47 protein-coding genes, 1 tRNA gene and 1 pseudogene (2 of these 49 running past the window's edge) are annotated in these 57,671 nt (G+C 69.5%); 38 read left to right on the plus strand and 11 right to left on the minus strand.

Annotated features, from left to right (window positions below):
* Positions 1 to 1,057 carry the 3' portion of a CTP synthase gene (locus O7605_RS21585; protein WP_164450078.1) on the plus strand. The gene continues 683 nt to the left of window position 1, outside the view, so 1,057 of the gene's 1,740 nt are visible here — the last part of the coding sequence; its start codon lies beyond the left edge, outside the window; its stop codon occupies positions 1,055 to 1,057.
* A gap of 70 nt (positions 1,058 to 1,127) precedes the next feature.
* Positions 1,128 to 1,733: an NUDIX domain-containing protein gene (locus O7605_RS21590; protein ID WP_269740826.1), complete on the plus strand. Its 606-nt coding sequence runs from the start codon at positions 1,128 to 1,130 to the stop codon at positions 1,731 to 1,733.
* Positions 1,734 to 1,842: 109 nt separating this feature from the next.
* On the opposite strand, the gene O7605_RS21595 is transcribed toward O7605_RS21590, so the two are convergent.
* Positions 1,843 to 2,100 (minus strand): TM2 domain-containing protein, encoded by a 258-nt coding sequence (locus O7605_RS21595; protein WP_269740827.1) that lies wholly within the window; start codon positions 2,098 to 2,100, stop codon positions 1,843 to 1,845.
* 291 nt (positions 2,101 to 2,391) lie between these two features.
* On the opposite strand from O7605_RS21595, the gene ald reads away from it, so the two are divergent.
* The 10 genes from ald to O7605_RS21645 all read left to right on the plus strand — a co-directional run bounded on the left by ald (position 2,392) and on the right by O7605_RS21645 (position 12,759).
* A complete protein-coding gene (gene ald / locus O7605_RS21600; RefSeq protein ID WP_269740828.1) occupies positions 2,392 to 3,507 on the plus strand; it encodes an alanine dehydrogenase in 1,116 nt (371 codons plus the stop codon).
* Positions 3,504 to 4,523, plus strand: a complete 1,020-nt coding sequence (locus O7605_RS21605) for a site-specific tyrosine recombinase XerD (RefSeq protein ID WP_269742715.1) — start codon at positions 3,504 to 3,506, stop codon at positions 4,521 to 4,523. Before ald ends, O7605_RS21605 begins: the two co-directional genes overlap by 4 nt.
* A 239-nt stretch (positions 4,524 to 4,762) precedes the next feature.
* Positions 4,763 to 5,686, plus strand: a complete 924-nt coding sequence (locus tag O7605_RS21610) for a ParA family protein (RefSeq protein ID WP_093409734.1) — start codon at positions 4,763 to 4,765, stop codon at positions 5,684 to 5,686.
* A 46-nt stretch (positions 5,687 to 5,732) separates the two neighbouring features.
* The gene (locus O7605_RS21615; RefSeq protein WP_443083959.1) at positions 5,733 to 6,920 is read left to right on the plus strand and encodes a segregation and condensation protein A; all 1,188 of its coding nucleotides are present in this window, start codon (positions 5,733 to 5,735) and stop codon (positions 6,918 to 6,920) included.
* Positions 6,917 to 7,879 carry an SMC-Scp complex subunit ScpB gene (gene scpB, locus O7605_RS21620; protein ID WP_269740829.1) on the plus strand — a complete coding sequence of 321 codons (963 nt, stop codon included), beginning with the start codon at positions 6,917 to 6,919 and terminating at the stop codon, positions 7,877 to 7,879. The genes O7605_RS21615 and scpB overlap by 4 nt, the downstream gene beginning before the upstream one ends.
* Positions 7,866 to 8,636, plus strand: a complete 771-nt coding sequence (locus O7605_RS21625; RefSeq protein ID WP_269740830.1) for a pseudouridine synthase — start codon at positions 7,866 to 7,868, stop codon at positions 8,634 to 8,636. The genes scpB and O7605_RS21625 overlap by 14 nt, the downstream gene beginning before the upstream one ends.
* Before the next feature lie 147 nt (positions 8,637 to 8,783).
* Positions 8,784 to 9,464 carry a (d)CMP kinase gene (gene cmk, locus O7605_RS21630; RefSeq protein ID WP_269740831.1) on the plus strand — a complete coding sequence of 227 codons (681 nt, stop codon included), beginning with the start codon at positions 8,784 to 8,786 and terminating at the stop codon, positions 9,462 to 9,464.
* Positions 9,461 to 10,861 carry a ribosome biogenesis GTPase Der gene (gene der / locus O7605_RS21635; protein WP_269740832.1) on the plus strand — a complete coding sequence of 467 codons (1,401 nt, stop codon included), beginning with the start codon at positions 9,461 to 9,463 and terminating at the stop codon, positions 10,859 to 10,861. The genes cmk and der overlap by 4 nt, the downstream gene beginning before the upstream one ends.
* Before the next feature lie 150 nt (positions 10,862 to 11,011).
* Positions 11,012 to 11,085, plus strand: a tRNA-Pro gene (locus O7605_RS21640).
* Between the two features lie 522 nt (positions 11,086 to 11,607).
* A complete protein-coding gene (locus tag O7605_RS21645) occupies positions 11,608 to 12,759 on the plus strand; it encodes a tyrosine-type recombinase/integrase (RefSeq protein WP_269740833.1) in 1,152 nt (383 codons plus the stop codon).
* 525 nt (positions 12,760 to 13,284) lie between these two features.
* Here the strand turns inward: O7605_RS21645 and O7605_RS21650 are convergent.
* A complete protein-coding gene (locus O7605_RS21650; protein ID WP_269740834.1) occupies positions 13,285 to 15,315 on the minus strand; it encodes an alpha-L-rhamnosidase-related protein in 2,031 nt (676 codons plus the stop codon).
* 480 nt (positions 15,316 to 15,795) lie between these two features.
* On the opposite strand from O7605_RS21650, the gene O7605_RS21655 reads away from it, so the two are divergent.
* A complete protein-coding gene (locus tag O7605_RS21655; protein WP_269740835.1) occupies positions 15,796 to 16,695 on the plus strand; it encodes an alpha/beta hydrolase family protein in 900 nt (299 codons plus the stop codon).
* Between the two features lie 172 nt (positions 16,696 to 16,867).
* Here O7605_RS21655 and O7605_RS21660 read toward each other — a convergent pair whose 3' ends face one another.
* Positions 16,868 to 19,153, minus strand: coding sequence for a glycoside hydrolase family 3 C-terminal domain-containing protein (locus tag O7605_RS21660; RefSeq protein WP_269740836.1), 2,286 nt, complete (start codon positions 19,151 to 19,153; stop codon positions 16,868 to 16,870).
* Between the two features lie 70 nt (positions 19,154 to 19,223).
* A complete protein-coding gene (locus O7605_RS21665) occupies positions 19,224 to 20,264 on the minus strand; it encodes a LacI family DNA-binding transcriptional regulator (protein WP_269740837.1) in 1,041 nt (346 codons plus the stop codon).
* A gap of 222 nt (positions 20,265 to 20,486) precedes the next feature.
* On the opposite strand from O7605_RS21665, the gene O7605_RS21670 reads away from it, so the two are divergent.
* The 5 genes from O7605_RS21670 (at position 20,487) to O7605_RS21690 (ending at position 27,528) form a co-directional block, all read left to right on the plus strand.
* Positions 20,487 to 21,404, plus strand: coding sequence for a carbohydrate ABC transporter permease (locus O7605_RS21670; protein WP_269740838.1), 918 nt, complete (start codon positions 20,487 to 20,489; stop codon positions 21,402 to 21,404).
* Positions 21,401 to 22,222 carry a carbohydrate ABC transporter permease gene (locus O7605_RS21675; protein ID WP_269740839.1) on the plus strand — a complete coding sequence of 274 codons (822 nt, stop codon included), beginning with the start codon at positions 21,401 to 21,403 and terminating at the stop codon, positions 22,220 to 22,222. The genes O7605_RS21670 and O7605_RS21675 overlap by 4 nt, the downstream gene beginning before the upstream one ends.
* Positions 22,219 to 24,912, plus strand: coding sequence for an alpha-L-rhamnosidase (locus O7605_RS21680; protein WP_269740840.1), 2,694 nt, complete (start codon positions 22,219 to 22,221; stop codon positions 24,910 to 24,912). Before O7605_RS21675 ends, O7605_RS21680 begins: the two co-directional genes overlap by 4 nt.
* A 25-nt stretch (positions 24,913 to 24,937) precedes the next feature.
* On the plus strand, positions 24,938 to 26,194 hold the full coding sequence (locus tag O7605_RS21685) for an ABC transporter substrate-binding protein (protein WP_269740841.1): 1,257 nt from the start codon (positions 24,938 to 24,940) through the stop codon (positions 26,192 to 26,194).
* Positions 26,195 to 26,322: 128 nt separating this feature from the next.
* Positions 26,323 to 27,528: a glycoside hydrolase family 1 protein gene (locus O7605_RS21690; protein WP_269740842.1), complete on the plus strand. Its 1,206-nt coding sequence runs from the start codon at positions 26,323 to 26,325 to the stop codon at positions 27,526 to 27,528.
* A 7-nt stretch (positions 27,529 to 27,535) separates the two neighbouring features.
* Here O7605_RS21690 and O7605_RS21695 read toward each other — a convergent pair whose 3' ends face one another.
* Positions 27,536 to 28,558, minus strand: coding sequence for a LacI family DNA-binding transcriptional regulator (locus O7605_RS21695; RefSeq protein WP_269740843.1), 1,023 nt, complete (start codon positions 28,556 to 28,558; stop codon positions 27,536 to 27,538).
* A gap of 303 nt (positions 28,559 to 28,861) precedes the next feature.
* Between O7605_RS21695 and O7605_RS21700 the strand changes: the two genes are divergently transcribed.
* From O7605_RS21700 to O7605_RS21760, 13 genes are all read left to right on the plus strand, one after another.
* Positions 28,862 to 30,361 (plus strand): sugar ABC transporter ATP-binding protein, encoded by a 1,500-nt coding sequence (locus O7605_RS21700; protein WP_269740844.1) that lies wholly within the window; start codon positions 28,862 to 28,864, stop codon positions 30,359 to 30,361.
* On the plus strand, positions 30,358 to 31,413 hold the full coding sequence (locus tag O7605_RS21705; RefSeq protein ID WP_269740845.1) for an ABC transporter permease: 1,056 nt from the start codon (positions 30,358 to 30,360) through the stop codon (positions 31,411 to 31,413). The genes O7605_RS21700 and O7605_RS21705 overlap by 4 nt, the downstream gene beginning before the upstream one ends.
* On the plus strand, positions 31,403 to 32,455 hold the full coding sequence (locus tag O7605_RS21710; protein ID WP_269740846.1) for an ABC transporter permease: 1,053 nt from the start codon (positions 31,403 to 31,405) through the stop codon (positions 32,453 to 32,455). The genes O7605_RS21705 and O7605_RS21710 overlap by 11 nt, the downstream gene beginning before the upstream one ends.
* Entirely contained in the window at positions 32,452 to 33,513 is a 1,062-nt protein-coding gene (rhaS, locus tag O7605_RS21715; protein ID WP_269740847.1) for a rhamnose ABC transporter substrate-binding protein, read from the plus strand. The genes O7605_RS21710 and rhaS overlap by 4 nt, the downstream gene beginning before the upstream one ends.
* Before the next feature lie 19 nt (positions 33,514 to 33,532).
* Entirely contained in the window at positions 33,533 to 33,874 is a 342-nt protein-coding gene (locus O7605_RS21720; protein ID WP_269740848.1) for an L-rhamnose mutarotase, read from the plus strand.
* Complete coding sequence (gene rhaI, locus O7605_RS21725) at positions 33,871 to 35,052, plus strand: L-rhamnose isomerase (protein ID WP_269740849.1); 1,182 nt, start codon at positions 33,871 to 33,873, stop codon at positions 35,050 to 35,052. The genes O7605_RS21720 and rhaI overlap by 4 nt, the downstream gene beginning before the upstream one ends.
* A gap of 108 nt (positions 35,053 to 35,160) precedes the next feature.
* Positions 35,161 to 35,379, plus strand: a complete 219-nt coding sequence (locus O7605_RS21730; protein ID WP_269740850.1) for a LuxR C-terminal-related transcriptional regulator — start codon at positions 35,161 to 35,163, stop codon at positions 35,377 to 35,379.
* A gap of 157 nt (positions 35,380 to 35,536) precedes the next feature.
* The gene (locus O7605_RS21735) at positions 35,537 to 37,567 is read left to right on the plus strand and encodes a bifunctional aldolase/short-chain dehydrogenase (protein WP_269740851.1); all 2,031 of its coding nucleotides are present in this window, start codon (positions 35,537 to 35,539) and stop codon (positions 37,565 to 37,567) included.
* Positions 37,568 to 37,830: 263 nt separating this feature from the next.
* Complete coding sequence (locus O7605_RS21740; protein ID WP_269740852.1) at positions 37,831 to 39,210, plus strand: rhamnulokinase; 1,380 nt, start codon at positions 37,831 to 37,833, stop codon at positions 39,208 to 39,210.
* Between the two features lies 1 nt (position 39,211).
* Positions 39,212 to 39,985, plus strand: coding sequence for a (Fe-S)-binding protein (locus O7605_RS21745; protein ID WP_269740853.1), 774 nt, complete (start codon positions 39,212 to 39,214; stop codon positions 39,983 to 39,985).
* Between the two features lie 17 nt (positions 39,986 to 40,002).
* On the plus strand, positions 40,003 to 41,412 hold the full coding sequence (locus O7605_RS21750; protein ID WP_269742717.1) for a lactate utilization protein B: 1,410 nt from the start codon (positions 40,003 to 40,005) through the stop codon (positions 41,410 to 41,412).
* The gene (locus O7605_RS21755) at positions 41,409 to 42,005 is read left to right on the plus strand and encodes a LutC/YkgG family protein (protein WP_269740854.1); all 597 of its coding nucleotides are present in this window, start codon (positions 41,409 to 41,411) and stop codon (positions 42,003 to 42,005) included. The genes O7605_RS21750 and O7605_RS21755 overlap by 4 nt, the downstream gene beginning before the upstream one ends.
* A gap of 364 nt (positions 42,006 to 42,369) precedes the next feature.
* Complete coding sequence (locus O7605_RS21760; RefSeq protein WP_269740855.1) at positions 42,370 to 45,576, plus strand: alpha-L-rhamnosidase; 3,207 nt, start codon at positions 42,370 to 42,372, stop codon at positions 45,574 to 45,576.
* Positions 45,577 to 45,887: 311 nt separating this feature from the next.
* Here O7605_RS21760 and O7605_RS21765 read toward each other — a convergent pair whose 3' ends face one another.
* Both O7605_RS21765 and O7605_RS21770 read right to left on the minus strand, forming a co-directional pair.
* Entirely contained in the window at positions 45,888 to 46,298 is a 411-nt protein-coding gene (locus tag O7605_RS21765) for a (R)-mandelonitrile lyase (protein WP_269740856.1), read from the minus strand.
* A complete protein-coding gene (locus tag O7605_RS21770) occupies positions 46,298 to 47,182 on the minus strand; it encodes a helix-turn-helix domain-containing protein (protein ID WP_269740857.1) in 885 nt (294 codons plus the stop codon). Before O7605_RS21770 ends, O7605_RS21765 begins: the two co-directional genes overlap by 1 nt.
* Positions 47,183 to 47,331: 149 nt before the next feature.
* On the opposite strand from O7605_RS21770, the gene O7605_RS21775 reads away from it, so the two are divergent.
* The 4 genes and pseudogenes from O7605_RS21775 (at position 47,332) to O7605_RS21785 (ending at position 51,032) form a co-directional block, all read left to right on the plus strand.
* On the plus strand, positions 47,332 to 48,351 hold the full coding sequence (locus tag O7605_RS21775; RefSeq protein WP_269740858.1) for a zinc-dependent alcohol dehydrogenase family protein: 1,020 nt from the start codon (positions 47,332 to 47,334) through the stop codon (positions 48,349 to 48,351).
* Positions 48,352 to 48,354: 3 nt separating this feature from the next.
* Entirely contained in the window at positions 48,355 to 48,597 is a 243-nt protein-coding gene (locus tag O7605_RS21780) for a hypothetical protein (RefSeq protein WP_269740859.1), read from the plus strand.
* Positions 48,598 to 48,610: 13 nt separating this feature from the next.
* Positions 48,611 to 48,748: pseudogene (locus O7605_RS32200) on the plus strand (cyclophilin-like fold protein); the annotation flags it as partial.
* A 655-nt stretch (positions 48,749 to 49,403) separates the two neighbouring features.
* Complete coding sequence (locus tag O7605_RS21785; protein WP_269740860.1) at positions 49,404 to 51,032, plus strand: glucuronyl esterase domain-containing protein; 1,629 nt, start codon at positions 49,404 to 49,406, stop codon at positions 51,030 to 51,032.
* A gap of 177 nt (positions 51,033 to 51,209) precedes the next feature.
* Here the strand turns inward: O7605_RS21785 and O7605_RS21790 are convergent, their stop codons facing one another.
* From O7605_RS21790 to O7605_RS21800, 3 genes are read right to left on the minus strand one after another with little or no spacing between them, the layout of a single operon-like run.
* The gene (locus O7605_RS21790; RefSeq protein WP_269740861.1) at positions 51,210 to 51,935 is read right to left on the minus strand and encodes an SDR family NAD(P)-dependent oxidoreductase; all 726 of its coding nucleotides are present in this window, start codon (positions 51,933 to 51,935) and stop codon (positions 51,210 to 51,212) included.
* Positions 51,936 to 51,958: 23 nt separating this feature from the next.
* A complete protein-coding gene (locus O7605_RS21795; protein ID WP_269740862.1) occupies positions 51,959 to 52,990 on the minus strand; it encodes a phosphotransferase family protein in 1,032 nt (343 codons plus the stop codon).
* Complete coding sequence (locus O7605_RS21800) at positions 52,987 to 54,192, minus strand: acyl-CoA dehydrogenase family protein (protein ID WP_269740863.1); 1,206 nt, start codon at positions 54,190 to 54,192, stop codon at positions 52,987 to 52,989. Before O7605_RS21800 ends, O7605_RS21795 begins: the two co-directional genes overlap by 4 nt.
* A 165-nt stretch (positions 54,193 to 54,357) precedes the next feature.
* Here O7605_RS21800 and O7605_RS21805 point away from each other — a divergent pair, with 165 nt between their 5' ends.
* Positions 54,358 to 54,966, plus strand: a complete 609-nt coding sequence (locus tag O7605_RS21805; RefSeq protein WP_269740864.1) for a TetR/AcrR family transcriptional regulator — start codon at positions 54,358 to 54,360, stop codon at positions 54,964 to 54,966.
* Positions 54,967 to 55,091: 125 nt separating this feature from the next.
* On the opposite strand, the gene O7605_RS21810 is transcribed toward O7605_RS21805, so the two are convergent.
* A complete protein-coding gene (locus O7605_RS21810) occupies positions 55,092 to 55,832 on the minus strand; it encodes a TetR/AcrR family transcriptional regulator (RefSeq protein ID WP_269740865.1) in 741 nt (246 codons plus the stop codon).
* A gap of 223 nt (positions 55,833 to 56,055) precedes the next feature.
* On the opposite strand from O7605_RS21810, the gene O7605_RS21815 reads away from it, so the two are divergent.
* Positions 56,056 to 57,015, plus strand: a complete 960-nt coding sequence (locus O7605_RS21815; protein ID WP_269740866.1) for a thiamine pyrophosphate-dependent dehydrogenase E1 component subunit alpha — start codon at positions 56,056 to 56,058, stop codon at positions 57,013 to 57,015.
* A 14-nt stretch (positions 57,016 to 57,029) separates the two neighbouring features.
* Positions 57,030 to 57,671, plus strand: the 5' portion of a protein-coding gene (locus O7605_RS21820; RefSeq protein ID WP_269740867.1) for an alpha-ketoacid dehydrogenase subunit beta. It continues 333 nt past the right edge of the window; only the first 642 of its 975 coding nucleotides appear in the window; its start codon is at positions 57,030 to 57,032; its stop codon lies off the right edge, out of view.

Raw genomic sequence — 57,671 nt, forward strand, 5'->3', positions numbered from 1 at the left:
GGAGAAGCTCCAGCACAAGCTCTCCCTCTACTGCGACGTCGACGCCGAGGCGGTGATCGCCGCGCCGGACGCGCCGAGTATCTACGACATCCCGAAGGTGCTGCACCGGGAAGGGCTCGACGCGTACGTGGTGCGCCGGCTGAACCTCTCCTTCCGGGACGTGGACTGGGAAGGCTGGGACGACCTGCTGGAGCGGGTGCACCAGCCCCGGCACACCATCACCGTCGCGCTGGTCGGCAAGTACGTCGACCTGCCCGACGCGTACCTGTCGGTCAGCGAGGCGATCCGGGCGGCCGGCTTCGGCCACCGGGCCCGGGTGCAGCTGCGCTGGGTGCCCAGCGACGACTGCGTCACCCCGACCGGTGCGGCAGCGGCCCTGGCCGGGGTGGACGGCATCGTCATTCCCGGCGGGTTCGGCGTCCGGGGCATCGAAGGCAAGATCGGCACCGCCCGGTACGCCCGGGAGAACGGCATTCCGCTGCTCGGGCTCTGCCTGGGCCTGCAGTGCATGACCATCGAGGTGGCCCGGCACCTGGCCGGCCTGGACGGCGCGAACTCCCTGGAGTTCGACGCCGAAGCGGTGCACCCGGTCATCGCCACCATGGCCGATCAGCAGGACATCGTCGCCGGCAAGGGCGACCTGGGCGGCACGATGCGGCTGGGCGCGTACCCGGCGACCCTCACCGAGGGGTCGATCGTCGCCGAGGCGTACGGCAGCACCCAGGTCAGCGAGCGGCACCGGCACCGGTACGAGGTGAACAACGCCTACCGCGACCAGCTCGTCAAGGCCGGGCTGCACATCTCGGGCACCTCGCCGGACGGTCGGCTGGTCGAGTTCGTCGAGCTGGACCGGGACCTGCACCCGTTCTTCGTGGCCACCCAGGCGCATCCGGAACTCAAGAGCCGCCCCACCCGGCCGCACCCGCTGTTCGCCGCCTTCGTCCACGCCGCGGTGACGTACTCGCACGCCGACCAGCTCCCGGTCGATCTGGACGGGGCCACCGCCGAGCGGGCCACCCGCAACGGCGCCGCCACGAAGGCGGCCTCGGCCTCGTGAGCGGACGGTCCGCACGAATCGACGGGGCGATCCGGGCCGCTGTCGGAACGGGTGACCCGGTGGTGGGCCGGTGAGCGCCGTCGAGCACCGCTACGAGGTGCGCTCGCGGGAGCTGCGCTACCGCGGCCGGATCTTCGAGGTGGTCACCGAGGAGGTCACCATGCCCGGCGGTGGCACCGCAGCGCGTGACCTGGTGCGACACGTCGGCGCGGTGGCGGTGGTGGCGCTGGACGACGCCGGTCAGGTGGTGCTGATCCGGCAGTACCGCCAGCCGGTCGGCCGGCGGCTGTGGGAGTTGCCGGCCGGGCTGACCGACGTCTCCGGGGAGGATCCGGCCGTGACGGCGACGCGTGAGCTGGCCGAGGAGGTCGACCTCACCGCCGGCCGGCTCGACGTGCTCGTCGACGTGCACAGCTCGCCCGGGTTCACCGACGAGCTGGTCCGGGTCTTCCTGGCCCGGGATCTCGGCGAGGTGCCGGCCGAACAGCGACACGACCGGCACGACGAGGAGGCCGACCTGCAGATCGTCCGGATCGACCTGGACGAGGCGGTCGGCATGGTGCTGGCCGGTGAGATCAGCAACGGACCGTGCGTGGCGGGACTGCTGGCCGCCGCCCGCGCCCGCGACGCCGGCTGGTCGGGGTTGCGCCGGGCGGACGCGCCGCTGCCCCGCTGACCCGGCGCGATGTGCCCGCCCGAGGTGGGCCGGATCTCGTCAGGCTGGGTGGGAACGGCGTGTGGGGGCCGGGCGGTGCACCGCCCGGCCCCCCACGTGGTGTCACGGGTCAGTCGCGCAGCGGCCGGCCCTGGGCGTCGACGCCGCCGTTCACCAGGATCAGAATGCCGTCGACAAGGCCCCAGATGCTGCCGAAGCCGAACGTGCAGACACTCACGACGAGCTGCAGGACACCGGTCTTGACGTCACCGATGTAGAACCGGCCGGCGCCGAAGAAACCGAGCACGATGCCGAGGACACCCGCGACGACCTTGCTCTTGTCGGAAACGCCCTGGGGATACCCGGGCGGGATGGGAGGAGTGGTCATGAAGCGACACAGTAGTGATCCCTCGGTCGCTGTCCGCACCGGTGCGCACCAGATGGGACGATGGTGCCCAACACCGTCCGCACGGCTGATGTGACAGGCACTGCCGGCCAGGGCCCGCACACCTGACACATCGTCAACGGCCGCGGCGAGCAGGTGTCACAGTGCAGGCTCCGCTGAGCTGCGGTCCCGCCTAGACTGCCGCCGGCGGGACCGGTCGACCGGGGTGGCAATGGGGCCGCCGCGGCGCCGCGCAGTCGGGGTGAACGTGCCCCGAAGAGAGGTGTCAGCATCGTGAAGGTCGGCATCCCACGCGAGGTCAAGAACCACGAGTACCGGGTGGCGATCACGCCGGCCGGCGTCAACGAGTTCACCCGCGGCGGTCACCAGGTCTTCGTCGAGGCCGGCGCCGGGCTCGGGTCGAGCATCACCGACGAGGAGTTCGCCGCCGCCGGTGCCAAGATCCTGGAGAGCGCCGACGAGGTCTGGGAGGCCGCCGAGCTGGTGCTGAAGGTCAAGGAGCCGGTCGCCGAGGAGTACCACCGGATGCGCGCGGGACAGGTGCTCTTCACCTACCTGCACCTGGCCGCCTCCCGGGACTGCACCGAGGCGCTGCTCGACCACAGGATCACCGGCATCGCCTACGAGACCGTGGAACTGCCGGACCGGTCGCTGCCGCTGCTCGCCCCGATGTCCGAGGTGGCCGGACGGCTCGCCCCGCAGGTCGGCGCGTTCCACCTGATGCGTACCGGCGGTGGCCGGGGGGTGCTGCCCGGCGGCGTCTCCGGCGTGTACGCGGCCAAGACCGTGGTCATCGGCGCCGGCGTGTCCGGCATGAACGCCGCCGCGATCGCCCTGGGCCTGCAGTCGGAGGTGCTGCTGCTGGACAAGAACGTCGGCCGGCTGCGCCAGGCCGACGCCATCTACCGGGGCCACCTGCAGACCGTCGCCTCCAACGCGTACGAGATCGAGCGGGCGGTGCTGGACGCGGACCTGGTGATCGGCGCGGTGCTGGTGCCCGGCGCGAAGGCGCCGAAACTGATCTCGAACGAGCTGGTCTCCCGGATGAAGCCGGGCAGCGTGCTCGTCGACATCGCCATCGACCAGGGCGGCTGCTTCGAGGACTCGCGACCCACCACCCACGCCGACCCGGTCTACCGGGTGCACGAATCGATCTTCTACTGCGTGGCGAACATGCCCGGCGCGGTGCCGAACACCAGCACCTACGCGCTGACGAACGTCACCCTCCCGTACGCCCTCGAACTGGCCAACCACGGCTGGCGCGAGGCCGCCCGCCGCGACCCGGCGCTGGCGCTGGGCCTGAACACCCACGACGGACAGGTGGTCTACGGTCCCGTCGCCGAGGCGCACGGCCTGCCCACCCTGCCGTTGACCGAGGTGCTGGCCTGACCGGCGAGCGACCGACCCCGGACGGGGCCGGTGGGGGCGAGCAGCCCGCGCCGGCCCTGCGCCGTGCCGTCCGCGGCTACCTGGACCACCTCACCGTCGAACGTGGACTGGCCGCGAACACCCTCGCCTCGTACCGCCGGGATCTGGACCGCTACCTCGGCTCGCTGACCACCGCCGGGGTGACCGACCTGTCGGCCGTCTCCGCCGGGGAGATCGAACGTCACCTGGCCCGGCTGCGAGCCGGCGCCGACGGGCACTCGCCCCTCGCGGTCTCCTCGGCGGCCCGAGCCGCCAGCGCGGTACGCGGACTGCACCGGTTCGCGCTGCGCGAGGGCCTCACCGGCGCCGACCCGAGCCGCGACGTGCGGCCCCCCGCCGCGTCCCGACGGCTGCCCCGGGCGCTGCCGCTCGACGACGTGGTCGCGCTGCTGGAGACCGCCGGACCGGTCGACGCGGCCGGCGACACCGCGCCGCTGGCGCTGCGGGACCAGGCCCTGCTGGAGTTCCTGTACGGCACGGGGGCGCGGATCTCCGAGGCGGTGGGCGCCGCGGTGGACGATGTGGACCTCGACGACGGAGTGACCGTGCTGCGCGGCAAGGGCGGCCGGACCCGGCTGGTGCCGATCGGCGGATACGCGCTGCGGGCCCTCGGTGCGTACCTGGTGCGTGCCCGACCGGGGCTGGCCGCCGCCGGCCGGGGCACCCCGGCGATCTTCCTCAACGCCCGGGGTGGGCCGCTGACCCGGCAGGGTGCCTGGGGCATCCTGCGCCGCGCCGCGCAGCGGGCGGGGCTGAGCGTCGACGGCCCCCGGGCCGTGTCGCCGCACACGTTGCGCCACTCGTACGCCACCCACCTGCTCGACGGCGGGGCCGACGTGCGGGTGGTGCAGGAACTGCTCGGGCACGCCTCGGTCACCACCACCCAGGTCTACACCCTGGTGACCGTCGAACGGCTGCGCGAGGTCTACGCCACCGCCCATCCCCGCGCGCTGCACCGACCGCCGTCCGGCCCGTGATCGCCAATGCGGTGGCAGCCGATGTCTGCCGCCGCGCACCGCGCGTCGGTGGCCTGACCTGCCGGTGGCCGCAGCCGCCGTCCGACACGCCGAGCGGGTGCCGAACGCCCTGCTGGCCGGTGGCGTACAGTCGGCATGGCGCGGCCCTCGCGGCGAGTGGACCGGGGTGCGCAGCGGCGCCGCGAAGGACGTCGGGCGGCTCCGATGCCGCACGGTCGCCGGGAGGGGGCAACGAGGACATGGCTGGCAACGGTGACCGTGCCGAGACCTGGACGACGGAGCTCCGCGAGCAGCAGAACGCCCTCGGCTCGGATCTGGGCCCGGCGGACCCGGCCGCCTACACCATGCGTAAGCCGATCCCCGAGCCGATGCCCACCGACCGGCACGGGCCGGCCCGCATCATCGCGATGGCCAACCAGAAGGGCGGGGTCGGCAAGACCACCACGACGATCAACCTCGGTGCCGCGCTGGCCGAGTACGGCCGCAAGGTGCTGCTCGTCGACTTCGACCCGCAGGGTGCCCTCTCGGTGGGGCTGGGCGTCAACCCGCACAACCTGGATCTGTCGGTCTACAACCTGCTCATGCAGGACGACGTCACCGCCGACGACGTGCTCATCAAGACCGACGTGGCCGGGCTGCACCTGCTGCCGGCCAACATCGACCTCTCCGCCGCCGAGATCCAACTGGTCAACGAGGTCGCCCGCGAGATGGCCCTGGCCCGGGTGCTCAAGAGCATCCGCAAGGAGTACGACTACATCCTGATCGACTGCCAGCCGTCGCTGGGCCTGCTGGCGATCAACGCGTTGACCGTCGCGCACGGCGTGCTCATCCCGCTGGAGTGCGAGTTCTTCAGCCTGCGCGGGGTGGCGCTGCTGCTGGACACCATCGACAAGGTCCGCGAGCGGCTCAACTTCGACCTGGAACTCGAGGGCATCCTCGCCACCATGTACGACAGCCGCACCACCCACTGCCGTCAGGTGCTCCAGCGGGTGGTGGAGGCGTTCGGCGACAAGGTCTACCAGACCGTGATCACCAAGACCGTGAAGTTCCCCGAGTCCACCGTCGCCGGCTCACCCATCACCACGCTCGACCCGGCCTCCTCGGGGGCCCGCAACTACCGTCAGCTGGCCCGCGAGGTGATCGCCGCGCAGGCCGAGCGGTAGGAGGCGCGGAACCGAGGTGTCCCGACCGTGGACTACCGTCGTCGGCGTGAGCGCCCCGCCCCTCGACCCGACCGCCCCGGCGGCACCGCAGCCCGTGGTGGCCGACCCACCCGCGCCGACGGACGCGACCGGGTTCACCGTACGGCTGGCCAACTTCACCGGCCCGTTCGACCTGCTGCTGCAACTGATCGGCAAACACAAGCTCGACGTCACCGAGGTCGCCCTGCACCAGGTGACCGACGAGTTCATCGCCTACATCCGGGCCATGGGCGACGACTGGGACCTGGACGAGGCGAGCGAGTTCCTGCTGGTCGCCGCGACCCTGCTCGACCTGAAGGCCGCGCGGTTGCTGCCCGCCGCCGAGGTCGAGGACCCGGAGGACCTGGCCCTGCTGGAGGCGCGGGACCTGCTCTTCGCCCGGTTGTTGCAGTACAAGGCGTACAAGGAGGCGGCGGCGCACATCGCCGCGCTGGAGGAGGTCGGCGGTCGCCGCTACCCCCGGGCCGTCACCCTCGAAGCCCGCTACGCCGGGGCCCTGCCCGACCTGGTGCTGGGGATCGGCCCGCAGCGGCTGCTCAAGCTGGCGGTACGGGCGATGACCCCGAAACCGGTACCCGAGGTCTCCGTCGCCCACGTGCACATGGTCCGGGTCAGTGTCCGGGAGCACGCCGACATCATCGCCGAACGGCTGCGTCGGGCCGGCACCGCCAGCTTCTCGCTGCTCTGTGCCGACTGCGAGGCCACCCTCGAGGTGGTGGCCCGGTTCCTCGCCCTGCTGGAGTTGTACCGGCAGGGTGTGGTGGCCTTCGTCCAGGAGCAGGCGCTCGAGGAGTTGACCGTCCGCTGGACGGGTCCGGCCGACGGCGGCCCGGCCCTGACCATCGACGAGTACGCGGGCACCCCACCCGAGCCCTCCACCGAACCGCCTTCCGGGCCGGAGTCGCCTGCTGGCCCGCCGCCGGATGGCGGACCGGTGGCGGCGGACGGTGCTGGTGACACTGCGAGCACCGGTGACGCCGATGCTGGCGATGCTGGGCTCGGCGAGGCTGGTGCTGGTGCTGGTGCTGGTGCTGGTGCTGGTGCTGGCGGTGTCGGTGTCGGTGGTGTCAATGCTGACGGCGGTGTTCGTGCGAGGGCTGGCGTGGGCGGTGTTGGCGCTGAAGGTGCTGATGCCGAGGGTGCTGGGCCCGGCCAGGCTGGGGCGATGGGAACGACCGAGGAGCGAGCTGGATGAGCAACGAAGAGCGGCCGGATTCCCTGGCCGACCAGGCCGCCGCCTGGATTCCACCGTGGCAGCGCCCGGCTCCCGCCCCACCAGAGAACCCCACCCCACCCACCGACCCCACCCCACCCGCCGCGGACGCCGCAGATCTTGGTCCGCAGGTGCCCCTCCAGGGTCGGTCTTCGTCCAAGATCGAACTGGTCGAGGAGCGCGCTGGGGGGCGGGTCGGCGATGATGGAGAGACGGGGGAGGAGATCTCGGCAGAGGGCGTCACGGGGGAGGGGGTCTCGGCAGAGGGCGTCACGGGGGAGGGGGTCTCGGGACGTGACCTGGGGGCAAATGTCTCGGGGGAGGGGGCCTCGGGTCCGGGGCGGAAGCGGTCAGCAGCGAGGGCCCGGCCGGTAGCGGAGCCGCCGCCGGAACTCGACGACGCGGAGTTGCGTGGCGCGCTGGAGGCGATCCTGCTGGTGGTCGACGAACCGGTGAGCGAGCTGGTCCTCGCCCAGGTGCTGGAGCAGCCGGCCGAGCGGATCGGCCCGATGCTGGACGAGATCGCCGCCGGCTTCGCCGCCGCCGGTCACGGCTTCGAGCTGCGGCGGGCGGCGGGCGGGTGGCGGCTCTACACCCGGCCGGAATACGCCACCTACGTCGAGCGGTTCGTGCTCGACGGGCAGTCGGTGCGACTGACCCAGGCCGCGCTGGAGACCCTGGCGGTGGTGGCGTACAAGCAGCCGGTGACCCGGTCGCGCATCTCCGCCATCCGCGGTGTCAACTGCGACGGGGTGATCCGTACCCTGGTCACTCGCGGCCTGGTCGAGGAATGTGGCATCGAGTCCGACAGCGGGGCCCACCTGTACCGGACGAGCACCCTGTTCCTGGAGAAGCTCGGCCTGAACAGCCTCGACGACCTGCCGCCCCTGGCCCCGTTCCTGCCCGACGACGTGGAAGAGCTTGCCGATGCCGCGCGATGACCGCACCCCCCGCCCCGACGCCCCGGTCTACACCGGCCCGGAGCGCCTGCAGAAGGTGCTCGCCGCCGCCGGTGTCGGCTCCCGGCGGGCCTGCGAGGACCTGATCTTCCGGCGGCGGGTGACGGTCGACGGGCGGGTGGCGCAGCTCGGCGACAAGGTCGACCCGACCACGGCGGTCATCCACGTCGACGGCGAGCGGCTGGCGGCCGACACCCGGCTGGTGTACCTGGCGATGAACAAGCCGCGCGGGGTGGTCTCCACCATGGCGGACGAGAAGGGACGCACCGCGCTCGCCGACTTCCTCGGCAACCGGGTCGAACAGCGTGTCTACCACGTCGGGCGGCTCGACGCCGACAGCGAGGGGCTGCTGCTGCTCACCAACGACGGCCACCTGGCGCACCGGCTGACGCATCCCTCCTACGGGGTGCCGAAAACCTACCTGTGCGAGGTCTCCGGCCCGATCCCGCGCAACCTGGGTAAGCGGCTGTCGGCCGGGATCGAGCTGGAGGACGGCCCGGTGACCGTCGACGCCTTCCGGGTGGTGGACAGTCTGGGGCGTACCGCCCAGGTCGAGCTGACCCTGCACGAAGGCCGCAAACACATCGTACGGCGGCTGCTCGCGGAGGTCGGCCACCCGGTGAGCCGGCTGGTGCGTACCTCCATCGGGCCGATCCGGCTCGGCGACCTGCGTGCCGGGCGGACCCGGAGGCTGACCAACGCGGAGGTCGCCGCCCTGTTCAAGGCCGTGGGTGACTGAGGCGGCGGTGGCGGGTACGGCTGCGGGTAGGCTGCCTGACGGCCCGGCCGGTGGCGCGCCACGACGCCGGGCATCATTGGACATGTGTGGTCAACCGCTCGCGGTCGTTTCCGACGGATCGTGAGGTACGGGCTGAGGAGGACGACGGTGGAGGAAAACGTGCCGGCCGGGCGCTGCGTGGTCGCTGTGGACGGGCCGTCCGGTTCGGGGAAGTCCACCGTCTCCCGACGGCTCGCCACGAGCCTCGGCGGGCGTTACCTCGACACGGGTGCGATGTACCGGGCGATCACCTGGGCGGTGCTGCGCTCCGGCGTCGACCTGACCGACACGCAGGCGGTGGCGAAGGTCGCCGGCGAGGTGGACCTGCGCATCGGCACCGACCCCACCGGGTACGGCGTGACTGTCGACGGAGTGAACGTCGAGGCCGACATCCGTGGCCCCGAGGTGACCGCCGCCGTCTCGGCGGTGGCCGCCGTGCCGGCGGTCCGGGCGCTGCTGGTGGCCCGTCAACGCGACATGATCATCAAGGCGGGCCGGATCGTGGTCGAGGGTCGGGACATCGGTTCCGTGGTGGCCCCCGACGCCGACCTGAAGGTGTACCTGACCGCGTCGGCGGCGGCGCGGGCCGCGCGACGCAGCGCCGAGAACGCCTCCGATGTCGCGGCCACCGCCGCCGACCTGGCCCGACGCGACCAGCTGGACTCGACCCGCAAGGCCGATCCGCTGGCCCAGGCGCCGGACGCGGTGGTCCTGGACACCACCGAGCTGGGCATCGACGAGGTCGTGGCGCGGCTGCGGGCACTACTTGTCGAACGGTCAGTGGCGTGAGCGACGACGGCTGGATCGAGCTGCGTGAGCCCGACCTGGACACCGAGGAGCAGACCGGTCCGCAGCCGGTGGTGGCCGTGGTCGGCCGTCCCAACGTCGGCAAGTCCACGCTGGTGAACCGCATCATCGGCCGCCGTCAGGCGGTGGTCGAGGACGTGCCGGGGGTGACCCGCGACCGGGTGCCCTACGACGCGCAGTGGTCCGGGCGGGCGTTCACCGTGGTGGACACCGGCGGTTGGGAACCGGACGCGAAGGATCGCGCCGCGGCGATCGCGGCCCAGGCGGAGACCGCCGTGGCCACCGCCGACGTGGTGGTCTTCGTGGTCGACGCGACGGTCGGCTCCACCGACGTCGACGAGGCGGCGGTGAAGATGTTGCGCCGCAGCGCCAAGCCGGTGATCCTGGTGGCCAACAAAGCCGACAACGCCAGCATCGAGTTGGAGGCCACCTCGCTGTGGTCCCTCGGCCTCGGCGAACCGCATCCGGTCTCGGCCCTGCACGGCCGGGGCTCCGGCGACCTGCTCGACGCCATCCTGGCGGCGCTGCCGGAGGCACCGAAGGTGGCCGAGTACCGCCCCCGGGGCCCACGTCGGGTGGCGCTGGTGGGCCGGCCGAACGTCGGCAAGTCCAGCCTGCTGAACCGTTTCTCCGGCGAGGAACGGGCGGTGGTCGACGCCGTCGCCGGCACCACCGTCGACCCGGTGGACAGCCTGGTCACCATCGGCGGCGACACCTGGCACCTGGTGGACACGGCCGGGCTGCGCAAGCGGGTCGGCCGAGCCAGCGGCACCGAGTACTACGCCAGCCTGCGTACCGCCTCGGCGATCGAGGCGGCCGAGGTGGCGGTGGTGCTGCTCGACTCCAGCGAGCCGATCAGCGAGCAGGACCAGCGGATCCTGTCCATGGTGACCGAGTCCGGCCGGGCGCTGGTGATCGCCTTCAACAAGTGGGACCTGGTCGATGCCGACCGCCGGTACTACCTGGACAAGGAGATCGAACGGGAACTGCGGCGGATTCCCTGGGCGATCCGGCTGAACCTGTCGGCGAAGACCGGCCGGGCGGTCGACAAGCTCGCCGCCGCCCTGCACCGGGCGCTGGACAGCTGGGAGACCCGGATCCCCACCGCGCAGCTCAACGCGTGGCTCACCGCCCTGGTCCAGGCCACCCCGCACCCGGTGCGCGGCGGCCGGGCACCCCGGATCCTGTTCGCCACCCAGGCCGGCGTGGCCCCGCCACGCTTCGTCCTCTTCACCACCGGTCCGCTGGACGCCGGCTACCAGCGCTTCGTCGAGCGCAAGCTGCGCGAGGAGTTCGGCTTCGAGGGCAGCCCGATCGAGATTTCGGTACGTCCCCGTAAGAAGCTCGGCCCCGGCGGTCGCGGCAAGGCCCACGGCTGACCCCAGCCACGCCGACACCCACGCCCTACCCCTTCCACCTATCCTCCTAGGACGCTGTAGGGGTGGTGGCATGGGTGGGGGCTGTGCGACGGGAGGGAGTAGCTGCGCTAAGCTGTACCGGCTGTCGCGGGCTACGGCTGGCGGTGGCATCGGGACGTGGCGCAGCTTGGTAGCGCACTTGACTGGGGGTCAAGGGGTCGTCGGTTCGAATCCGGCCGTCCCGACTTGAAAAAGGCCAGCTCAGCTGGCCTTTTTCACTTATATCTATGGATGTGTTGATCAGGTTTTGACACTTGATTCTGCCCGTACGAGCGTACGGTCTGAGGTCGATCGCCGTCCTGCCTGCGCCCGGGCGACGAGCGCGCGTGGCTCGGCGGCATCCGATGTTGTGCGGAGTTCGGTAGAGATCGCGATGACGGTGCAGGCCGCTTGAGCAGGCGTAACGGCCTTGTTCTCTGCCATGCGGCCCGGAGGCTTCCTGCGTCTTGGCACCGCGGCCCGGCAGGGCTTACCTCAGGTCTCGACGTCGTCCTTTGTAGATGGTCCTGACACACCTTCGACACGGATGTCCGTACGGTGACGTCGGTCCTTCCCGCCGCCGCTCATGACCGACCCGCATCGAATGGGCGGCCGCTTGTGTTCTGCGGCGGGCAGTTGGTCCGTCGTGTCTGCGGGTGGCGGGGTTCCGATGGCTGGGGTGGGCCTCCAGTGCTGGAGGTGATTGCCGGGCGGTGAGGAGGTTCGTCGTGGTCGATGGTGGTGTGATCGTTCGGGATCCGGTCACCGGGTTGTACGGGTTCCGGTTGGAGATGGGACGTGACCGTAACGGGGCGCGGATGCAGGCCCGTCGGACGGGGTTCGTGACGGAGAAGACGGCGTTGGCCGAGTACCGTCGGCTCAGCCGCCAACGTGACGCGCGGACCGTTCGGCTGAGGCTCACCGACACCGTCGAAACCCTCTGCCGGGACTGGCTTCGTGCCCGTGAGCAGGAGCTACAGGCGAACACTGTCTACAACTACACGTGGCTGCTCAGCCTGATCTACCCCTACCTGGGCACGGTGCGAGGCTCGCGGCTCAGCGCCCGGATGACCGAGCGCGCCTACCGCCACCTGGAAGCGGCCGGCTACTCCCGCACCACCCTGCGCACCCTCGACCTCGTGCTGACCAAGGCATACGGCGAACAGACCGGCTTGACCCTCGGCGCGCACCGGCCACGCGAAAGCGACACCCTGCGGCCTGTCTGGACCCTCACCGAAGCGCGCCGCTTCCTCGACCACGTCCACCATGACCGGCTCTACCCGCTGTGGCGGCTGCTGCTGGTCACCGGCCTACGACGCGGTGAACTGTGCGGCCTGCAGTGGCGCGACCTGGAACCGGACCTGGCCACCCTCACCGTCCGCCGGCAACGCGTCGTCGAAGACCCGGCCAGCCGAGTCCGCGACAAGCCACCCAAGTCCCACAACAGCACCCGAACCCTCATCCTCGACCCAGTCATCCTCACGACCCTCACCACCACGATGCCGGCGTCCGGTTCGGGGTACATGTTCACCGGCCGCACCGGCCAACCCCTGCGGCCCGACAACGTCACCAGCCGCTTCAACCACCTCGCCACCCGCGCCGGAGTCCGCCCCATCGGACCCCACCAGATCCGGCACCTGCTCGCCTGCACCTACCTCGACGCCGGATACGGCATCCACGAAGTCGCCGAACGACTCGGCCACGACCCAGGCACCCTCATGCGCTACTACACCCGCATCAACGCCACCCGCCGCCGACAAGCCACCGAACACATCGCCCAACTGCTCACCGAACCACCGCAGAAGAACGATCAGCCAAGGGCTGCGACCATGATCAGCCAGGGTCGATACGAACCAACCCAAGGTTCAAGATCAAGCTAAACCGGGTCGAACTGCCAGGCAAACCCGACCACGGAGCGGTCGACGACGTCAACAGTGGTAAACCGCGTTCTCCACGTCGGGTTCTACTGAGGTCGGGCCCGGTGCGGATCCAGATCCCGCGGAATTGTGCGGGTTCGTTCACACCGCGGATCGTCCCGATGCAGACCCGCCGGCTGGACGGGTTAACGAGACGATCCTGTCGCTCACCAGCCGCTCGCCCAGATGGCCGTGGCCGCGACCGAGCTGGCGCTCGCGCTCGGACGTGGGAAGAACACAGCAGACGGGGCTTGAACTCGCCACCACTCTCACCGTCGCGGAACAGCAGCGCGCTGGCCCCGTTGACCGGTAGCCCTCGACGCTGCGGGTGGTGATCGTGCCCGCTGGCGGTCTGTCGAATGTCGGGGAAAGTCTGCGGAACGAGACCGCTCGGCCCGTGACCACCGCTCGCCTTCACGGTGGCCACGGGCTCTTACCCTGCCTGTCACGACCCGCCGAGCAGTGCTCGTCCGCGGGGGTGCCGGCTGACTACGGCGCTGAGGTGAACTCGAAAGTTCCGGCACTCACGTTGTAGACGTCGTAAGCGCCGTCGCGGCGGACGAACGTGGCGCCGGGGGGTGGCGTCGTGGTGGCGGACGCCGACAGTAGCGGTACCCAGACCTGACCGCTCGTGCCGGCCGGCGCTGTCACCTGGATACGGAACTGGTTGGCGGTGTCACGGGCCCACCTGACCGTGAGTGCTCCCCGCGCTGTGGGCACCTGGCCCTGTGCCCAGTTCAGGGTGGCCGGCCTCGGCTTCACCTGCCAGGTCGAGTACCCCGGATTTACCGCAGTCGGCCCGAGGATCGACTCGGTGATCAGCTGGGTCGGGCCGGCTCCCCAGGCGTGGGCCAGGCTGTCGAAGCCACGTGACGGGAGACCATTGCTGTTGACGAACTCCCAGAAGGTCCCGGTGTAGTAACCGCTGTTCGGATCGACCTGGATGCCCCAGTGCCGACGCAGGAGTTCGACGGCGCCGGCCGTGTCTCCACTGTCGAAGCGGGCCATGACCTCCCAGGTGTTGTTGAGCGGTTCGATTGTGTGGCCGTATGGATCGGCCATGCTCGGTGCCGGCTGACTGATCTGACTACCGTGCGTCTGCCACCGGCTCCTGAAGTACGTGAGGATGCCCTGCACCCGTTCCGGCGGCGCGACGCCCAGCCGGATCGCGTTCATGTTCGCGTCCAGCGGGAAGACGTTCGGCCGGTCGTAGGTGTGCTTGTAGAGGCCGGCCGATGCGTTCCACAGCCGCGCGTTGATGGCGTTGCGCAACGCGGTGGCCTTGTTGGTGTACTCGGTGACCCTGGCGGCGGTGCCGACCCTGCTCTCCATCCAGATCATGTTCTGGAGCAACTCGTAGTAGGCGAGGCTGTATTCAGTCACCTCGCCGTTCTGGGTGGTCTGCCAGTAGTCCGGGTCGTTGGTCACGACGAGACCGTTGGCGTTGAGCCGCGTCGCATGATAGGCGGCCGCCGCTTGAAGCTTGGGCCGCAGGGCCGTGATGTACGGCGTGTCGCCGGTGTAGCGGTAGTACTGGATGGCGATGATGGCCGAGTACGCCGAGTAGGTCACCGCGTAGTCGAACTTGCCGCACCCACGGAAGCCGACCGCGCTGGTCAGCCGGCCGTTCGATGCCTGAAGGTTCATGATGCTGTCGATGGAGCCCTTGACGTACGGGACGCTGTTGGTGCCGAGGGAGAGCTGCATCACCGGGTTCGTGATGAGCAGGTCGCCGGACCAGATCGCCCGGTCGCGCTTGGCGCCGTCGAACACGACGGGCATATTGAAACAGGAGGCCACGCCGACCGGCACCATGTCCATCTGGGCGGTGTAGGCGCCGGCGTACCACATGCGGTTGAGCTGGTCGTCGCTGGACATGAACCAGCCCTGGTACCTGTCCGGTGTGGCGCGGTAGGCCCGGAAGGTGAGGCCGGCAGCGGTCAGCGTCAACGTACCGGGGGTGGTCAGCTGGACCGCCATGAAGCGCAGGCCGCCCCGCAGACCGCCCGTGTAGGTCCGGGCGCCGGTCACGCTCAGGGTGATGGGGGAGCCGTTGTCGTTGTTGTAGATTCCGCTGCTGTTCGCGGTGAGGAAGGGCAGGGCCTCGCTGGTGGTGACCCGCAGGGTGTTCGAGGATCCGCCGGAGGGCGTCGACGAGGAGACGCTGGCGTAGGGATTGCCGCCGACCTCCTTGCCGAAGTCGAGCACCACGGTGGCCGGTGAACTGCTCGACGTGGTGCGCAGCGTGGTCGATCCGCTGCCCTGACCGATCAGCGCCCCGGCGTTGGTCACCGAACCGCTGGTGCGAACGATCTGGACGGGACGCACGTTGTCACTGGTGGGAGCGGGCACAAGGCTCTGCCAGTTCGGGTTGGCTGGCCACGTGGGCGGTGCGGCCTTGGCGCCCTGCACGGACAGCAGGGTCGCGGCGACGCAGGTCGCGATGGCGACGACAGCGGTGAGGGCGACACGTGTGCCGCTGAGCGGTCTGCGTTGAGGAAGAAGGACAGCCTTGAGCACCTGGACCTCCAGGGGGACGGGATGAAACTGCCGATGCGGGCATGCTGTGGTGCGCAGTGGGGTGGTGGAAGGAAGCCGTAGAACGTTTCATCGAGGGCGAATCAATGAAACGTTTCACATCGCAGCTTGTCGATAGCGTACGAACGGGTCGTTGGCCGCGTCAAGGGGTGCGCCGGCGAGGTGGCCCGCATTGACCGCGACCGGCCATCGGGAACCCCGCCCGGGTGCAGGAGATTGCGTCGGATTGGCCTGCCGTCAGAGCGGGCGCCGCGCGTGCAACGGTGATCGCGTCTCGGCGGGCGGCCGGGTGTCTAGGTAATTATTGACGAACTCCTATGTGCTGGTTTAACGTCAAAGCGCCATAGGCGATGAAACGATTCAATATCGTGATCGCTTCGGCCTCACTCGATCCCGTCCCGCACCCATCCCGTCGCTTAAGGGCGGGTTTCCCGCCTGTGAAACAAGAAGGAGGAATGCTGCATGTCGAACGAGGAAACTGAGCTGGCGCCACGGCAGCCGCGCCCATCGCCGATCCGTAGGGCACTGGGTGGTGTCGCGATCGTCCTGGGCCTGCTCGCCGCGACGACGGTGGCGAGCCCGGCCACCGCCGCCAGCCCGTATCAGCGTGGTCCGAATCCGACCGCCGCCAGCATCGCGGCCACCACCGGACCCTTCGCCATCGCCTCGATAACGGTGCCCCGGGGCAACGGATTCGGCGGTGGGGTGATCTACTACCCGACCAGCACCAGCCAGGGCACCTTCGGCGGGATCGCGATCTCGCCGGGGCTCAACGGCACCTGGTCCGGCATCTCGTGGCTGGGACCGCGGCTGGCATCGCAGGGCTTCGTCGTGTTCGGGATCGAGACCAACAATCTCAACGACAGCCCTACCAGCCGTGGCACCCAACTGCTCGCGGCACTGGACTACCTGACCCAACGCAGCTCAGTGCGTAGCCGCCTCGACGCCAACCGCCTCGCGGTGATGGGGCATTCCATGGGCGGCGGTGGCGCCCTCGACGCGGCCCTGCGGCGGCCGACGCTGAAGGCGACGATCGGGAACGCACCCCACCTGCCGTCGGGCAGCCTGGCCAACGATCGGGTGCCGACGTTGATTTACGCCATGCAGAACGACACGCTCGTGACGCCGGCACGCCTGACCAGCTTGTACAACACCATCCCTGCCGCCACCGAGCGTGCCTACATCGAGGTGACGGGCGCGGGTCACAACTACATCGGACAGCCGAGCACCACACTCGCCCGCACGATGATCCCGTGGCTGAAGATATTCATCGACAGCGACACCCGCTACGCCCCCTTCCTCTGCCCCCTCAACGACCGATCCGGCATCAGGCAGTACCGCAACAGCTGCCCGCTGATCTGACGCCTGATCCACCTGCACGTCAGGTCGTATGGCAGCAGGTGCTGACCACCGGAGATCGGTCCGGACACCGGGTGTGGTGTTCGGACCGATCTTCCGGTGAAGGACGTGCGAGATGGACGACGACCTGTCGGATCGGGAGCACCCCGCCCCTGCGCCGGCTGCTGCGAGCGGTTCAACCCGTCGTGTCAAGCCGGTCGAGCAGAACGGCCAGCACCGTACGGTCGATGCCGAGGCCGGGGAACGCGGTGAGGGTACGCAGCGGGAAGTCACCCAGGACGGTCATCGCCTCGTGGTCGCCCAGGATACCGCGCGGGCGGCCCGTGGCGTCGACGCCGACAACCCGGCGCAGCGCATCGGCGCCGGCCGGGTCCGCCAGCCACTCCCGTAGTGTCGCCTCGGCGTCGAGGCGTACGGGAACCGGTGGGGCGTCGATCTCGACGGTGGCGCTCAGGCGTAGGTCGCGGGAGGAACGTCCGATCCCGATGTCGAACGTGCCCGCCTGGAGGACCCAGCGGCGTTGCCCGGTCGACCAGTAGGACAGGTCGCGGGCGCTGAGAGTGAGACTGACCCGCTCGGCGGCGCCGGGTGCGAGGTCGACCTTGACGAAGTCCTTCAGCTCGCGGATCGGGCGAGCCACCTGGGACTGCGGAGCGCCGACGTAGAGCTGGACCACCTCTTTGCCGGGCCTTCGTCCGGTTTTGGCGACGGTGCAGGACACGGCGACGGTCAGGTCGCCGTCCTCGACGCGTCCGGTGACCGTCACCGTCAGGTCGCGGTAGTCGAAGGTGGTGTAGGACAGGCCGTGACCGAAGGGATAGGCGACGTCGCGGCCGACGGCGTCGTATCCCCGGTAGCCGACGAATACGCCTTCGCCGTACCGGACGTGGCCGTCCTCGCCGGGGAAGTTGAGGTACGCCGGGGTGTCCTCGAGCCGCAGCGGCAGGGTTTCCGCGAGGCGGCCGGCGGGCTCGACGGTGCCGAGGAGCAGGTCCGCGGTCGCGCCCCCGGCCGCCTGGCCGGACAGCCAGGTTTCCAGGATCGCCCGGGCGTGGCCGTCCCAGTCGGCCAGCCGCACGGCGGAGCCGTTGGCCAGGACAACCACGAGGTTCGGGTTGGCGGCGGCGAGGCGGGGCAACAGTGCGGTCTGATTGTCCGGCAGCGCGATGTGGGGCCGGTCTGCACCTTCGGACTCGGCAGCACCGGGCAGACCGAGGAAGACGACCACCGTGCCGGCGCGGGCCGCAAGCGCGACGGCCTCGGCTGCCAACTGGTGGTCCTGGTCTGTGGTCTGGATGCCGAATCCGGCGGCGAAGGGCACGTGGACGCCGGTCGGCACCGCGGCACGCAGTTCCTCCAGCGCCACGTCGAGGCGGGTCGGGTTGACCTGCGAGCTGCCGGCGCCCTGAAAGCGTGGCGTACGGGCGAACTCGCCGATCACCGCGATCACGTCGCCGGCCGACGGACGTAGTGGCAGCAGATCTGCCTCGTTCTTGAGCAGCACCGCGCAATCGGCGGCCGCCGTACGGGCCAGCGCGTGGTGGGCGTCGACGTCGAAGCCGGCCACCGCGTCGTCGGCAGCGGGCGGCGGGCCGGCGGCCAGTGCCTGGTCGACAAGGCGCAGGATGCGGAGCGCCGCCCGGTCGAGGAGGTGCTCGTCGAGCGTGCCGCCGCGTACCGCCGCGACGAGCGCCGCGTCGCTCACCCCGAGGTTCGGTGGCATCTCCAGGTCGAGCCCGGCGGCCAGCGCGGCCACCCGGTCGTGCACGGCGCCCCAGTCGGAGACCACGACGCCGTCGAAACCCCATTCGGTACGCAGGACGTCGGTGAGCAGCCAGCCGTGCTCGGAGGCGTAAGTGCCGTTGATCCGGTTGTAGGCGCACATCACCAGCCACGGCTGGGCCCGGGTGACGACGCGTTCGAAGTGCGGTAGGTAGATCTCCCGCAGGGTCCGTTCGTCTACCTCAGCGCTGACCCGCAGCCGGTCGGTCTCCTGGTTGTTGGCGGCGAAGTGCTTGACGCAGGCGCCGACGCCCTGGCTCTGCACGCCGGTGACGTGCGCCTCGCCGAGTGCTCCAGTCAGGAGAGGGTCTTCGGAGAAGTACTCGAAGTTGCGCCCGCACAACGGTGACCGCTTGATGTTGACGCCGGGGCCGAGGACCACGCCCACTCCCTGTGCCCGGGCCTCCACGCCGATCGCCGCGCCGATCCGGCGCACGAGCTCCGGATCCCAGGACGAGCCGAGCGCGGAAGCGGTCGGAAAGCAGGTGGCCGGCAGACTGCCGGAGATGCCGGCCTGGTTGCCGTCCGGCTGACGGCGCAACCCGTGCGGACCGTCGGCCAGCATGACCGCCGGGATGCCCAGCCGGTGCACCGGCGAGGTGTGCCAGAAGGTCGAACCCAGGCAGAGCGCCGCCTTCTCCTCGAGCGTCAGCTCGGGTAGCAGATCGGCCATTGTCATCGACGTGTTCTCCGTTCCTGGGACGTGTCCGCACCGGCAGCGTCGGGTCAGCGAGTCGGGTCGGACAGCGCTACGCCGGTGGTGGCGCGGTCGTCCGGCGGACGACGAGGGTGGGGGAGAGCTTGACCTGCGTGGTGGGTCGGCTGCGGTTGCCGATGCGGTCCAGCAGGAGCCGGGCGGCGTTGACGCCGATCTCGCGGCCGGCCTGGTCGACACTGGTCAGTGAGATTGGCCGGAATGCGGCGAAGGTGGTGTTGTCGTAGCCGGCGACCGAGATGTCCTCCGGGACGCGGAGACCGGCCTCGGCGATGGCGTCGAGCGCCCCCATGGCGACGATGTCGGCACCGGCGAAGATCGCGGTGGGGCGGGTGGGGCGGTTGAGCAGCTGTTGAGCGCCGAGGTAGCCGCCCTCCTGGTTGTAGCGGGTCGACGCGATGTCGATCTCGTCGGCGAGGCCATGGGCGCGCATGGCCTGTTGGTAGCCCTCGGCGCGGATGGCGTTGGGCATCTCGGCGAGGCAGTCGGCGGTGGTCTCGTGATGTTCGATGTGGGCGATGCGGCGGTGCCCCAGGTCGGTGAGGTGGTTGACCACCAGGGTGGCGCCGGTGCGGTCGTCGTCGACGACGGTGTCGTAGCTGCGGGAGTGTCCGTGGCGGCCGACCACGACGGTGGGCACCGTGCCGGCGATCCTGTCGAGGTCGGAGCAGTTCGAGATCGGCGCTATCAGGACCATGCCGTCCATGCCGCGGTCGATCATCGCGTTGACGATCCGCGCCTCGGCCTCCTGGCCGTTGCAGCCCGGCCCGAGCAGGACCTGGTATTCGCTTCCGGCGATGTGGGCGTCGAGGCCGTCCAGGATCTCGGCGAAGAAGGGGTTGCGGATGTCGGGCACCAGAACGCCGATGGTGTACGTCCGGCCCCGCATGCCTCGGGCGGCGGCGTTCGGTCGGTAGCCGAGTTCGGTGATCGCCTGGCGTACCTTCGCCTGCATCTGGGGGCTGACGCCGTAGGCGTTGCGGAGCACCTTGGACACCGCGGTGGTGCTGACCTGTGCGTGTCGCGCGACGTCGATGATGGTGATCCGGCGGGCCGGCGCTGACAGCTTCTCCACCTGACGTCCTCCGGGCTGTGTAAAACGTTGCGCAGAGACTAGACCGCCGCGTCGCCGATGTCAGCAGGCAACCCCTTGACGTCCGCTGGATGACCTCCTATGGTCAGCCGCAACATTTTGGAAAACGTTGCCCACGCCACACCGTTCACGGCCGAGGGATCGCGTCGCTGCTGGGCCCTCATTGGACCTATCGTATGAAACGTTTCAAAGAGTGGATTGCGGATGACTACTACCCCGGACAGTGACAAAAGGGTCGCTGTCGATGGTCGACGAGCGGCAGCGCCGCCGTGGTGGTTCGCGGCACCGGCGCTGCTGCTGTTCGCCTTCGTGGTCCTGGTGCCCAGCGCGCGTGGCGTCTACTACGCCTTCACCGACTGGGACGGACTGAGCCCCGACCTCGCCTTCGTCGGCCTCGGCAACTTCGTCGACATCACCCGCGACCCCACCGCCCGGCAGGCGATCTGGCACACGCTGGTCATCGCCGTCTCGATCACGATCATCCAGAACGGCATCGGACTGCTGCTCGCACTCGGCGTCAACACAGTGATCAAGTCGCGCAACGTGCTGCGGGTGTTCCTGTTCGCGCCGGCCGTGGTCACCCCGATCGTGACCGCCTACCTGTGGCGCAACCTGCTGGGTCCGGACGGCGCCGTCAACAGCCTGCTCGCCGCGGTCGGACTCGGCTCGTGGCAGCAGGACTGGCTGGGCGATCCCGAGATGGCCCTCTGGTCGGTGGTGGCCGTGATCGTGTGGCAGTTCGCCGGCTACTCGATGGTCATCTTCCTGGCCGGGTTGCAGTCCGTGCCGAAGGAACTCTACGAGGCCGCCGCCATCGACGGCACCGGGCCGGTACGGCGGTTCTGGTCGGTGGTCCGGCCGCAACTGGCCCCCGCGATCACGATCAACCTGATGTTGTCGATCATCGGCGGCATCAAGCTGTTCGACCAGGTGTACGCCCTGACCGGAGGCGGCCCCGGACACGCCACGGACACCATCTCCACGCTGATCTACAAGGAGGCCTTCACGCTCGGCGAGTTCGGCTACAGCATCGCCCTCGCAGTGGTCCTGACGATCATCGTGGCGGTCGTGTCGACCGGGCAGTACCTGATGTTGGCACGCAACGAGAGGGCGGCGTCGTGAACCGTTACCGCTGGCGAACCTTCGGCCTGGAAATGGTCATGATCGCCGCCGCACTGGTGATCGCCTTTCCGGTCTACATCCTGGTGAACCTCGCCGTACGGGCCCCGTCTGACACCTCGTCGCCGCTGCGTCCGACGACCTCGCCCACCTTGTCCAACTTCACCGAGGCGTGGCGCGAGGGCGGGCTCGGCGGTGCGCTGATGAACAGCGTCCTGGTGACCACCATCAGTGTGCTGGTCGTGCTGGCGGTTTCCGCGCTGGCGGCCTATCCGCTGGCTCGGGCCACCGCCCACTGGTCGCGCGGCATGTTCCTGCTGATCATGCTCGGGCTGGTGTTGCCGTTCCAACTGGCCGCACTGCCGCTCTACCAGACCATGCGGGACCTCGGACTGCTCGGCACGGTCTGGTCCCTGGTGCTGTTCTACTCCGGGCTCCAGGTGCCCTTCACGACATTTCTCTACACCGGCTTCATCCGGGCCCTGCCCCATGATTTCGAGGACGCCGCGCTCATCGACGGCTGCCGTCCCTGGGAGGCGTTCCGGTACGTCGTCTTCCCGATGCTGAAGCCCATCACGGTCACCGCCCTCGTGCTCAACGCGATCACCGTGTGGAACGACTTCTTCACCCCGCTGCTGTACCTGAGTGGAAGCACCCAGCAGACCGTGCCCGTCGCACTGGCCGGGTTCGTCGGTCAGTACGTCGCCGACTGGAACCTCATCTTCGCCGCGCTGGTGATCAGCATCGTGCCGGTCCTGCTCCTGTACTTCGCGTTGCAGCGCAGCATCATCAACGGATTTGCCGGAGGGCTGAAGGGATGACCCCCTACGGGCTGCAGACGGAACAGCGGTGTGAGCCGCTGGGCGTGGGGGAGCGGCAACCCCGACTGTCCTGGAAGCTGGAATCCGACCGGCGCGGGGCGGCGCAGAGCGCGTACCGCATCACCGCCGCCGAGCGGGCCGCGGACCTCGACGATCCCGACCGCCTGATCTGGGACAGCGGCCGCCGGGAGTCCCCGGACGGTCTGCTGGTGCCCTGGGACGGGCCGGCTTTGCGGTCGGCCACCCGGTACCACTGGCGGGTCCAGGTGTGGGACGAGACCGGCTCTCCCGCCGGGTCGGCGCAGAGCTGGTTCGAGACCGGGCTGCTGCACCACGAGGACTGGACCGCGGCCTGGATCGGCCGGGATCCCGCCGCGCAGCCGCACGTCGACCCGCCGGGGGAGGAGGACCTTCCCCCGATGGACTCGCCACCGCTGTACCTGCGCCGGGAGTTCCAGCTGGAACACACCCCGGTGCGTGCCCGGTTGTACGCGACCGCGCGGGGTGTGTACGAGCCCCGGCTCAACGGCGAACGGGTGGGCGACGTCGAGTTGGCGCCGGGGTGGACCGAGTACCACCACCGGCTGCAGTACCAGACCTACGACGTCACGACGATGCTGCGAACCGGTGCGAACGCGATCGCCGCGATCGTCGCGGACGGCTGGTGGTGCGGGTACGTCGGCTTCGACCGGCGTCGTCCCGCCCGTCACTACGGTGACCAGCCGGCCTTGCTGGCGCAACTGGTCATGGAGTTCGCCGACGGTTCCCGTCAGGTGGTGACCACCGACGCGAGCTGGAGCGAGCATCCCGGCGCGATCCGCGCCGCGGACCTGCTGATGGGCGAATACGTCGACCGGCGCTGGCACGTGCCGGGCTGGGATCGAGCCGGGTGCCCGGACGCTCGGTTCGTCGCGGTGGCCGTGCTCGACGCCACCCCGGGGCCACTGGTGGCCGAGCCAGATCACCCGGTCCGGGTGGTGACCGAGATGCCGGCGGTCGAGGTGACCCGACGCGCGTCCGGCCGCTACGTCGTCGACTTCGGGCAGAACGTCGTGGGGCACATTCGCCTGACCCTGCGCGGTGCCCCGGAGGGGCAGCGGATCGTGCTGCGGCACGCCGAGATGCTCGCCGACGGCGAGCTGTACGTGGCGAACCTACGCACCGCACGAGCGACCGACGTGTACGTCTGCGGCGGGGACGAGGTGGAGGTGTTCGAGCCGCGCTTCACCTTCCATGGATTCCGCTACGTCGAGATCGACAACCACCCCGGCGAGCTGGTCACCGCCGACATCGTCGCCCGGGTGGCGCACAACGACCTGCCCTGGACCGGCCGATTCCGGTGCTCGGACCCGATGGTCAACCAGTTGCAGTCCAACATCACCTGGGGCCAGCGCGGCAACTTCGTCGCGGTGCCGACCGACTGCCCGCAACGTGACGAGCGGCTCGGCTGGCTCGCCGACGCGCAGATCTTCGCGCCGACCGCCGGACGCAACGCCGACGTCTCCGCGTTCCTGGCCCGCTGGATGCGCGACGTAGTGGACGGGCAGGACGCCGACGGTGCCTTCCGGGACGTCGCGCCCGTGGTGTCCCTGCATCGGGAAGCCGCCCCCGCCTGGGGCGACGCGGGCGTCATCATCCCCTGGTATCTATGGCGAACCTACGGCGACCGGCGGGTGCTGGCCGACAGCTTCGACGCGATGCGCGCCTGGGTCCGGCACATCCACCGGCACAATCCCGACCTGCGCTGGCGCAACCGCACCGGCAACTCCTACGGCGACTGGTTGCAGGTCGACGTCACCACCGAGCGGGAGGTGCTGGCGACCGCCTACTTCGCCCACAGCACACACCTCGTCGCCCAAGCCGCCGAGGTGCTGGGTCGCTCCGACGACGCCACCGAACTACGGCAGCTGCACGCCCGGATCCGTGACGCCTTCATCGACTCCTACGTGCATCCCGACGGCACGGTCGAGGGCGGCACGCAGACGGCGTACCTGTTGGCGCTCGCGTTCGGGCTGGTGCCGCAGCGGCTGGTCGCGGCGGCCGTGGGGCACCTGGCCGCCGACATCGAGAAACGCGATCACCGGCTCACCACCGGATTCGTCGGCGTGGCCCTGCTCTGCCCGGTGCTGACCGAGCACGGTCGGACCGACCTGGCCTACGCCCTGCTGCACCAGACGGAGTACCCCTCCTGGGGCTACTCGATCCGGCACGGCGCGACCACCATCTGGGAGCGCTGGGACGGGTGGACCGACCACGCCGGGTTCCAGTCACCGGCGATGAACTCGTTCAACCACTACAGCCTCGGCAGCGTCGGCGACTGGCTCTACGGCCGGGTCGCCGGCATCGACCAGACACCGTCCTCGGTGGCGTACCGCGAACTGCTGCTGCGCCCCCAGCCCGGCGGCCGGCTCACCTGGGCACACGCCGAGCAGGAGACCGCGCGGGGGACGGTCGCCTGCGGTTGGTCGATCGCCGACAACCGGATCACCGTGACCGCCACGGTGCCACCCGGAAGCACCGCCGTACTGCAGATCCCCACGGCCGACCCGGCCAGCGTGCGCGAAGGCGATGCGCCGGTCGCCGGTCAGCCCGGGGTTCTCGGGGTCGAGCCGTCCGCCGCAGGGGCCACCCTGCGGCTGGCGTCCGGCCGCTACACCATCACCGCCGCGGCACCCGACGCGGTTTCCTGACCGGCAGATCAGCCCGGGAGACACAGTGAGAATCAAGAGGTTCGCAGCCGTGGTGGCCGCGACGACGATGACGATCGCCTTCACCGCGTGCAGCGGTGGCACCAACGCCAGCACCGACGCCAACACGTTGACCCTCGCCTCGGTCGACCAGGGCTCGGTCGAGGACGTGGTGAAGGCCTTCGAGGACGCCAACCCCGGGGTGAAGGTCAACTTCACCACCAGCGGAGCCGACCAGTACCAACAGCAGATCCGTACCCAGCTGGCCTCCGGCACGGCCCCAGACGTCATGACGGTCTGGCCGGGCAACGGCAACCCCGGCGCCACCTTCGTGCTGGCCGAGCCGGGCTATCTGATGGATCTGTCCGACCAGCCGTGGGCAGCCCAACTGCCCGAGTCGGTCAAGAGCGTCGCCCAGTACGACGGCAAGACCTACAACGCGATCTTCGGGCTCAACGGCATCGGCGCGATCTACAACCAGGAGGCCATGGAGAAGGCTCAGCTGACCCCGCCGGGCACCTGGACCGAGCTGCTCACGTTCTGCCGCAACGCCGCCGCCAAGGGCACCCCGGCCTTCGCGCTCGGCATCCAGGACAACTGGGTCACCCAGATCGCGCTGTTCGCGCTGGTCGCCACCACCGTCTACGGCAACGACCGGGACTTCGACACCAAGATGCAGGACGGCCAGGCCACCTTCGCGGACTCGGAGTGGACCACGGCGATGGCCAAGTACCAGGAGATGAACGAGACCGGCTGCTTCCAGAAGAGCCCGCTCAGCACCAGTTACGAGGCCAGCCAGGAGTTGGCCGCCACCGGCAAGACGCTCGGCATCATCCAGGGCAACTGGGTGGTGGCGCTGCTCAAGGGCAAGAACCCGTCGGGCACGTTCGTGCTCAAGCCGCTGCCGGCCACCGACGACCCGGCCACCTTCGTCATGCCCGCCGCCGCAGGCGCCGGCTACGGCGTCAACGCCAAGGCCAAGAACACCGATCTGGCGCTCAAGTTCGTCAACTTCGTGATGTCTCCCGAGGGCATGCGGGTGTTCAACGCCAAGCAGGGCAGCCTGCCGTCGCTGCCGAACAGCGGCTCGGAGGTCGACCCCGCCTTCACCGACCTGACCACCTTCATCAACGACAACCGGACCGTGCCCTTTATGGACCAGCTGTGGCCGAACGCGAAGGTGCAGCAGACCATGCTCTCCGGCCTACAGGAGATCTTCAGTGACCAGGCCACCGCTCAGCAGGTGCTGACCAGGATGGACGCCGAATACCAGGCCGGTTCCTGACCTGCGACCGGAAGCCGTCGAGGGTACTCACGCGACCATTCGATCGGCCGCTTGCCGGCGCGTCTCCGACTGGAGGCGCGCCGGCGGTGCCCGGACATCCGTGGCCACTTGGGCGAGGAGGAACATCCGTGGGCGCAGACTTTCCGGCCGACTTCCTGTGGGGCAGCGCCACCTCGGCCCACCAGGTCGAGGGAAGCAACGTCAACAACGACTGGTGGGACTTCGAGCACCGCCCCGGCAGCGCGGCACGCTGGTCCTCCGGCGACGGCATCGACCATTACCACCGCTACGCGCAGGACTTCGCCCTGCTGCGGTCACTGGGCCACAACGCGCACCGGCTGTCGCTGGAGTGGTCCCGGATCGAGCCGGCCCCCGGCGAGTTCAGCCGCGCCGCGACAGCGCACTACCGGCGGGTGCTCACCGCCCTGGCCGACACGGGCATGACCGCCTTCGTCACCCTGCACCATTTCACCTTGCCGCGCTGGTTCGCGGCCGCCGGCGGCTGGCTCGCGGCGGACGCCGAGACAACGTTCGCCCGCTACTGCCGGTATGTCAGCGCAGAACTGGGTGACCTGATGCCCTTCGTGTGCACGATCAACGAGCCGCAGATGGTCGCCCTGCACGGCTACCTGGAGGCGTACCATCCGCCGGGCATCGCCGACGAGACGCTGTGGAAGCGGGTCGGTGGGCGGCTGCTCGACGCCCACTTCGCGGCGGTGCGGGCGGTGCGTACCGAATCGGACCGGTCACGGGTCGGCTTGGCGGTCCAACTGCCGCTGCTGGCGCCGGCCCGCGACGACGAGGCGTGCCGGAGGCTGTGCCGCCTCATGCGGCATGAAATCGTCGATCGGTATCTCGACGGGCTCACCGGCGCGGATCGCGGCGACTTCCTCGGCGTGCAGTACTACCGCAAGCAGTGGGTCGATCCGAACTCGCCCACCCTGTTCGGTGAGCCGCCGGCCGGCTTTCGCCGGACCCAGATGGGCTGGGCCGTGCATCCCGACGGTCTGCGGCAGATCCTGCACCGGGCCGCCCGGACCGGTCTGCCGCTCTACGTGACGGAGAACGGGGTCGCCACCGAGGACGACACCGAGCGGGTCGACTACCTGCACTCGCACCTCGCTGCCGTAGCCCAGGCCATGGCCGAGGGTGTCGACGTACGCGGGTATCTGCACTGGTCGGCCTTTGACAACTTCGAGTGGAGTGAGGGCTACCGGCCGAAGTTCGGCCTGATCGCCGTCGACCACGACGACGACTTCGCCCGGATCGCCAAGCCGAGCGCGTACGCCTTCGCCAAGGTGGCCGAGACGGGCCGGCTGGACCCAACAGGGTGAGTGGACGTCAGTCGCGGCGGTGGTCGCTGGAGCGCCGCACGACCAGTTCGGGCTGGAAGACGACGTGCCGGTGGCGGTGGGCGAGGCCCCCCTCGGCCTCCTCCAGCAGCAGCAGCGCGGCTGTGCGGCCCAACTGTTCGCGGGGTTGGCGCACCGACGACAGGGGCACCGCCGCCGCACCGGCGAATTCGATGTCGTCGTACCCGACGATCGCGACGTCGTCGGGCACCCGCAGCCCGCGTTCGGTCAGCTGCTGGAGGACACCGAGGGCGATCAGGTCGTTGGCGCAGATCACGGCGGTGGGTCGGCGTCCGGCGGGCAGAGCCAGCAGTTCCTCGGCGGCGCGTCGGCCGCCGCCCACGGTCAGGCTGCTCGTCGTGGCAACCCGCAGCTCGGCGTCGCCGGCCCGCTCGGACAGTGCTGCGGCGGCGCCGGCGTGCCGGTCGGCCACCTGAGGGATGGAGAAGGGTCCGCCGGCGTACGCGATGCGACGGTGCCCCTGATCCAGCAGGTGCTCCATGGCCAGCCGACCGCCGAGGAGGTCGTCCACGGCCACTGAGCAGCGACTGGCCTGCCCCGATCCGCGGTCGACCAGCACCACCGGGATGCCGCGGCTGTGCAGGCGTTCCAGGTTGGGTTGCAGGCCGTGCGCGACGGGGGTGATGAGTACGCCTCGCACCCGCTGCTCCTCCAGCAGTTCGAGGTGCCGGCGTTCCCGGGCGCTGTCCTCACCGCTGTTGCAGACGATGAGCATGGCGCCGGCCTCCTCGATGACCTGCTCGGCGCCGTGGACCACGTCGGTGAAGAACGGGTTGGCGACGTCGAGCACGACGATCGCCACGGTGCGGCTTTGTCCGGCGCGGAGTTGGCGGGCGGAGTCGTTACGGACGTAGCCGAGTTCGGCGATGGCGTCGAGGACCCGTTGTCGGGTGGCCGGCGCGACCGTGTTCGGCCGGTTGAGCACGTTGCTGACGGTGCCCAGGGACACGCCGGCGTGCCGCGCGACCTCCTTGATGCTTGCCGTAGCCATGGCTCCCTCGGCGGTGTCGTGCCTGGTGGGTGGTCGGGCCCCCGGGACAAGGCTGGACTGTCGGGGTCCGCCCCGATCGGGGGAAGTCTATCGCTTGTATAACGTTTCATTCATCCAACCCGCCCCGGGTCGCGCTCGGCAAGAGGAACTGCCAGGTGAAGGGCGGGTTCGGGGCCAAGAGGGTCGCCGGATAACAACTCGGTAACCGGCCGGAAACCCTTGACCTGTGCCTGAGGTCACACCTACAGTCGGGACAGCAATGAAACGTTTCATTAGGTCGCGTCGAGCTGCGAAGGAGGCCAGGTGCTTCCGGTCTTGGCACTGGAGGGTGTGGACAAGTCGTTCGGAGCCGTCGCCGCGTTACGCGACGCCCGACTGGACTTGTTCGCCGGTGAGGCGCACGCCCTGGTCGGTGAGAACGGCGCCGGCAAGTCCACCCTTGTGAAGATCCTGGCTGGTGTGCACGGGCCGGACGCGGGCCGGATGCTGCTCGACGGGGAGCCGGTCACCTTCGGCAACCCGGCCGACGCTCGGGGTGCGGGCATTGCCGTGATCTACCAGGAACCGACCCTCTTTCCCGATCTGTCGGTCGCGGAGAACATCTTCATGGGCCGGCAGCCCCGCAAAGGGCTGCGCCGCATCGACGCCGCGGCCATGCGGGCGCGTACCAACGAGCTGTTCACGCGGCTCGGCGTCGGGATCGACCCGGACCGGCCCGCCCGTGGTCTGTCCATCGCCGATCAGCAGCTGGTGGAGATCGCCAAGGCGCTCTCCTTCGACGCCCGGGTGCTGGTGATGGACGAACCGACGGCGGCGCTCTCCGGCGTCGAGGTCGAGCGACTCTTCGCCGTGGTCCGTACGCTGCGGGAGAACGGCGCGGCGGTGCTGTTCATCTCGCACCGTTTCGACGAGGTGTTCGCCCTCTGCCAGCGGGTCACCGTGATGCGCGACGGCCGTTGGATCGCCACCGACGAGATCGGTGAGCTGACCGTCGACGGTGTGGTGCGGACCATGGTCGGCCGCGACATCTCCTCGCTGTTTCCGAAGACGGACACCGAGCCGGGCGAGGTCCGCCTGGAGATCGACGGGCTGACCCGGCACGGCTACTTCGACGACATCTCGTTCAGCGTGCGTGGCGGCGAGATCGTGGCGCTGGCCGGGCTGGTCGGCGCGGGACGCAGCGAGGTCGCTCGGGCGATCTTCGGCGTCGACCGCTACGACGCCGGTGAGGTCCGCGTCGACGGTCGGCGGCTACGGCCCGGGGACCCGCCGGCGGCGATCGCCGCCGGGCTGGCCCTCGTGCCGGAGGACCGCCGCCAGCAGGGCCTGGTGATGGAGCTGTCGATCGAACGCAACGCGACGCTGCCGCGTCGGTGGGCGCTGAGCCGGCTGGGGCTGCTGTTCGGCGGCAGCGAGCGGCGATCGACCGCGGACTGGGCCCGCCGGTTGCAGGTCAAGGCCGCCCGCAACAGCGACCCGGTCTCCACCCTCTCCGGCGGCAACCAGCAGAAGGTGGTGCTGGCCAAGTGGCTGTCCACCGAGCCACGGGTGCTCATGATCGACGAACCGACCCGAGGCATCGATGTCGGCACCAAGTCCGAGGTGCACCGGCTGCTCTCCCAGCTCGCCGCCGAGGGAGTGGCGGTGCTGATGATCTCTAGTGAGCTGCCGGAGGTGCTCGGCATGGCCGACCGGGTGCTCGTCATGCACGAGGGCCGCCTGGTCGCCGACATCCCCCGTCATCGGGCCGATGAGGAAAGCGTCATGTTTGCCGCGACCGGACAGCGGGAGGCCGCCGCATGACCACCGCAGACGTACACCAAGCGCACGCCGCCACGGCGGGCGGGCCCGGCCCTCAGTCCGGCGCCCGTTCGGCGCACCGGCTGTTCGTCGTCCGCGAACTGGGCATCCTGCTCGCGCTGGTGCTCCTGGTCGCGGTGACCTTCGGCGTGAACCAGCGGTTCCTGTCCGCACAGAACATCAAGGACCTGCTACTCAGTTCGACCATCCTGGCGATCCTCGCGGTCGGGCAGGCGATCGTCATCATCACCCGGAACGTCGACCTGTCGGTCGGGTCGATTCTCGGCCTGTCCGCGTTCGCCACCGGCGTGCTCTTCGTCGACAACCCCGGCCTGCCCATCCCGTTCGCCATCGGAGTCGGCGCGGCGCTCGGCGCGGCCTGCGGCGCGGTCAACGGCGCCCTGATCGCCGCGGCTCGGGTACCGGCCCTGGTGGTGACCCTCGGCACGCTGTACGTGTTCCGGGGCCTCGACCACACCTGGGCCACCGGACGGCAGATCAACGCCGCCGACATGCCGCGCGACTTCCTGCGGATGGGCAACGCCACCGTCCTCGGCGTGCCGGTGCTCGCCCTGTTCGCGGTCGCCGTGCTCGTCGTCGCCGGCTACCTGTTGAAGAACTACCGCAGCGGTCGCGAGCTGTACGCGATCGGCTCCGACCCCGACGCGGCGCGGCTCTCCGGTATCGCGGTGGGTAGACGGGTGTTTTTCGCCTTCGTGGCCAGCGGCGCGCTCGCCGGGCTCGCCGGTGTGCTCTACGCGGCCCGTTTCGGCACCATCGACGCGAACGCCGGCCTCGGCCTGGAACTCAACGTGGTCGCGGCCGTGGTGGTCGGCGGCGTCGCGATCTTCGGTGGCAGCGGTTCGGTGTACGGCGCCGCGCTCGGCGCCGTCCTGCTCACCACCATCGGAAGCGCCCTGCCCGTACTGGGGGTCAACCCGTTCTGGCAGCGCGCCGCCGTCGGCGCACTCATCCTGGCCGCCATCGGGCTGGACCGGGCGCTCGCCGTCCGCATGGCACGCCGTCTGCGAGGAGGCAACACCCGTGGCAACTGACACCATGGCCGCCCCGACGGGCACCGCGACGGCGGGGCCGCCCGTCTGGCGTCGACTGTTCGGCTCGTGGGACGCCATCCTCATCGTCGCGTTGATCGTGGTGGTGCTCGTCGCCACCGCCATGATCGAGGGTGTCGGCAGCCCCCGCTTCTACCGGTTCCTGGTGCTGGAGGCCATCCCGATCGCGCTGATCGCCCTGCCGATGACGCTTGTCATCATCACCGGCGAGATCGACCTCTCGGTGGCCAGCACGGTGGGGCTCACCTGCTCGGTGCTCGGTCAGTTGTGGTACCTCGGCGTCACGTCCCTGCCGCTGCTCATCGTGCTGAGCCTGCTGCTCGGCGCCGTGCTCGGCGCGGTCAACGGCGTCTTCATCACCGTGTTCGGTCTGCCGTCACTGGCGGTCACCATCGGCACGCTGGCGCTCTACCGTGGCCTGGCGTACGTCGTGCTCGGTGACCGCGCGATCGCCGACTACCCGCCGACCTGGACCCAGAACGCGATCGCCCCCATCCCGGGCACGGTCATTCCGTGGTTCGTGTTGGTCCTGGCCGCCCTGGCCGTCGTCTTCGGCGTGCTGCTGTACGCCACTCCGATCGGCCGCTCCCTTTACGCGATCGGCAACAACGCCGAGGCCTCCACCTTCAGCGGCATCTCGGTGCTGCGCACCAAATTCTGGCTGTTCGTCGCCACCGGTGCCATGGCGTCCCTGGCCGGGGTGTTCTGGACGTTCCGTTTCGCCAGCGCCCGCGCCGACAACGCGACCGGCCTGGAGTTGGCGGTGGTGGCGGCCGTGCTTCTCGGCGGCGTCTCCATCTTCGGCGGTCGGGGCGGTCTGGTCGGTGTGCTCGCGGCGGTGGCCCTGCTCGGCGTGCTCCGCAACGCGTTGCAACTGGCCAACGTGCCGGCGAACACGCTGACCATCGTCACCGGCACCCTGCTCATCCTCTCCGTGGTCGGACCGAACGTCGTGCGGATGGCGCGCGAGCGGCTCCGTCGTCGCCGACCCGTCACCACCAACCTCGAAAGGACCTCGTCATGATCATCAGACGTACCCGGGTTGTCGCGACCGCAGTCCTGGCGGCCGTGGCCCTCACCCTCGGCGCCTGCGCCGAGGACACGGGCGGCACCGACCCCGGCACCGGTGACACCGGCAACGCCTCCGGCACGATCAAGGAGGGTCTCAAGGTCACCTTCCTGCCCAAGCAGGTCAACAACCCGTACTTCGAGACCTCCGACAACCAGGGCGGCAAGGCGGCGGTCGAGGAGTTCAAGGGCCAGTACGCCCAGACCGGCCCCTCCGAGGCGAGCCCATCGGCCCAGGTGTCCTACATCAACACCCTGTCCCAGCAGGGCACCGACGTCATCATCATCGCGGCGAATGACCAGGACGCGGTCTGCGGCTCGCTGACCGAGGCGAAGGCCGCCGGTGCGAAGGTCATCACCTACGACTCGGACACCAAGCCGGAGTGCCGCGACGCGTTCGTCAACCAGGCCAGCGCCGAAGGCATCGCCCAGACGCAGATCAAGCTGATCTCCGAGGCGGTCGGTCCGGACGGTGGTGAGATCGCGATTCTCTCGGCGACGGCGAACGCCACCAACCAGAACGCGTGGATCGAGCTGATGAAGACCGAGTTGGCGAAGCCGGAGTACAGCAAGCTCACGCTGGTCGCCACGGTCTACGGCGACGACCAGGACGAGAAGTCCTTCCAGGAGGCGCAGGGCCTGCTGTCGAAGTACCCCAACCTCAAGGGCATCATCTCTCCGACCACGGTGGGTATCGCCGCCGCCGCCCGCTACCTGTCCGGCTCGTCCTACAAGGGCAAGGTGCAGCTGACCGGCCTCGGCACCCCGAACCAGATGCGCGAGTACGTCAAGGACGGCACGGTCAAGTCCTTCGCCCTGTGGAACCCGGCGGACCTCGGCTACCTCGCCGCGTACGCGGGCGGGGCGCTGGCCTCCGGGATCATCACCGGTAAGGAGGGCGAGACCTTCACCGCCGGCAAGCTCGGCGAGTACACCGTCGGCGCGAACGGCGAGATCCTGCTGGGCGACCCGTTCGAGTTCAACGCCGACAACATCGACGAGTTCAACTTCTAGGGTCACGGGTAGGTGTGGTGTGCGCCGGATCTGCTTCACCCTTCAGGTCAGGACGGACCGGCTGGAGGAGTACCGGCGCCGCCACGCCACCGTGTGGCCCGACATGCTCGCCGCGCTCAAGCGCGCAGGCTGGCACGACTACTCACTCTTTCTCCGTGAGGACGGACTGCTGGTCGGCTGTTTTCTGACCGAGGACCTCGACGCCGCGCGGGCGGCGATGGAGGCGACCGAGGTCAACGCGCGGTGGCAGGCGGAGATGGCCCCGTATTTCGCCGACCTGCCCGACGGGCGACCCGACCGGGGTTTCCGCGTCCTGACCGAGATCTTCAACCTGGAAGAGCAACTGGGGGAACAGCAATGACCGAGATCGACCCGGCCACGCGCAGACGGGTCATCGACGCCCTGCGGGAGCAGCGCATCGAGACACCCTCCTGGGCGTACGGCAACTCGGGCACCCGGTTCAAGGTGTTCGCGCAGGCGGGAGTGCCGCGTGACCCGTACGAGAAGGTGGCGGACGCGGCGACGGTGCACCGCTTCACCGGCGTGGCACCGACCGTCGCGCTGCACATTCCGTGGGACCGGGTGGACGACTATGCCGCGCTGGCCGCCTATGCCAAGGAGCAGGGCGTCGAGCTGGGCACGATCAACGCCAACGTGTTCCAGGACGACGACTACAAGCTGGGCTCGGTCACCAATCCCGACCCGGCGGTGCGCCGCAAGGCGATCGGGCACCTGCTGGAGTGCGTCGACGTGATGGACGCCACCGGTTCGCGTGATCTCAAGCTGTGGTTCTCCGACGGCACCAACTATCCGGGCCAGGACAGCGTTCGGGAGCGCCAGGACCGGCTCGCCGACGCGCTGCGGAAGGCGTACGACCGGCTGACCGGTGATCAGCGCCTGTTGCTGGAGTACAAGCTGTTCGAGCCGGCGTTCTACCTGACCGACGTGCCCGACTGGGGCACCGCGTACGCGCACTGCGTGGAGCTGGGCGAGCGGGCGCAGGTGGTCATCGACACCGGCCACCACGCGCCGGGCACGAACATCGAGTTCATCGTGGCCTTCCTGCTGCGCGTCGGGAAGCTGGGCGCCTTCGACTTCAACTCGCGGTTCTACGCCGACGACGACCTGATGGTGGGCTCGGCGGATCCGTTCCAACTGTTCCGGATCATGCACGAGATCGTCCAGGCCGACGCGCTGCGTCCGTCCTACGGCATCGCGTTCATGCTCGACCAGTGCCACAACATCGAGCCGAAGGTGCAGGCGGTCATCCGGTCGGTGCTCAACGTCCAGGAGGCGACCGCCAAGGCGCTGCTGGTGGACACCGCTGCGCTGACCGCCGCTCAGCGCAGCGGTGACGTGCTGGAGGCCAACGCCGTGCTGATGGACGCGTACAACACCGACGTACGACCGCTGCTGCGCGACCTGCGCGAGGAGGTGGGTCTGGACCCGGACCCGGTCGCGGCCTACAAGCGTTCCGGATACCTGGAGCGGGTCAGCGCCGAGCGGGTCGGTGGACAGCAGGCGGGCTGGGGTGCCTGACCTGCACTGACGATCCGTACCGCTCGCTGACCCGTGGGTCGGTGCACCGGCCCACCGGTATCGGCGGCCGCATCCCTTCGTTACCCCCGACGAAAGGACTGCCAGGTGGTGACCGAACCGCAGGACGCCGGGCCGGCGACTCTGACCGAGGACGAACTGGCCATCCTCGCGTTGCTTGCCGAGGGCCGGCTCACCGCGAGCGTGGCCGCCGAACTGCACCTGTCCGAGCGCAGCGTCCGGCGCCGGGTGCGGGTGATCTGTGAGCGGCTGGACGTGGATACGTCGATCGAGGCCGTGGTCTGGGCCGCCCGACGAGGGCTGGTGTGACCTGGTCCGTAGCTTGACGGCAGCGAAGATGCCCTCGTAACCTCAGGAACGCCGGGATGAAACGTTTCATGCCCTGGCTGCCCACCGTCGACACCCCGAGGGGGTGGGACCAGTGCGACACGCGCTTAGCGCGCACCCCGAAAGAGTGAAGGAAGCCATGACGAATCCCGCGGTGGATGACCTGCTCGCCCGCAGCAACCGGCTCGGCGCCGATCCGGCGAACACCAATTACGCCGGCGGCAACACCTCTGCCAAGGGGGTGGAGACCGACCCGGTGACCGGCGAGCCCACCGACCTGCTCTGGGTCAAGGGTTCCGGCGGCGACCTCGGCACGCTCACCGAGCGCGGGCTGGCGGTGCTCCGGCTGGATCGGCTCCGGTCGCTTGTTGACGTCTACCCGGGGGTGGAGCGTGAGGACGAGATGGTCGCCGCGTTCGACTACTGCCTGCACGGGCGGGGTGGATCGGCACCGTCGATCGACACGGCCATGCACGGGTTGGTCGACGCGCCGCACGTCGACCATCTGCATCCCGACTCGGGGATCGCCATCGCCACCGCTACCGACGGGCCCGCCCTGACCGCGAAGATGTTCGGCGAGCGGGTGCTCTGGGTGCCGTGGCGTCGGCCCGGTTTCCAACTCGGCCTCGACATCGCCGCGGTGCGTCGGGCGAACCCGCAGGCGATCGGGGTCATCCTCGGCGGGCACGGCATCACCGCCTGGGGCGCCACCAGCGAGGAGTGCGAGGCCAACTCCCGCGAGATCATCGCCACCGCCGCGCGGTACATTGCCGAACACGGCCGGCCCGAGCCGTTCGGTGCCGTGACCCAGCCGGCCCTCCCCGAACAGCAGCGTCGGGACCGGGCGGCGGCGCTCTTTCCGGTGCTTCGCGGTCTGGTCTCGACCGACCGGCCGCAGGTGGGTCACTACACCGACAGCGACGTGGTGTTGGACTTCGTCGGCCGGGAGCGGATGCCCGAGTTGGCCGCGCGGGGCACCTCCTGCCCGGACCACTTCCTACGGACCAAGGTCCGCCCGATGGTGCTCGACCTGCCACCGACCGCCGGGATCGAGGAGACCGTCACCCGCCTGAAAGAGCTGCACGCCGCCTACCGTGCGGACTACCGGACGTACTACGAGCGGCATGCCGGGCCGCACAGCCCACCGATGCGCGGTGCCGATCCAGCCATCGTGTTGGTGCCGGGCGTCGGCATGTTCAGCTTCGGAGCCAACAAGCAGACCGCCCGGGTCGCCGGCGAGTTCTACGTCAACGCGATAAATGTGATGCGGGGCGCCGAGGCGGTGTCGACGTACGCTCCGATCGACGAGGTGGAGAAGTTCCGCATCGAGTACTGGGCGCTGGAGGAGGCCAAGCTCCAGCGGATGCCGAAGCCGAAGCCCCTGGCGACCCGGATCGCTCTGGTCACCGGCGGTGGCTCGGGGATCGGCCGGGCGATTGCCCATCGGCTCGCCGCCGAGGGCGCCTGCGTGGTGGTCACCGACCGGGACGCCTCCGCCGCCGAGACCGTCGCGGCCGAGATCGGCAACCCGGATGTCGCGGTCGCCGTACCGCTCGACGTCACCGACGAGGAGCAGGTCGCCGCCGCGGTGAGGGCCGCGGCACTGGCGTTCGGCGGGGTGGACCTGGTGGTCAACAACGCCGGGTTGTCGCTGTCGAAGTCCCTGCTGGACACTTCCGTACGGGACTGGGACCTGCAGCACGACGTGATGGCCAAGGGGTCGTTCCTGATCTCCCGGGAGACGGCCCGGCTGCTGTTGGCGCAGGGCATGGGTGGCGACATCGTCTACATCGCCAGCAAGAACGCGGTGTTCGCCGGCCCGAACAACGTCGCATACGGTGCGGCAAAGGCCGATCAGGCCCACCAGGTGCGGCTGCTCGCCGCCGAGCTGGGCGCGTACGGCGTGCGGGTCAATGGCATCAACCCCGACGGGGTGGTCCGGGGGTCCGGCATCTTCGCCGGTGGTTGGGGCGCCGACCGGGCGGCGGTGTACGGAGTGCCGGAGGAGAAGCTCGGCGAGTTCTACGCCCAGCGCACCCTGCTCAAGCGGGAGGTCCTGCCGGAGCACATCGCCAACGCGGTCTTCGCCCTCACCGCCGGCGACCTGTCGCACACCACCGGCCTGCACATCCCGGTCGACGCCGGCGTCGCCGCCGCGTTCCTGCGATGACGCCGATGCCGCCGCACGCCGAGCCGGCAGCCGCATCGCACACTGGGCCGGCAGCCGGATCCGCACCGCGCGTCGGGTCGGCAGCCGGGTCCGGACCGCACGTCGGACCGTCGGCGGGCGCGGAACCGTCGACCGGTCCGCAGCGAAGTAGGGTACCGGGATCCGGGCCGCGACCGTCGGCCCAGCCAGTTCAGGCGCCGCACCCTCGTGGCGGCGGCGAGGTCAGCCTGGCGGCCGTCGACCTCGGCGCGTCCAGCGGCCGGGTGGTCCTTGGACAGGTCGGCCGGGACACCCTGCGGCTGACTGTGACGCACCGGTTCGCCAACGAGCCGGTGCGCGTCGGCGGCACTCTGCACTGGGACATCCTGAGCCTGTTCCGCGAGGTGCTGGCTGGGCTCCGGACGACCGGTCCGGTCACCAGCGTCGGCGTGGACTCCTGGGCGGTCGACTACGGCCTGCTCGACTCCACCGGCGCGCTGCTCGGCAACCCTGTGCACTACCGGGACGCCCGTACCGATGGTGTCGTGGAGCAGGTGACCCGGCGGCTGGGTGCCGAACGTCTCTACGCCACCACCGGGCTGCAACAGTTGCCGTTCAACACGCTCTACCAACTTGCCGCGGCAGCCAGCACGCCGCAACTTGCCGCCGCCCACCGGCTGCTGATGATCCCGGATCTGATCGCCTACTGGCTCACCGGGCAGCTTGGTGCCGAGGTCACGAACGCCTCCACCACCCAGCTCTACGACCTGAACACGGGTACCTGGGCGCACGACCTGATCACCGACGCGGGCATCCCGGCGCACCTGTTCCCGCCGCTGCGGAAGCCGGGCACCGCGATCGGGCCGACGCTGCCCGAGTTGGCCCTACCCGAAACGGCGGGCGTGGTGGCGGTCGGTTCCCACGACACCGCCTCGGCCGTCGTCGCGGTGCCCGCCGACGGCGAGCACTTCGCCTACATCTCCTGCGGCACCTGGTCCCTCGTCGGCGTCGAGCTGGACCGGCCGGTGCTCACCGAGGCCAGCCGGCAGGCCAACTTCACCAACGAGGGCGGAGTCGACGGCACAATCCGTTACCTGCGTAACGTCATGGGTCTATGGCCGTTGCAGGAGTGCCTGCGCAATTGGGGCGAGCCCGACCTGCCCGGCCTGCTCACTGCCGCCGCGCGGGAACCGGCGTTCCGCAGCGTGGTCGACATCGACGCCCCGTCGTTCCTCCCGCCGGGTGGCATGCCCGAGCGCGTGGTCGAGGCGTGCCGCCTGGCCGGCCAGCCGGTGCCGCAGTCACCGGCCGCCGTCGTCCGTTGCGTCATCGACAGCCTGGCCCTGGCCCACCGCCGGGCTGTCCGTCAGGTGCAGGACCTCTCCGGCCGACAGGTCGACGCGGTGCACATCGTCGGCGGGGGAGCGCGCAACGCCCTGCTCTGCCAACTCACCGCCGACGCGTGCGGGCTACCGGTGCTGGCCGGGCCGGTGGAGGCCACCGCGATCGGCAACCTGCTGGTCCAGGCACGAGCGGCCGGCGTGGTCGGTGGTGACCTTGCTGCCTTGCGGCGGCTGGTGCGGCAGACTCAGCGGATCATGCGCTACGAGCCGGGCGATGGGTCCGGGACGGCGCGGGCAGCCGAGCGGCGGGTGGGGGTGTGAGGTGCGGATCGCGTTGTTCGTGACGTGTCTGGCGGACACCTTGTTCCCGGCGGCGGCGAAGGCGACGGTGCGGTTGTTGGAGCGGTTGGGGCATGAGGTGGTGTTCCCCGACGGGCAGACGTGTTGTGGGCAGATGCACGTCAACACCGGCTACCAGGCGCAGGCGGTGCCGTTGGTGCGGCGGCATGTGCGGACCTTCGATCCGTATGACGTGATCGTGGCCCCGTCGGGGTCGTGTGTGGGGTCGGTACGGCATCAACACGCGACGGTGGCTCGCCGCAGCGGTGACGAACGGTTGGCCAGTCGGGCCGAGTCGGTGGCCGGGCGGACGTACGAGCTGTCCGAGCTGTTGGTGGACGTGCTGGGGGTGACCGACGTGGGTGCCTTCTTTCCACACCGGGTGACGTACCACCCGACGTGTCATTCGTTGCGGATGCTGCGGGTGGCCGACCGGCCGGTACGGCTGCTTCGTGCGGTGCGGGGGCTCGACCTGGTGGAGCTGCCGGCGGCGGAGCAGTGCTGCGGGTTCGGTGGCACCTTCGCGGTGAAGAACGCGGACACCTCGACCGCGATGTTGGCGGACAAGATGCGCCACGTGCTGGCCACCGGCGCTGAGGTCTGCACGGCCGGAGACTCGTCGTGTCTGATGCACATCGGTGGCGGGCTGTCCCGGGCGGGGGCCGGGGTGCGGACGGTGCACCTGGCGGAGATCCTGGCCTCGACGGAGCAGGGCGGCACGATGAGCGAGCGGAGCGAGCCGGTGGTGGCGTCGTGACCCGTACCTTCCTCGGCATGCCGACGACCGCCCCGGCCGGTGTCGGGCACCTGCGGGGTGACGAGCCGTTCCCGGCTGCCGCTCGGCGGGCGCTGGCGGACGCGCAGTTGCGTCGCAATCTCGGGCACGCCACGGCGACGATCCGGGCGAAGTCGGCTGGTGTGATCGGTGAGGTGCCGGACTGGGAGCAGCTGCGGGCGGCCGGTAGCGCGATCAAGGCCGACGTGCTGGCCCGGTTGCCGGAGCTGTTGGAGCAGTTGGAGGCGCGGGTGAGCGCGGCCGGGGGAGTGGTGCACTGGGCGGCCGACGCGAACGAGGCGAACGCGATAGTCGTCGACCTGGTCCGGGCCACCGGCAGTGACCGGGTGATCAAGGTCAAGTCGATGGTGACGCAGGAGATCGGCCTCAACGAGGCCCTTGAAGCGGCCGGGATCGCGCCGGTGGAGACGGATCTGGCCGAGCTGATCGTGCAACTCGGCCAGGACCGGCCGAGTCACATCCTGGTGCCGGCGATCCACCGTAACCGGGCCGAGATCCGGGAGATCTTCCTGCGGGCGATGCCGGGGGTGGATCCGGGGTTGACCGACGAGCCTGCGGTGCTGGCGGCGGCGGCGCGTCGGTTTCTGCGGCAGACTTTCCTGTCCACGTCGGTGGCGGTGTCCGGGGCGAACTTCGCGGTGGCGGAGACCGGCACGTTGGCGGTGGTGGAGTCCGAGGGCAACGGTCGGATGTGTCTGACCCTGCCGCGCACGTTGATCACCGTGATGGGTGTGGAGAAGGTGGTGCCGACCTGGCGGGACCTGGAGGTGTTCCTGCAACTGCTGCCCCGGGCCTCGACCGGGGAGCGGATGAACCCGTACACGTCGATGTGGACCGGGGTGAGCCCGGGTGACGGGCCGCAGGAGTTTCATCTGGTCCTGCTGGACAACGGTCGCAGCGCGGTGCTCGCCGACGAGGTGGGTCGGCAGGCGTTGCACTGCATCCGCTGTTCGGCGTGCCTGAACGTGTGCCCGGTGTACGAGCGCACCGGTGGGCACGCGTACGGGTCGGTGTATCCGGGTCCGATCGGTGCGGTGCTGTCGCCGCAGTTGACCGGGGTGGCCGACAATGCGTCGCTGCCGTACGCGTCGTCGCTCTGCGGGGCCTGCTACGACGCCTGCCCCGTTAAGATCGACATTCCGGAGCTGCTGGTGCACCTGCGCGACCAGGCGCCGCATCCGCGCGGCGAGTCGGCGGTGATGGGTGCCGCCGCGTACGCGATGGACCACCCGGCGCTGTTCGCGGCGGCGCAGCGCGCGACCCGGCTGAGCCGGCTGACGGGCCGGCGTGGTCGGGGCCTGCCGCCGCCGTTGTCCGGCTGGACCGCCGGCCGTGACCTGCCCGAGGTGCCGGGGCAGACCTTCCGGCAGTGGTGGGCGCAGCGGTGAGCGCGCGGGAGACGATCCTCGCCCGGCTGCGGGCCGCCCTCGACCCCGCGCCGGCCCCGGTCGAGGTGCTCCGTGACTACCGGCGCGACGGCGCGGTCGACCTGGATTTGCTTGTGGATCGGCTGACCGACTACCGCGCCCAGGTGCACCGGGTTACCGAGGCGGCCGTCGCCGACACCATCACCGGCATCCTGCCGACCGGCGCGAGCGTCGTCGTGCCACCGGCATTGCCGTCGGCCTGGCTGCCGGCGACCGTGACCGCCCTGGCCGACGAGGGTCTCGACACCACCGCGATCGCCGCCGCCGACGGCGTGGTCACCGCCGCCGCCGTCGCCATCGCCGACACCGGCACCGTCGTGCTCGACGGCTCACCCGACCAGGGTCGCCGCGTCCTCAGCCTCCTGCCGGACCTGCACATCTGCGTGGTCCGCGCTGCCCAGGTCGTCGCCAACGTGCCGCAGGCGCTCACCCGGCTCGCCCCGCACCGACCACTGACCTGGGTCAGCGGCCCGTCAGCCACCAGCGACATCGAACTCAACCGCGTCGAAGGCGTCCACGGCCCCCGCACCCTGCACGTGATCCTGCTGCCCTGAGTTCACCCAGCATCGGCTGACGATCTGGCGGCCCTGCGCGACCTCCCGATGCGGCTCGGCGACGGCACCCCGCCCGATCCAACGGCGGCGGGAGGCATTGGTAGTCCTCTGTGGCCAGATGCTCGACGCCGAACCGTCGAGACGCATGGGCGGCCGGAGGCGGCCAACTTGTTTCCGGTCTATTGCCTTGCTATTGCGACTCGGCGAGGCTCGGGGCAGCTAGATCGATGAAACGATTCAACCTCTGGCCTGGCCATCGCGCCTCATCGGTAACTCTCTCCTTGGCACGTTCCAAAGCGGAGGGAGTCGCACTCCCGGCGACCCGATGGCTTCAGGTCTTTGGCACCATGCGAAGGGAGAACAGGTGCCATCCACAAAGCACACAGCTACCGCACTCATCGGTGCTGGGCTGGCGCTCGTACTGGCCGCGCCACCGTTCGTCACCGCTGCCTCCGGGGTCGGCGCTGCCAAGGGAAAGCCGGGCAACGTGCAGGTCCGCGACCTTGCCATCGACGGTCGCTACGACTCGCCGTTGGACATCGGCAATCCTCGTCCGACGCTGAGCTGGCAGTTCGCCGAGACGCCGCGCGCCAAGTCGCACCCGTGCCACCGGCAGAACGCCCGCGTCGCCTGCCCGGGTGACCGGCAGACCGCCTACGAGGTGCAGGCGGCCGAGAGCGAGAGCAGACTTCGGGCGGGCCGGCTGATCTGGACGTCGGGCAAGGTGCACAGCTCCGCGCAGCGCGTGGTGTTCGGCAAGTCGCTGCGCTCGCGGGACACCGTCGTCTGGCGGGTACGTGTGTGGGATGCTGACCGGCGGGTGTCCAGCTGGTCGGAACCTGCCTCGTGGTCGATGGGGCTGCTCGACCAGGCCGACTGGGGAGACGCGCGCTGGATCGACTACCCCGACCGCGCCGAGAACCAACCGTTGCCCATCTTCGCCCGCGCGTTCGAGGTGCCCCGGGGCAAGAAGGTCAGCGACGCGAAGCTGTACCTGTCCGGCGTCGGCCTGCACCACGCCACGGTCAACGGCAGGAAGCTGACCGACGAGGTCCTGGCACCGGGCAACTCCAACTATCAGCTCTCCAGCGAGTACCGCGTCTACGACCTCACCCGGATCGTGCGACGGGGGAGCAACACCGTCGGGGTGGAACTCGGCAACGGCACGGCCTACGTACGCCGCAGCGTCACCAACCCCGAGGTGGGGCGGACCTCGCCGTACTCGTGGTGGCAGAGCCAGCTCAAGGGTGACGGGTCGCTGGTGGTCGACGTACCGGCTGGCGCGACGAACGTCAAGGTGAGCGCGGTGACCGGCTATCACGTGGGTGGCACGGTCAACATCGACACCGGCGACGGCGGCGACCGACTGGAGTCGCGAACCATAACGGCCGTCGGCACCGAGGGCGCCGACGGCACCGGCATCACCTTCACGCCGGCGCTGAGCCGGGCGCACAGCGCGGGTGCCAGGGTGACCGGATCGGGCAACTCGCTCGCGGCGAGCGACCCCTCGGCCGGTGCGGCAGTGACCCCTCGCTTCATCGGTCGACTTGAGATCACCTACACCGATGGCCGTCGGTCCGCCGTCGTCACCGACCGGTCCTGGCGCGCCGCGCTCGGCCCGCTGGTCACCGACGCCTGGTACTCCGGCGCCGACTATGACGCCCGCCGCGAGCAGCCCGGCTGGAATGAGCCGGGAGCGAACCTGGGCGCAACCGCCAAGCGACGCGACGGCTCCGCCACCGGCTGGATCGACGCCGGCATCGCGCCACCGCCGAACCTGACGACCGAGCTGGTCGCCCGGTCCGCCGAACCGATCGTGGAATGGGAACGGTTCACACCGAAGTCGATGACCAACCCGGCACCAGGGACCTGGGTGTTCGACTTCGGCCAGAACATCGTGGGCTGGCCCGAGCTGAACCTACGGCGGGTACCGGCGGGAACGACCGTACGGATGGCTCCGGCGGAGTCACTGAACCCGGACGGCACGGTCAACCAGAGCTCGCTCGGCCCCGGTGGCCGTGGCGCCGACCTGTTCAACACCTACACCTCCTACGGGGACCGCAAGGGTGAAAAGTGGCACCCCAAGTTCAACTACTTCGGGATGCAGTGGGTCCAGGTCACCGGCCTGCCCGAGGGCTACGTCCCCAGGCGTGACCTGATCACCGGCGTGCGGTTGCAGGCCGACACCCCCGTCGCCAGCACCTTCCACAGCTCCAACGCGCGCATCAACCGGATCCACAAGATGTCGCGCTACTCGATCGCCGGCAACATGATGTCGGTCTTCACCGACTGCCCGGGCCGGGAGAAGCTGTCGTATCCGGCCGACTACACCATGCCGATGGGTGCGATCCACCGCAACTTCGAACTCGGCGCCTACCTACGCACCGCCATGCATCACCTGGTCGAGGGGCAGTCCGTCGCCGACACCCCCATGCAGGGCAACGTGGCGCTGAAGACCCCGGTCTACGACTGGGGTTACAGCGGTCGATTCGGCGACGAGATCAACTGGGGTAACGCGATCATTCTGGTCCCGGCGATGCTGTACGAGCTGTACGGCGACACCCAGACCATGGACACGTACTACGACCAGATGGTGAAGTTCGTCGACTACATCCAGCGTGAGAAGGCCGGCACCGGCGACGAGCAGCACATCGTCGACGCGGCGTTGGCCGACTGGGTCTCGGCCGAGCAGACCTCGGGCCGGATCACCGGCACCTGGGGCTACTACGTCATGATCACCAAGATGGCGATGATGGCCGAGGTGACCGGACGCACGGCGGACGCCGCGAAGTACACCGCGCTGGCCGAGGACATCAAGGCCGCCTACCACCGCGCGTTCTTCAACGACTCGCTCGGCTACTACACGGCCACCGGCAACGCCGGTACCAGCGGTGCCACCCAGGCGGCGCAGGCGCTGGCCCTCGACGCGGGTCTGGTGCCCGACGACAAGCGCCAAGGGGTGCTCGACTACCTGGTCGAGAACATCTACGCCTTCCAGCCCAATGGCGGTGGGCCGCACTTCAGCGGCGGCACCATCGGCATGGCGCCGATCGTCCGGGTGCTCGCCGACGCCGGGCGCGACGACGTGCTGTGGGACCTGCTCCAGGAGGACACCGAACCCAGCTATGGTTTCTTCCTACAACCGACTACGGAGAATCCCGAGGGGTTCACCACCATCGGAGAGCGGTGGACCCGGGGTAGCTCGAAGAACCACATGATCCTCGCCCAGATCGAGGAGTGGTTCCAGTCAGGTGTCGTGGGCATCCGGGCCGCGGATGACTCGGTCGCGTACGACAGGCTGGTCTTCCAGCCCAAGGCCGTCGGGGATCTCACCTTCGCCGAAGGTAGCTACAAGACGCCCAAGGGTGTGGCGCGCAGCTCCTGGAAGAAGTCCGCAAAGCAGTTCGTGCTGGACGTGACCGTTCCGACGAACACCACCGCCGAGGTCTGGGTTCCCACCGGAGCAGGCCAGAAGGTCAAGGCGCCGAACCGGGCCACGCTCAAGCGCGTCGAGGGCGGATACACCGTCTTCACTGTCCCGTCCGGCAAGTTCACCTTCAAGGCCGCCTAGCGAGGAAGGTGAGGTCTCCGGCCCTTCGGGGACCTCACCTGAGGCGGGTGGGAGAGCGTCGGCGGCGCTCTCCCACCCGCGCGGTGTTGACCGTCGCGTGGCGACATCGAGCACGCGACTGACCGCTTGTGGCCTGCTCAGCTTCGCCATGGACTTCGTCCTCATCACCGACGGCGTTGACTGCGCCCCAGGCTCCAGCTCAAGCAGACCGGGCGCCGGGCCGTGCTGGTAGGCCCGCTCGCTTCCGAGGACGGTCTCGTGGGGGAGGTGACTCAGCCGGCCTGCCCTTTCCGGTAATGCCTCAGCGGTTCCTACCCGATGGCGGGGGCTGCTGCGTACTCGCCGTCGCTGACGGGTTCGAGCCAGTGGACGACGTCGTGGTGGTCGTCGGCCTCGTTGATGGCGAGGTGGACCATGAGGCGGTCGGGTGCGGCACCGTGCCAGTGTTCCTCGTTGGCTTCGAACAGGACGCGGTCGCCGGGGCGGATGACTTCGACGGGCCCGCCGCGGCGCTGGCACAGGCCGACGCCTTCGGTGACGAAGACGGTCTGGCTCAGGGGGTGGCGGTGCCAGTGGGTTCGGGCGCCGGGCATGAAGTGGACCAGGTTCGCGGTGACCCGCGACGGCGGGGGCGCGGCGGCGACGGCGTCGATGTAGACGTCGCCGGTGAACCAGTCGCGGGGTCCCTTGGCGGTGGCGATGGAGCTGCGGGTGATCTGCATCAGATTCCTTCGGTGTCGCGGACTGCTGCGGTGGTGGTGGCCGCCCAAGAGGCGAGCAAGCGAAGTCGTTCGGCTGACGGCGAACCGGGCTCGGCCGTGTATACGAGCAGCACCAGGCCTGGTTCGGCGGTGATCGCGAGTTCCTCGTAGGCGAGCGTGAGATCGCCGACAAAGGGGTGATGGAACCGCTTGGTGCCGGTGCCGTGGGTGCGTACGTTGTGGTCGGCCCAGAGCCGGCGGAAGTCCTCGCTGCGGGTGGACAGCTCGCCGACGAGGTCCTGCAGACCGCGATCGTGTGGGTCGCGGCCCGCCTCGGCGCGCATGACGCCGACGCACATTTCGGCGAAGCGGTCCCAGTCGGGGTAGAAGTCGCGTGACGCCGAGTCGAGGAACTGGAACCGCGCCAGGTTCGGCAGACGGCCACCGTCGCCGATGACAGGTGCGTAGAACGCGCGGCCGAGCGTGTTGGTGGCGAGCAGGTTCTGCTGCGGATCCCGTACGAACGCGACGCCGTCGGTGATCGCCTCCAACGCCCACCGCAAGCTGAGGCGTTCGGCGGCCTTCGTGGCGGTGCGGCGCCGGGGCCGCCCCGAGGCCGGAATGCCGTCGGCGGCGCGGGCCAGGTCATACAGGTGGGCACGCTCGGTCTCGTCGAGGTGCAGCGCTCGGGCCAGGGCCTCCAGCACGCCGGACGACGCGCCGGCGATCTGGCCGCGTTCGAGCCGGGCGTAGTACTCGACGCTGACCCCGGCCATGGCGGCGACCTCACTGCGCCGCAGGCCGGGGACGCGCCGGCTACGGGTCGGCGGCAGGCCGACCTGCTCGGGCGTCAGTCGGGCCCGGCGGCTGGTCAGGAAGTCGCGCACCTCCGAGCGGTTGTCCATGTATCGAGCGTAGGCCGCACGACACCGCTGAGGGGTTCCCTCTCAGTACACCCATCCACAGGGACTTCTCCCGCCTCGGGCGAGCAGTTTGACTGGGTGCAGTTGTTGTCCCGAGGGCGTCGGAATCGAAGCGAACGGAGCACACCACCATGCGTCAGGTTGTCATGTACAAGGCCGGGGACGTGCGCGTCGAGGAGCGCCCGGATCCAATGATCTTCGAGCCGACCGACGCGATCATCCGGCTGGCCGCGACCTGCATCTGCGGCAGCGACCTGTGGCCGTACCGCGGCGCCGAGCAGGTCGAGCACCAGGTGATGGGCCACGAGTACATCGGTGTCGTCCAGGAGATCGGGTCCGCCGTGCGCACCGTCAAGGTCGGCGACTTCGTCGTCGGCTCCTTCTGGGCGTCCGACAACACCTGCGACATCTGCCAGGCCGGCTACCAGGCGTACTGCGTGCACCGCGTCCTGATGGGCACCATCGGCACCCAGTCCGAGCTGGCCCGCATCCCGCTCGCCGACGGGACCCTCGTGGCGACCCCCGGCCAGCCCGACCCCGACCTCATTCCGTCGCTGATGGCGGCCTCCGACGTCCTCGGCACCGGCTGGTTCGCGGCCGTCGCCGCCGAAGCCGGCCCCGGCAAGACGGTTGCGGTCGTCGGCGACGGCGCAGTCGGCCTACTCGGCGTCCTGGCCGCCCGGCAGCTTGGCGCCGAACGCGTCATCGCCTTCAGCCGCCACAACGATCGGCAAGCTCTCGCCCGAGAATTCGGCGCCACCGACATCATCACCGAACGCGGCGACGCCGGCGTCAAGAAGGTCAAGGAGCTGACCGGTGGTCTGGGCGCCCACAGCGTCATCGAGGCCGTCGGCACCCAGGAGGCGATGATGCAGGCCATTCACTCCACCCGCCCCGGCGGCCACGTCGGCTTCGTGGGGGTGTCCCACGACGTCGCGATTCCCGGCGACGAACTGTTCATGGCGGGCGTCCACATCCACGGCGGCCCCGCCCCGGTCCGGCGGTTCCTACCCGAGCTGATCCAGCTCATCTGGGACCGGAAGATCGACCCCGGCAAGGTCTTCGACCGCACCCTGCCGCTCGACCGGGCCGCAGAGGGCTACCAGGCGATGGACCAGCGCACCGCCACCAAGGTCCTGCTCACACTCTGACAAATGCCCAACCCGGCACCGGAGGACACCATGCCAGCCTCGCGCGCGACCGTCCGCGCCGCGCTGTCGGCGATCCTGGGCCTGAGCATCGCCGGTTGCGGTGGCATCGGTAAGTCCGCCGACACCGGCGGCGCAACGTCCGCAACACCGCCCGGCATTACCGACCCGGCCACGGTACGGCCGAGCGAGACGACCGCGCCTCGGGGTGAAGAGATGAAGATCCAGATCACCATCATCGGGTACTGACGCACCCGGCAACGACCTCGTCCTCTACTACGGCGATCAGTCGTACTGCCCCGGCATCGTTATCCTCGGCCGCCTCGACGGCGACGCCGCCAGCCGCCTCGCCGACCTCGACGGCGCCGTTACCGCTACCGTCGATCCCCACGCCGCCTGAGCCACACCAACCCGTCTCATCGGAAGAAATAGCCGTGTCCGCCAATCCTCGGAGCAAGCGAGGCCACCTGTCACCGTGGGTCACACTCCTGCGGTCGCGCCCTGCGGCGCGTGGTCTCGCACCGTAGCCGGTGCCTGATAATGGTCCTCCTTAAGCGCGTCAACAGCGACGGTCCACGAGGTCGCATCCTCGCTGAGGACTCCGGTGACGCGCGGGATGGGCCCGGCGGGTCACCGGGCCCAACCAGGTCGCACGGCAACCGTCGATGTGGATTCGGCGAGAGCTACTCGCCCGGCGAGCCCGAGCCTGCCGCACTGGCATCGACTTCTAACGATGGCAATTTGATAACCAAGATCGGATGATCCCGGCTTTGGTGGCACCACGGCGGCAAAAGTTTTCTTGTCGCGCCGGCGCTTGCTGCCTGCATGATGGCCAGTCTGACCCCGCCCGGCGACGATTCTCATCGGACGGCGCGTGTTGTTTTCGTGCGGCTGCCCGTTGTTCGGCGCTGGTCCGATGGGTTGCGAGCAAATGACGGTCACGCTATGTTGGCAAACATATTGAAACATGACTATGTGGGCTGGTGGCCGGACCGCTCGCTGAGTCGCTGCACACAGGTGGCGCAGCCACCTACCACCTCAGGGGAGGACCGGCCATGCACATCCGCTCAGCCCGTTCCAGATTTCGCTCGGTGCTCGCCGCAATAGCGGTCGGGGCGCTGGCCGTCGGTGGATCGGCTATCGGAGTAGCTAACAACAGCACTGCCGCTCTGGCGGCAGCTTCCGCCGTGGAGGACGAGGGCGTCGACTGTTCGGTGTCGTTGCCCGGCTCGTTGACCGCGAACTCCCGGCTTCCCGACCCGTTCCGCAGGCTGGACGGCTCGCGTATCTCCAGCAGGGCGGACTGGCGATGCCAGCGGGCACAGATCAAGGAATTGGTCGAACGCTATGTCTACGGTGACAAGCCGGCGAAGCCGGCGAGCGTCACGGGGACGGTGTCGAGCAGCAACATCACGGTCAACGTGTCGCACAACGGTAGGAGTTCCAGCTTCTCGGCGAGCGTCCAGTTGCCCAGTGGTAACGGTCCCTTCCCGGCCGTGGTGGTGTTGGGTGGCTTCGGCGCGGACACGGCTGCCATTCGATCCGCTGGCGCAGCCGTCATCAACTACGACCCCTACGTCGTTGGTCGGGAGGGTACGCCGCGCAGCAACAAGCAGGGCGCGTTCTACAGCATCTACGGCAACACGAGCAGCACCGGGTTGCTGGCCGCCTGGTCGTGGGGGGTGAGCCGGATCATCGACGTCATCGAGTCCTACGGCGGCAACATCCTGCGGACCGACATCGGCGTCACCGGGTGTTCCCGATTCGGTAAGGGCGCATTCGCGGTCGGCGCGCTGGACCAGCGCATCGCGTTGACCATGCCGATCGAGTCTGGCAGCGCCGGTGTCCCCATCTTCCGCGGCATTCCCGGCGAGGGTGCCCAGAGCCTGAGCAGCGCATACGGCGAGCAGCCGTGGCTCGGCGACGCGTTCGGCTCCTTCACGGGTAACCCGAACAACCTGCCGGTAGACACCCACGAGATCGTCGCGATGATCGCCCCACGGGGTCTGTTCATCATGGACAACCCACACATCGCCAACCTCGGGCCACGCTCTGCCAGCGTCGCGGCACTGGGCGGCGCTGAGGTCTACAAGGCTCTCGGCGCGGGCGACAACATCACTTACTGGTCGGACGTGCAGGACGGCAGTCACTGCGCCAACCGGTCCGAATGGCGGACCCCGTTGCAGCAGCACATCCAGAAGTTTCTGCTGAAGACGGGCAGCTCCGCGGGCACCATGCGAATCGCCAGCAAGGCGGCCGGCAACCTGGCTCAGTGGCGAGACTGGCAGACGCCAACCCTCGCTGACGGCCCCACCACCCCGCCGCCCACCACCCCGCCGCCCACGACTCCGCCGCCCACCACCCCGCCGCCCACCACTCCGCCGCCCACGACTCCGCCCCCGACCGGCGGCAGTTGCACCGCGTCGATGACGCCCGGCACGGTATGGGGCGACCGCTACAACACGTCGGTGACGGTCAGCGGGGCCAGCACCTGGACGGTGGTGGTGGCCATCACCGCGCCGCAGAAGGTCTCGACCACCTGGAGCGGCAGCTTCAGCTGGGACGCCAGCGGAAACATCATGACCGTCCGGTCAAACGGCAGCGGAAACACGTTCGGCTTCACCACCATGATGAACGGCAACAGCTGGGCCCGACCTCAGGTCAGGTCCTGCACCACAGGATGACACCGGTGCCCGCCGCTCGTGATCAGCGGAGCGGCGGGCCTCCGGTGACAAGGAGTCGGTCGGGCTCGCCGCCCTTCTTCAGCTGCTTCCCCAGGAGGCTTAGTGGAGTGGGCTGAGGTTCCCCGGGATGTGGACACTGACCAACCCCCGGCCACGCCACACAGGTTGAAGATCAAGTTAGGCGCGGTAAAGTTGATTACCGGCTCGGGTGATGACCAGCTCCGGCACCACGGTCTGCGCGGACAGACGAGTCAGGCTCATCACCAGTTCGGCCACGTCACCTGCCGTGATCATCTTCTCTGGCGGGATCCGGTTGTGGACCCAGGCGCTCATGTCCGTGTCGACGTAACCCGGGCTGACTGCGGTGGCCGTCACTCCGGCATCAGAGGCTTCTACATTGATCGACCGGCACAACGCGCCGAGTGCCGCTTTGGATGCTCCGTAAGCGGCCAGGCCGGGCTCGGCGTACACACCGGTGATGGACGAGATCGCAATGATCTTGGCGCCGTTCCTCGCGTCCTGGGCAGCAGTGGCGCGCATGAGCGGCATGAGCTCGTGGACCAGGGTGTAGGGGGCCCGTACGTTGACCGCGACCTGCTTGTCGAAGCGGCGCAGGCCGACCGTCTCGATCGGACCAGCCGTGCCGACGCCAGCCGCCAGGACCAACGCGTCCAGCCGGTGGTAGGCCGCCACGTGCGCGTGGGCGACGCGCAGTACGTCGGCCTCCACCGCCATGTCGGCTGACTCGACCCGCACCTGGACGTCATGGCAACGCAGCGCGTCGGCGACTTCTGCCAGGCGTTCGGCGTTGCGGGCGCAGATCGTCAGGTCGTGCCCCGTGTGGGCCAGGCGCTGGCAGATGGCGCGTCCGATGCCACCGGTGGCACCGGTGACCAGCGCCACCGGACGGGACGGCGGTGTCGGTGTCACGATGGCCTCCCGACCTGCAGCGCACGCAGACCACCGGCCACCAGCTCGGGTACGGCTGCTCCCACGGTCTCGAAACCGTCTCCGACCGTGAGCCCGTGGCGGTATCGGGCGTGGATGCCCTCGGCGATGACGGCGATTTTGAAATAGCCGAGGGCGAGGTAGTACTCGAGCCGCCCCAGGTCACGACCGGAAGCGCGGGCGTACCGTTCGGCCAGACTCTGCACTGACGGCATCCGCTCGCTCACGCTGGCCGCCGAGCCCACGAGCACCGGCTCGAACGCCGGATCCCGGTAGACCAGGTGTAACCCGAGGTCCGCCAGGGGGTCACCGAGGGTTGCCATCTCCCAGTCCACGACCGCTCTGACCGTCGCGATGTCCTGCTCGTCGAGGATTGTGTTGTCGATGCGGTAGTCACCGTGGACGACCGAGGCGCCGCTTTCGGCCTGCCCATCCTCGGCGAGCTGGCCACGCAGCTTCTCGATGTCGGTCAGCTCGCGGGTGGTCACCCGCTGCCACTGGCTGTACCAGCGGTCCACCTGCCGGCGCAGATACCCTTGCGGGCGCCCGAAGTCGGCCAACCCGATGTCCCGGTAGGGCAGGTCGTGAAGCCGTGCCAAGCCGTCGATCAGCGTGAACGCGCATCGTTCGACATCACCGTCGTCGTGCCGGCTGAGATCCGTCCGGCTCCGCAGTACCTGGCCCGGGACGTGCTCCACGACGGAGAACGGCACGCCGATGACCGAGACGTCCTCGCACAACGTCACCGGTCTGGCGACGGGGACGCCGGTACCGTGCAGGGCGGCTACGACCCGGTATTCGCGGCTCATGTCGTGCGCGGACGGTGTGAGTCCACCGAGGGGAGGCCGACGCAGCACCCACCGGGCGTACCCGTCGGTCAGCAGGTAGGTGAGATTGGACCGGCCGCCGTGCAGGATTTCGGCCTCGACCGGGCCACGCACCTCGGGAACGTGCTCGGTGAAGTACCGCTGCAATGCCTCCAGCGGGAGGCCTCTGGGTTGGCTGCTCACGCCGGGGTCGCTCCGTCCGAGTTGGCCCGGCGTAGTGCCGAGAGTGCGATCGACCATCGGTGTACCTCCGAGGGGCCGTCGTAGATCCGGAACGGCCGTACCTCACGGAGGAAACGGCTGAGCGGGACATCTCCGGACATGCCGAGCCCGCCGCAGATCTGCATCGATCGGTCCACCACCCGCCACACCGCTTCCGCCGTGAAGGTCTTGGCGATCGAGGTCGACTGCTTCCATGGCCCGTTGGTGTCCAGATCCCAACAGCCCTGCATGATGAGTGCGCGGGCGGCGCTGATGTCGATCTCCGAGTCGGCGATCATCCCCTGTGCCATGCCGAGATCGCCCAGCCGGGATCCGAAGAGGCGCCGGTGTGCCGCGTACCCCAGTGCGATGCTGTGGGCCCGTCGGGCGATTCCGAGCCAGCGCATGCAGTGGGACAGGCGGCCGGGACCCAGGCGTACCTGCGCGTAGCGGTAGCCCGCACCCACCTCGCCCAGCACGGCCTCGTCGGGTACCACACATCCGTCGAAGACCACCTCGCAGTGGCCGCCGACGAAGCTCTGGTCGATGGTGTCGAGGTGACGTCCGACCCGGATGCCGGCGTTGTCGGCGTCCACGAGGAACATCGTGGCGCCGTCGCGGTCGCCCGGCTCGCCTGAGGTGCGGGCCATGCAGATGGCAAGGGCCGCCCCGTCGGCCCCGGTCGTGAACCACTTGTGCCCGTCGATCCGCCAGCCGCCGGAGACCTTGGTCGCCCTGGTGGCGAGAGCCGACGGGTCCGAGCCGGCACCCGGGCTCGGCTCGGTCATGGCGAAACAGGATCTCACCTGGCCGGCCGCCAGCGGCCGGAGGTAGCGCTCCTTCTGGTCGACGGTGGCGATCGCGTCGAGCAGGTGCATGTTGGCCTCGTCGGGGGCGGCGATGTTGAGCGCCAGGGGCCCGTACAACGACCAGCCGGCCTCCTCGAAGACCACGGCCCGGCTGCGCATGTCGAGCCCGTGACCGCCGTACCGCGCGGGTACGTGCGGTGCGAACACCCCTGCCTGCCGGGCCGCCTCCTGCAGCCGGAGTCGCAACCGCTCGCCGTCGGCGGCGAGGGCGTCGGCGTGGTGCTCCTCTTCCGGCACCACCACCTCGCGGACGAATGTGGCGGTCCGTCGAGCCAACTCCTCGACGTGGGGCTCGTGGTTCAGCGTGATGGCCAAGAGGGCTCCTGACGTCGCGGCGGATCCCGTGGAGCGCGGGTGGCTAATGATGATTAGCCTTCTTGATAGCAAGGACCTCGGTTGGTGGTCAAGAGACATGCTCAGGTAGTGTCTTGTATCCCATAATCAGCACTAGCCGCTCGATTCCTAAGGGAGGTTGACCGCATGGCGGGCACGCGGGACGCGCAGATCTTCGAGGCCGCCCTTCGCCTGTTCGCCGAGCGCGGTTACCGCGCCACCACGATGGCCGACATCGGCGACGCCGTCGGCATCCGGGGCCCCAGCCTGTACAAGCACGTCGGTTCCAAGCAGGAGATCCTGGCTGGAATCATGACCGCGACGATGGATCGTCTCCTGGCCAACCATCACGCCGCGGTAGCCGACTGTGCGGACGTGACCGAGCGGCTGCGTCGCGCCACCGAGTCCCACGTCCGCTTCCACGTCCGGCACCGGCTGGAGGCGTTCGTCGGGACCCGCGAGATCCCCAGCCTCGACGAGCGCAACCGCCAAGGCGTGGTTGATCAGCGGGCCCGGTACGAGCGCGCATTCCGCGACCTCATCGAGGAGGGCCGCGGTTCAGGTCACTTCAGGGTGTCGTCGGCGAAGCTCGCCTCCTACTCGATCCTGGACCTCGGCATGGGCACCTCCGTGTGGTACCGCGAGGGTGGGGGTCTGACCGAGGACCAGGTCGTCTACCAGTACGGCGAGTTCGCGCTGCGGCTGGTCGGCGTGCGGACAGCCGACGATGCCGCGACCGCACACCTGATGCGATGACCGGCCGGCAGTCTGCCGGTGTCGGTCAACCAGCGGTCGCCACCGCACTGACTGGCTCCGCCGACACCAGCAGCTCTCGCCGGCCTACCGGCGAGGCCTCGCGACTGGCCGCCGTGGCGGGGCTGTCATGCCGGATTCGGCACGGCATCACCGTCGAGGCGGGCGACGGCCGGCGGATTCGATACGTGCGTCCGGCGGTTGGCGGGATCCGGAATTTTCTGGTCCGGCGCCAGGCCGCGAACCAGGTAACTCCAGAACTGGTACGCGACCTCGCGCGACCGGAGCGCACCACGAGGCTCGTACCACTGGTAGGCCCAGTTGCACATGCCGTAGGCGGCGAAGGAGGCGAGGCGGACGTCGACGTCGCGGAACACCCCGCTGCCGATCCCGTCGGTGAACACCTGGAGCACCATGTCGTCATAACGCTGGCGCTTCTCCCGGATGTTGTCCTGAGCTGATGCCGGCAACTCACGGAAGTGTTCGAAGAACACCCGCACGTGTCCGCGGTGTGTCTCCATCAGTTCGAGGATGTCGGCCATGACCTCCAGGAGAAGTTGGTCGGGCCCGAGCCCGGCGCCGAGTCGCCGCTGATGACGGGAGACCAGCAGCTCGATCAGCTCGTCGTGGATCCAGTGCAGGATTTCGTCCTTGCTCTGGAAGTAGTGGTAGAGCGTCGCCTTCGCCACGCCGACGACCTCCGCGATGTCGTCCATGGTCGTGCTGGCATAACCGCGGTCGTCGAACAAGTTGGCGGCGGTGTGCAGGATTTCGCGCCGACGCTCCTCGGCGGTCATGCGGCGCCGCGCCAGTCGATTGGCCGACGCCGCCCTGGTGCCCGGGGGCGTACGGCTGTCCGATCTCTTCACCAGCCACTCCTACCGACTTCGATCTCTGGCTCTCAGGCTAGACCGACTGGTCGGGTGTGTCGACCCGCCGCTGGTTCTGAGCCGAGTACCCGCAGGTCGTGCCATGGTAGCGCGGTGCGACTGCAGAACCCTTGACACCTCCGGCAGGCCATCCCTACTGTGCGACGAAACAGCCAACCGACCGACCAGTCGGTCGGCACGGTCCGCCGACAGGGAGGACACGATGGTCACGCGTGATGTGCGTCGCCGCCTGTACCGGGAGATACTGCGCGTCGCCCTCTGGGAGGGCCGGCTGTTGCGGTTCATCGAGGAGGGCCGTACCTCCGGCTTCTACCACGCCGGCCGTGGTCAGGAGGCGACCGCGGTCGGTGCGACCGCGGTCCTCCGCCAGGACGACTACCTGCTCTACGACCACCGCGGCATGGGGCATGCCATCACCAAAGGAGTACCGATCGACCGCCTCTTCGGCGACTTCCTCGGTACCACGCAGGGCACCACAGGCGGTCTGGGCGCAGGAATCGTGCACATCGCCTGGCCCGAGGTGGGAGTGCTCGGCCAGAGCGGCACCCTTGGCGGTTCCTTTCCCATCGCCGCCGGCGCCGGCCTCAGTATCCGACACCGGAACACCGACCAGGTCGTCCTCTGCTTCTTCGGTGACGGGGCCGCCAACCGGGGCACCTTCCACGAGGCCGCCAACGCGGCGGCGCTGTGGAAACTGCCGGTGATCTGGCTGTGCGAGAACAACGGCTACGCCGTCTCCGTTCCCGCCGCCGAGGCGCTCAGCGTGCCGCAGGTCGCCGACCGTGCCGCCGCCTACGGCATGCCGGGCGAGGTCGTCGACGGCATGGACCCCGACGCGGTCTACACCGCCGTCGCCGCCGCGGTCGACCGGGCCCGGGCCGGTGCCGGCCCGACCCTCATCGAAGCGATGACCTACCGCTTCCGCGGTCACTACGAGGGGGATCCGACGAACTACCGCACGGCGGAGGAACTCGCCGCCTGGCAGGCGCGCGACCCGCTGACGACGTACCCCGAACGGATGCTCCAGGCCGGTGATGCGACCAGGGAGTGGCTGCGGGCCACGCACGACGAGGTTGCGGCCGAGATCGAGGAAGCCGCCACGGTCGCGCTCCGCGGCGAGAAGCCCGGCCCCTCCCGCATCCTCCAGCACGTGTACGCCTGAACGGAGCTTGATAAATGCCGATCATGAGCTACGCGAAGGCCATCCGCCGGGCCATCGACGAGGAACTGGAGCGCGACGACACGGTCTTCGTGATGGGCCAGGATGTCGGTGCCTTCGGCGGCGTCTTCGGCGTCACCAAGGGGCTCCAGGCCAAGTACGGCAAGCACCGGGTCTTCGACACGCCCATCTCGGAGAACTTCCTCGTCGGTGGTGGCGTCGGAGCGGCACTCACCGGCACCCGGCCGGTGGTCGAACTTCAGTACGCGGACTTCATCGAGGTCGCGATGGACGAGGTGTACAACAAGGCGGCCAAGTGGCGGTACATGCACGGCGGCCTGTTCACCGTGCCGCTTGTCATCCGGGCACCGGAAGGCGCGGCCAACGGCGCTGGGCCCGAGCATTCCCAGTGCCCGGAAGGTCTGCTGCTGTCCGCCGCCGGCCTGCACGTGGTGACGCCGGCGACCCCGGCCGACGCCCTTGGCCTGTTGAAGAGCGCGATCCGATCCGACAACCCCGTCGTCTTCCTCGAACACAAGGGGCTGTACGGCCTGAAGGGCGAGGTGCCGGACGGCGAGCACCTGGTGCCGATCGGGGTGGCCAACACCGTACGCCCGGGCCGCGACGTCACGGTCGTGGCGTGGACCTCCATGGTGCAC

This window comes from Verrucosispora sp. WMMA2121, assembly GCF_027460185.1.
GTDB lineage: Bacteria > Actinomycetota > Actinomycetes > Mycobacteriales > Micromonosporaceae > Micromonospora > Micromonospora palythoicola.

Excerpts from the sequence above, each read along its gene's own strand:
- O7605_RS21595 (WP_269740827.1), bottom strand. The coding sequence starts at position 2,100 with ATGACCACTCCTCCCATCCCGCCCGGGTATCCCCAGGGCGTTTCCGAC.
- O7605_RS21610 (WP_093409734.1), top strand. The coding sequence starts at position 4,763 with ATGGCTGGCAACGGTGACCGTGCCGAGACCTGGACGACGGAGCTCCGC.
- scpB (WP_269740829.1), top strand. The coding sequence starts at position 6,917 with ATGAGCAACGAAGAGCGGCCGGATTCCCTGGCCGACCAGGCCGCCGCC.
- O7605_RS21625 (WP_269740830.1), top strand. The coding sequence starts at position 7,866 with ATGCCGCGCGATGACCGCACCCCCCGCCCCGACGCCCCGGTCTACACC.
- O7605_RS21655 (WP_269740835.1), top strand. The coding sequence starts at position 15,796 with ATGTCGAACGAGGAAACTGAGCTGGCGCCACGGCAGCCGCGCCCATCG.
- O7605_RS21660 (WP_269740836.1), bottom strand. The coding sequence starts at position 19,153 with ATGACAATGGCCGATCTGCTACCCGAGCTGACGCTCGAGGAGAAGGCG.
- O7605_RS21670 (WP_269740838.1), top strand. The coding sequence starts at position 20,487 with ATGACTACTACCCCGGACAGTGACAAAAGGGTCGCTGTCGATGGTCGA.
- O7605_RS21680 (WP_269740840.1), top strand. The coding sequence starts at position 22,219 with ATGACCCCCTACGGGCTGCAGACGGAACAGCGGTGTGAGCCGCTGGGC.
- O7605_RS21695 (WP_269740843.1), bottom strand. The coding sequence starts at position 28,558 with ATGGCTACGGCAAGCATCAAGGAGGTCGCGCGGCACGCCGGCGTGTCC.
- O7605_RS21705 (WP_269740845.1), top strand. The coding sequence starts at position 30,358 with ATGACCACCGCAGACGTACACCAAGCGCACGCCGCCACGGCGGGCGGG.
- rhaS (WP_269740847.1), top strand. The coding sequence starts at position 32,452 with ATGATCATCAGACGTACCCGGGTTGTCGCGACCGCAGTCCTGGCGGCC.
- rhaI (WP_269740849.1), top strand. The coding sequence starts at position 33,871 with ATGACCGAGATCGACCCGGCCACGCGCAGACGGGTCATCGACGCCCTG.
- O7605_RS21735 (WP_269740851.1), top strand. The coding sequence starts at position 35,537 with ATGACGAATCCCGCGGTGGATGACCTGCTCGCCCGCAGCAACCGGCTC.
- O7605_RS21750 (WP_269742717.1), top strand. The coding sequence starts at position 40,003 with ATGCCGACGACCGCCCCGGCCGGTGTCGGGCACCTGCGGGGTGACGAG.
- O7605_RS21765 (WP_269740856.1), bottom strand. The coding sequence starts at position 46,298 with ATGCAGATCACCCGCAGCTCCATCGCCACCGCCAAGGGACCCCGCGAC.
- O7605_RS21770 (WP_269740857.1), bottom strand. The coding sequence starts at position 47,182 with ATGGACAACCGCTCGGAGGTGCGCGACTTCCTGACCAGCCGCCGGGCC.
- O7605_RS21775 (WP_269740858.1), top strand. The coding sequence starts at position 47,332 with ATGCGTCAGGTTGTCATGTACAAGGCCGGGGACGTGCGCGTCGAGGAG.
- O7605_RS21780 (WP_269740859.1), top strand. The coding sequence starts at position 48,355 with ATGCCCAACCCGGCACCGGAGGACACCATGCCAGCCTCGCGCGCGACC.
- O7605_RS21785 (WP_269740860.1), top strand. The coding sequence starts at position 49,404 with ATGCACATCCGCTCAGCCCGTTCCAGATTTCGCTCGGTGCTCGCCGCA.
- O7605_RS21805 (WP_269740864.1), top strand. The coding sequence starts at position 54,358 with ATGGCGGGCACGCGGGACGCGCAGATCTTCGAGGCCGCCCTTCGCCTG.
- O7605_RS21815 (WP_269740866.1), top strand. The coding sequence starts at position 56,056 with ATGGTCACGCGTGATGTGCGTCGCCGCCTGTACCGGGAGATACTGCGC.